Genomic DNA, 56,968 nt, shown 5'->3' on the forward strand with positions numbered 1-56,968 from the left:
ACTTCTGGAACTTGGTGCCGCCGCCGTTGGCGTCCTCGGAGACGCCGACCTGGGCGCGGGCGGTGGCCAGGACCTGGGCGGCGGTGACGTTCACCCTGCCCTGCGCGGAACCCTGCGCGGCCGACTCCTGCGCGGCGGTCTTGGCGGCCCGGTGGGCGGTCTCGGCGCTGACGGCGGCAGTGGCGCCCAGCGCGGTCACGGCGATGGTCGCGCCGAGAGCGAGCTTGGCGATGTTGGACGTGGTCATCATGGCGTGCTTGGCCATCGGGGGGTGCTCCTTTGCTCACCGTCCGCGCATGAGGCACGGCGGGTCACAGGTGTGAATCCTGCGATGGGTGATGACGACAGATCTGCGGGGGCGCCTCGACACGGCTGCCCTGCCGTCGCGTACAAACAGGTACAACAGCGCCCTGACCTGGGTAATTCCCACCCCAAGAAATCCCCACAGGACGCCTGTGCGCGGGCGGCTCAGGCCACCCGCGCACAAACTGGACCCAACTGACTCTCGCCACGATGCCCAAGGCGAGACCTAGGTCGCAAGTCTGATGCACTTGCGAACTACTTGCAATAGTGTTCTCCAGAGATCTACTTCGAGAGGACGGATCCATGGGCGACTACACCCTTCCCGACATGCCCTACGACTACGGCGCGCTGGAGCCCGCCATCACCGGCGAGATCCTGGAGCTGCACCACGCCAGGCACCACGCCGCCTACGTCAAGGGCGCCAACGACACCCTCGACCGCCTGGCCGAGGCCCGCGCGGACGGCGACTTCGGCAACCTGGTGGGCCTGGAGAAGACGTTCGCGTTCAACCTGTCAGGCCACGTCCTGCACTCGATCTTCTGGGAGAACCTCTCGCCCGACGGAGGCGACCGCCCCGACGGCGCGCTCAGGACCGCCATCGACGAGCATTTCGGCACGTTCGAGGCGTTCCAGAAGCAGCTCACCACGGCCACGGCGTCCGTCCAGGGCTCGGGGTGGGGCGTGCTGGCCTGGGAGCCGCTGAGCCGCAGGCTGGTGGTCGAGCAGATCTACGACCACCACGGGAACGTCGGAATGAACACCACGCCGCTTCTCGTGTTCGACGCGTGGGAGCACGCTTACTATCTGCAGTACCGCAACGTGCGTCCGGACTACGTCGAGAAACTGTGGGGCCTCGTCAACTGGGCGGATGTGGCCCGGAGGTTCGCTGACGTAACGAGTCAGGCGGGTTGACTTAAGTTCGCAACAATTTATCGGCCCCGCCTCTACTGGTCGGTTTACACAAATAGGTAAGCTGCCTGGCATGCGTGCGCCCTCCGGTTACCTTCTCGCCGCGCGCTACCGGCTCGTGGAGCCGGTTGGTCGCGGCGGCATGGGCACCGTTTGGCGGGCGCATGACGAGTTGCTCGACCGCGACGTGGCGGTGAAGGAAGTACGGCTGCCCACCGTCCTCGACGAGGAGCTGCGCGCCGAGTTGTGCGCCCGCACCGAGCGCGAGGGCAGGGCGACCGCGATGGTCGCCCATCCGTCGGTCATCACCGTCTTCGACGTCGTGACCGAGGACGACCGTCCCTGGATCGTGATGGAGCTGCTCCGGGCCAGGTCCCTGGAGCAGCTCATCCAGGAGCACGGACCGCTCCCCCCGCGCCGGGCCGCCGAGATCGGCCGGCAGATCCTCGGCGCGCTGCGGGCCGTCCACGCCAAGGGCATCCTCCACCGCGACGTGAAGCCGAGCAACGTGCTGGTGACCGAGGACCGCGCGGTGCTCACCGACTTCGGACTGGCCGCGCTCGAAGGCGACGTCTCCATCACCCAGGCGGGCATCGTCCTCGGGTCGGCCGGTTACATCGCGCCCGAGCGGGTTCTCGGCTCCAAGGCGAGCCCCGCGGGCGATCTGTGGTCGCTCGGCGCGACCCTCTACACCGCCGTCGAGGGCCGAGGGCTGCACGGTCGCCGTACGGCCGCCGCCGCGCTGGCCGCGCTGACCAGTGGCGAGCCGATCCCGATGAGCAAGGCGGGCCCGCTGGCGCCCGTTCTCGATGCGTTGCTCCGGATCGATCCACAAACCCGGCTCGACTCCGTACGGGCCTCGCTCATGCTGGCCCGGGTGGCCGCGGGCGGCTCGGCGGAGGAGCCGCTGGCCCCGCGCCGTCCCGTACGCCCGGTGCCCGTGAGCGCCTCACCCCCTTTCGCGCGCAGGCCCGCGCATCGCGGGCTGCACAGGGCGGAGGCCACCGCGGCCGCGCTGTCGGTCCCGCCGCCGCGCCAGGAGCGCAGGTCAGGTGAGGGGGTCCACCGGAGGCGGGTCGAACCGCGTCCAGCTCCGTCCACTTATGCCCGTTTCAAGTCGGCGGTGATAAAGTTGTTCCTTCCTCGGCGGTTCTGGCCAAGAGAACTTCGCAAGCGAGGGTAAAGCACTTCCCAAGCGAGAATCGATATCTTCTTCTCATGCCGGAACAGCAGACACGCCTGCTCGCGGAGCGCTACGAGCTCATCGCCCCGCTCGGCCGGGGCACGATGGGAACGGTGTGGCGCGCCCGCGACCGCGCGCTCGGGCGCGAGGTGGCGGTCAAAGAGATCCGCCAGGACCCGGGACTCACCGAGGACCAGCGGGCCGAGCTACGCGAGCGCATGGTGCGCGAAGGCCGCATCGCCTCGCGGATCAACCACCCGTCCGTCGCGGCCATCCATGACGTGCTCATCCAGGACGACAGCCCCTGGATCATCATGGAGCTCATCGAGGCCCGCTCGCTGGAGCAGGTGATCGAGGAGGAGGGGCCGCTGCCGCCGCGGCTCGTCGCCGAGATCGGCGTCGACCTGCTGGGCGCGCTGCGCGCCGCGCACTCCCAGGGCATCACGCACCGCGACGTCAAGCCGGGCAACGTGCTCATCACCGAGAGCGGCCGGGTGGTGCTGACGGACTTCGGCATCGCCAAGGCCGAGGGCGACTCACGGCTCACCAAGACGGGCATGGTGATCGGCTCGCCCGGCTACACGGCCCCGGAACGCGCCAGAGGCGAGTACACCGGGCCGGAGTCGGACATCTGGTCACTGGGGGCGACGCTGTACTTCGCGGTCGAGGGGCGGCCGGCGTACGAACGGGCCACGATCGCCGAGACGCTGGCCGCGCTGCTCAGCGAGAGCGCCGACCCGCCCACGCAGGCGGGGCAGCTCCGGCCGGTGCTGAACGGGCTGCTGAACAAGGACTACCGGCAGCGGCTCGGCGCCGCCAAGGCGGAGACCCTCATGCGGATGGTCGCCGACACGCCCACGAGCGAGATGCCCGCGCTCACGGCCGAAGACCTGATCGCGCAGGAGGCCGCGTTGCCCGACCCCTTCACCGGTTCCGGCCCTCGACGTCCCTCCGGGCCCCCAGCCGGGGCCTCAGGCCCTCAGGGGCGCCCTTCCGGGGCGCCGGGGGCGTACGGGCAGGGCGCCACGCCCGGAGCGCCCACCTCGGGCCCGCAGCAGGCGCATCCCGTGGGGGCACGGCCTTCGCAGGGCGCTCGCCCGGCACAGCCGCCTCAGACCGGCGACGAGGAGGACTTCGACCCCGAGCGGACCGTCAGCGTCATGCGTCCCAAGGCGCCGTTCTCGCCGGGGCCCGAGCAGGGCGGTGGCCGTCCGCCGCAGCGCCCCGACGACGAGGGGACCGTCACCACCAGGCGCATCTCCGCCCCTCCCGGCGCTCCCGGCCAGCAGGTCTACCCGCCGACGCAGCAACCGCCGCGCCCGATGCCGCAGCAGGGCCCGGGACAGGGCGGACCGCAGCAGAGCGGGCCACAGCAGGGCCGACCTGGACAGAGTGGACCTGGACAGGGTGGACAGGGACAGGGTGGACAGGGACAGGGCCGCCCGGGGCAGCCCGTACCGCACCAGAGCGGCCCGCATCAGGGGCAGGGCCTCGGCACCGACCTGTTCGCCATCGCCGGGCAGCCCGAGAAGCCGCCCGCGGGCAACCGCAACGGCATGCTGGTGCTCATGGCCGTGGCCGCCGCCGCGGCGGTCGTGATCGCCGTCCTCATCGTGGCGCTCATCTCCAGCTGAGCGCGCTCACCCCGGTACGCCGGCCCGCCCCCGCGCGGGACGGGCCGGCGCCCGGACTGCTCGGACTGATCGCACAGCCGTGGGACAGACTGGAGTCATGAGCGAGTTCAGAATCGAACATGACTCGATGGGCGAGGTCCGCGTGCCGGCGGGAGCGCGGTGGCGGGCCCAGACCCAGCGGGCGGTGGAGAACTTCCCGATCTCGGGGCGGCCGCTCGAACCGTCCCACATCGCCGCGCTGGGCCTGATCAAGGCGGTCGCCGCCGAGGTCAACGGCGAGCTGGGCGTGATCGACAAGGATCTGGCCGAGGCCGTCGCGCAGGCCGCCGCCGACGTGGCCGACAACGAGCACGACGCCCACTTCCCCATCGACGTCTTCCAGACCGGCTCCGGCACCTCGTCCAACATGAACGCCAACGAGGTGATCGCGACGCTGGCCGAGGAGCGGCTGGGTCGTCCCGTGCACCCCAACGACCATGTGAACGCCTCCCAGTCGTCCAACGACGTCTTCCCGACCTCGATCCACGTGGCGGCCGCGGTCGAGGTGACCTTCCACCTGCTGCCCTCGCTCACGCATCTGGCCGAGACGCTGCACGCCAAGGCGGCCGAGTTCGCGCAGGTGGTCAAGTCGGGCAGGACCCATCTGATGGACGCCACGCCGGTGACCCTGGGCCAGGAGTTCGGCGGGTACGCCGCCCAGGTCGACCACGGCGGCACCCGCGTCCGCACGGCGCTGAACCACGTCCTGGAGCTGCCCCTGGGCGGGACGGCGGTCGGCACGGGCATCAACACCCCGCCGGGCTTCGCGGAACGGGCGATCGCGAAGCTGGGCGAGGCGACCGGCATCCCCTTCCGCGAGGCCGCGGACCACTTCGAGGCCCAGGGCGCGCAGGACTCCATCGTGGAGCTGTCCGGGCAGCTCAAGGTGGTGGCCGTGTCGCTCAACAAGATCGCGAACGACCTGCGCTGGATGGGCTCCGGCCCGCGCGCCGGGCTCGGCGAGATCAACCTGCCGGACCTCCAGCCGGGCTCGTCCATCATGCCGGGCAAGGTCAATCCGGTGATCCCCGAGGCCACGGCCATGGTCGCGGCCCAGGTCATCGGCAACGACGCGGCGATCACCTTCGCCGGGGCCTCGGGCAGCTTCGAGCTGAACGTGCAGCTCCCGGTCATCGCCCGCAACATCCTGGAGTCGATCAGGCTGCTGGCGAACGTGTCCCGGCTGCTGGCCGACCGCTGCGTCGCCGGCATCACGGCCAACGTCGACCGGCTGCGCGAGTACGCCGAGTCCTCCCCCTCGATCGTCACCCCGCTCAACCGGCACGTCGGCTACGAGGAGGCGGCCAAGATAGCCAAGCAGGCGCTGGCCGAACGCAAGACCATCCGGGAGGTCGTCGTCGAACGCGGCCACGTGGCCGCCGGCACCCTGACCGAGGAGCAGCTCGACGCCGCGCTCGACGTGCTGTCCATGACCCGCCCGCCGACCGGGGAGTGATCCACATAGGCGGGCCCACATCTATGTCGCCCGCACCCATGCGTCCCGGCGCGGCGACCGCCTAGGGTTCGGAGTATGGCGAAGGAGCTGACTGGGCGGACCGCGCTGGTGACGGGGGCTGGGGGCGGCATCGGCGCCGCCTGCGCCCGGCGACTGGCCGCCGCGGGGGCCAAGGTGCTGGTGGTCGACAGGCAGGGCGAGGCGGCCGGGAAGGTGGCCGCGGAGGTCGGCGGGGTCGCGGTGGTGGCCGATCTGAGCGATCCGGCCTTCGCCGGGTCGCTGCCCGACGAGCCGGTGGACATCGTGGTGAACAACGCCGGGTTCCAGCACGTCGCGCCGGTCGAGGACTTCCCGCCGGAGGTGTTCTCCGCCATGATGCGGGTGATGGTGGAGGCTCCGTTCCTGATCGCGCGGCGGGTGCTGCCCGGCATGTACGCCCGGGGCTGGGGGCGGTTCGTGAACATGTCGTCGGTGCACGGGTTGCGGGCCTCGCCGTACAAGTCGGCGTACACGACGGCCAAGCACGCGCTGGAGGGGTTCTCCAAGGTCGTCGCGCTGGAGGGGGCGGCCCACGGGGTGACCTCCAACTGCGTGTGCCCGGCGTACGTGCGCACCGCGCTGGTCGAGACGCAGATCGACGACCAGGCCAGGGTGCACGGCATCGGCAGCGACGAGGTCGTCGAGAACATCATGCTCCAGCCTGCCGCGATCAAGCGGCTCATCGAGCCCGAAGAGGTCGCCGAACTGGTCGTCTACCTCTGCGGCCCCCACGGCTCCTTCATCACCGGCACCTCCCTCCCCGTAGACGGCGGCTGGACGGCCCACTAGTGAGCACCCCCTTTCTGGAGTTGTTGGCGCGGGAGGCGTCGGCCGTCGAGTTCGAGGGGCCGATCGTGGAGGCCAGGGCGCAGGGCGCCGATCCGGCCACGATCGAGGAGCTGGAGCAGGCCAAGGTCGAGGCGTTGAAGGTCAGGGCGCTGCTCAGGCGGCGGGCCAGGCGGGAGGCCGAGCTGTCGGCGCTCTACGACACGGCCGGCGACCTGGCCGCGCTGCGCGACCTCGACGCCGTGCTCGAAGCCATCGTCCACCGGGCCAGGCAGCTGCTGGCGACCGACATCGCGTACATGACGCTGCACGACCCCGAGCAGGGCGACACGTACATGCGGGTCACCGACGGGTCGATCTCGGCCAAGTTCAGGGCCCTCCGGCTGGCCATGGGCGCCGGGCTGGGCGGGCTGGTCGCGCAGACGGCCACCCCGTACGCGACCGCCGACTACTTCGCCGACGCCAGGTTCCGGCACAAGGGGCACATCGACGAGGCCGTCAAGGAGGAGGGCCTGGTCGCGATCCTCGGGGTGCCGCTGCGGCTGGGCCAGCGGGTGATCGGCGTGCTCATGGCGGCCAACCGCAGCGCCAGGCCCTTCCACCAGGAGGAGGTCTCGCTGCTGGCGAGCCTGGCCGCGCACGCCGCCGTCGCCATCGACAACGCCCGCCTGCTCCAGGAGACCAGGAACGCCCTGGAGGAGCTCTCGCAGGCCCACAGGACGGCAAGGGCGCACGGCGAGGCCGTCGAGCGGGCCGCGCTGGCCCATGACCGGATGACCTCGCTGGTGCTGCGGGGCGGCGGCATCGAGGACGTCGCCGCCGTGGTGACCGAGGTGCTCGGCGGTTCGCTGGCCGTGCTCGACGACCTGGGCCGGCCGATCACGGGCGACGTGGGCGAGCTGGACGCGGGGGTGTTCGAGGCGGCGCAGGCGTCCAGGGCGCTGGGACGTACCGTGCGCAGGGGCGACCTGCTGATCGCGTCGGTGGACGTCGGCGGCGAGCCGTTGTGCACGCTCATCCTGCGCAGCGACGACGCCGACGAACGCATCCTGGAACGGGCGGCGCTGGTGTGCGCGCTGCTGCTGCTGTTCAGGCGGAGCGTGGCCGAGGCCGAGGGCCGGGTCAGGGGCGAGCTGCTGGAGGACCTGATCTCGCGCCCGGACTCGCCCGGCCTGGCCGACCGGGCCCGGCGGCTCGGCGTGGACCTGCGGGCGCCGCACGTCGTGGTGGTGGCCAGGCACGGCGGCCAGCGGGAGCGGGCGGCGTTCTGGGCCTCCTCGCACGCCACGGTCCGGCACGGGCTGGCGGCGGGGCGCGGCGAGGAGGTGGTGCTGCTGCTGCCGGGCGTCGACGCGGGCGGCCTCGCCCAGCGGGTGGCGGCCGAGCTGAGCGCGTCCCTGCACAGCCCGGCGACGGCGGGCGCCTCCCCGGCCCGGCTCCCCGCCCCCTCCGCGGGAGAGGCGCCGGGAGACGGGACGGCGGGGGCGCGGGACGTCGCGGAGGCGTACCAGGAGGCGCGGCGGTGCGCCGAGGCGCTGATCGCGCTCGGCCGGGCCGGCGACGGCGCGAGCCCCGCCGAGCTGGGCTTCGTCGGCCTGCTCGTGGGCGACGGCCGCGACGTGCGCGGCTTCGTCGGCCGCGTGCTCGGCGCGGTGCTCGACTACGACGCCCGCCGGGGCACCGCGCTCGCCGACACCCTGTCGGCCTACTTCGGCACGGGCGGCTCGCCCTCCCGTACGGCCGAGGCCATGCACATCCACGTCAACACCGTCACGCAACGCCTCGACCGGATCGGCAGGCTGCTCGGCGACGGCTGGCTGGAGCCCGAACGCGCGCTGGAGACCCAGCTCGCGCTCCGCCTGCACAAGCTCGGCCACACATCCTCGCCACAGACTGTGGGTCCCGACCCCATATGAGTGACGCCGGTCACTCTTTACCGTGACCGGCATGGCAACTTCCATCAAGAGGATCGTCGCCGCGAGCCTGATCGGCACCACCATCGAGTGGTACGACTTCTTCCTGTACGGCTCGGCAGCCGCTCTCGTGTTCAACAAACTCTTCTTCCCCGAGTCCGACCCCCTGACCGGCACGCTGCTGTCGTTCCTCACCTACGCCGTGGGGTTCGTCGCCCGCCCGCTCGGCGGCCTGGTCTTCGGCCACTTCGGCGACCGGCTGGGCCGCAAGACCCTGCTGGTGGTCAGCCTGCTGATGATGGGCGCCGCCACGTTCCTGATCGGCTGCCTGCCGACGTACGCCACGCTCGGCTCGTCGGCGGCGCTGCTGCTGACCGCGCTCCGGCTCGTGCAGGGCTTCGCGCTCGGCGGCGAGTGGGGCGGCGCGGTGCTGATCGTGTCCGAGCACGGCGACACCGCCCGCCGCGGCTTCTGGGCCTCCTGGCCGCAGGCGGGCGCGCCCGGCGGGAACCTGCTGGCCACCGGCGTGCTGGCGGTGCTGGCCGCCTGGCAGTCCGACGAGGCGTTCCTGTCGTGGGGCTGGCGGGTCCCGTTCCTGCTGTCGGGCGTGCTGGTGATGGTCGGGTTGTGGATCCGGCTGACGATCAGCGAGTCGCCGGTGTTCCGGCAGGCCGAGCCGGAGCCGACCGCGCCGATCGTGGGCGTGCTGCGGCACCACTGGAAGGACGTGCTCACCGCCATCGGCGCCCGCCTGGCCGAGAACATCTCGTTCTACCTGCTGACCGTGTTCGTCATCACGTACGCGAAGAATGCCAAGATCGACAACTCGACAGTGCTGAGCGCGGTGCTGGTCGCCTCGGCGGTCCACTTCGTCACGATCCCGATGTGGGGCGCGCTGTCGGACCGGCTCGGCCGCCGCCCGATCTACCTGGCCGGAGCCGCCGGCATCGGCGTGTGGATCTTCGCCTTCTTCCCGCTGGTGGACACCGGCAACTTCCTGGCGATCACCCTCGCGGTCACCGTCGGCCTGCTCTTCCACGGCATGATGTACGGCCCGCAGGCGGCCTTCTTCGCCGAGCTGTTCGGCACCCGGACGCGCTACACCGGCGTGTCGATCGGCGCCCAGCTGTCGGCCATCGTGGCCGGCGCGCTGGCCCCGCTCATCGCAGTGGCGCTGCTGAAGAGCTACTCCAGCAGTGTGCCCATCTCCGTCTACCTTGGCCTGGCGGCGGTGCTCACGCTGGTCGCCGTCTACACCGCCCGCGAGACCCAGGGACGCGACCTGGCCGAGAGGATGCACGTGCGATGAAGGTCACCACCCCCCGCCTCACGCAGCACGTCCTGACCGTCGAGGGCAGGACGTCCGGCGAGCCCGTGCTGTTCGTGCACGGCAACGTCTCCTCCGGCGCGTTCTGGCGCGACAGCATGGCCGCGCTGCCCGACGGCTACCGCCCGCTCGCCCCCGACCTGCGCGGCTTCGGCGACACCGACCCCCAGCCGGTGGACGCCACCCGGGGCCTGCGCGACTTCTCCGACGACCTGGTCGAGCTGGCCGAGGCGCTCGGGCTCGACGGCGTGCACCTGGTCGGCTGGAGCCTCGGCGGCGGCGTCGTCCTGCAGTTCCTGCGCGACCGTCCGGCGCTGGTCAGGAGCGTCACGCTGGTCAACCCGATCTCCCCGTACGGCTTCGGCGGCACCGAGGGCCCGGACGGCACGCTCACCCATCCCGACGGCGCGGGATCGGGAGCCGGGGCGGCGAACCCCGACTTCGTGGCCCGCCTGAAGGCCGGCGACCTGTCCGAGGAGTCCCCCACCTCCCCCCGCAACGTGCTGCGCTCCGGCTACGTCAAGCACCCGGAGATCCCCGACGAGGACTTCTACCTGCGGTCGATGCTCACCACCCGGGTGGACGAGGCCAACTACCCGGGCGACGCCGCCACCTCCCCCGCGTGGCCGGGCGTGGCCCCCGGCAAGCAGGGGGTGCTCAACGCGTGCGCCCCCACCCACTTCCGCCTGGACGACCTGCACGAGATCGACTCCAGGCCACCCGTTTTGTGGATCAGGGGCGCCGACGACGTGATCGTCTCCGACACCTCCCTGTTCGACCTGGCCCATCTGGGCGCGATCGGCGTCGTGCCCGGCTCCCCCGGCACGCCGGCCCAGCCGATGGTGACCCAGACGAGGGCGGTCCTCGACCGCTACGGCCGCTATCGCGAGGTCGTGCTGGACGACTGCGGCCACAGCCCGCACCTGGAGCGGCCCGCCGAGTTCCGCCGTCTGCTGGCCGAGCACCTGGAGGAGGCCTGATGTTGGTCGCCCTCACCCTCGTGGCGAGCCTGCTCACCGCCCCCGTCGCGCACGAGCTGACCGTGCCCGGCGCGGAGAAGCTGGTCAGCGCCGCCCTCGACGACCTCACCACGGCCGGCACCACGCCGACCGGCCACACCGACCCGGCCGACTGGGCCGGCCTGCACTCCAAGGCCACCGTCAACCCGACCGGCGTGCCCGGCACGCAGCTCGACGGCTACTTCCCCGACACCTCGACCGGCAACGCCACGCACGGCTGGAACCACGACTCCCAGTTCGTGATCAGGCTCCCCGACCGCTGGAACGGCGGCCTGGTCGTCAGCGGCACGCCGGGCAACCGGGAGCAGTACGCCAACGACTACACGATCTCCGACTGGGTCCTGTCCAAGGGCTACGCGTTCGCCGCCACCGACAAGGGCAACGTGGGCGTGACCTTCTACCAGGACGGCCGCCGCCCCGGCGACGCCATCGCCGAGTGGAACGACCGCGTCACCCAGCTCACCGTGGCCGCCAGGTCGGTCGTCCGGCAGCGGTACGGCCGCCCGCCCGCCCGTACGTTCATGGCCGGACTGTCCAACGGCGGTTACCTGGTCAGGTGGCAGCTGGAGAACCGCGCCTGGCTCTACGACGGCGGCGTGGACTGGGAGGGCACGCTCTTCCGGGTCAAGGGCGACAACCTGCTGAACTTCCTGCCGCCCGCGCTGAAGGCGTACCCCGACGAGGCGGGCGTGCGGGCGGCCGGGTTCGCGGCGGGGTCGGAGTTCCTGTGGCCCTTCCACCGGCAGTACTACTGGGAGCTCACCCAGCAGCTCTACCAGAAGGAGCTGGACCCGTCGTACACGGGCGCGCCGGCCGACTACGACTACGACGCGCGCAGGCCGTACGCCGCGATGGCCAGGATCGGGCTGACCGGCAGGATCACCAAGCCGCTGATCACGATCCACGGGACCCTCGACACGCTGCTGCCGATCTCCCGCGACTCCGACGTCTACGCCGAGATGGTGGGCCCGCGCCGCCCGTTCCGCTACCACCGGATCGAGGGCGGCAACCACCTCGACAGCCTCGTCGACGTCTACCCCGACCGGCTCAGGCCCATGCTCCCGGCCTTCAGGGACGCCTTCCAGGAGCTGGAGGACTGGGTCACTCCTTGAGGTAGCGATGCCTGCCCGCGCGCGCCCAGCGCACGATGTGCCGCGCCCCGGGCAGGCGCCTGCCGAGGCGGTGGAGCACGGTGTCGTGGCCCATGGGCGAGCGCCGCCGGGGTTCGACCGCGACGGCCGGGCGCGTCTCGACCCGGCCCCGGCGCACCTGGAGCCCGAACCGCAGCCCGGTCTCCTCGTCGGCCGAGCGCAGCGACGACAGCCAGGCGCCCGGACCGAGGTGGTCATCGCCTGAGATGTGCCGCTTGACCGGGATCTTGGCGACGAGCTGGCCGGCGAGCTTGCCCGGCACCCCGGCCTCGACCAGCGCGGGCGCGCACACCTCGCGTTCGCGGCGGCCGGTGCTGCGCAGCACCAGCTCCAGGGGCGGCCCGCCGCTCGGCGGCACGTACGGGACCGGCAGCACGACGTACACGTGACCGTCGAGCTGGCGGACGGTCACCCCCGGCGACACCAGCGCGATCGACTCCGAGAACGAGCGCGGCTCGACGGCGAGCCCCAGCTCCCCCTTGTCCGACCAGCACGGCACCACCAGCCGCATCCTGGGCCGCTGCGCCAGCACGCCCAGGCAGTTGAGCGGCCCCTCGGCCCGGCCGACCCGGCTCCTGGCCTGGTTGGCGCCGCTGAACATGCGGACGTGCACCTCCCACTGCCCCGGGCTGAGCGGGCGGCCCATCGCCGCGCTGGTCACGTCCAGCCGGGCCTCGCCCCTGATCTGCACGCGGACCCGGCGGCGGCCGTCGGGCCCGCGCTCGACGTGCTGGTCGATCGGCAGGAAGTGCACCACGCCGGTCCCGCTGTGCCGGATGTAGACGTCCACGCGGGCCCGCTCGACGTCGGAGGTGATGTCGGTGACGTCGTCGGACAGCAGCCTGGTGTCGATCGAACGCGGCGGGATCCAGTGCAGGCGCTCGCCGTCCACGCGGTACCGGTCGGGCAGGCCGTCGCCGGACATGACCTCCACGGTCAGGCCGAGCACCAGGATGTGGGCGTCCCAGCGCATCTCGGTGAGCTCGGCGCGCAGGCCCGCGCGCTTGGAGGAGTTGGCCAGCATGACGATCTGGTCCAGACGTCCGCTCCTGACGAAGGCGGCCACCGCCCGCATCTGGACGGGCAGGTAGCGGTCGACCCGCTCGGGGAAGCGCTCGCCGATCAGCTCCTGGACGACCCGGAAGTGCATGCCCCGGTCCACCGAGGAGTCGGCGAACCTGGCGGTCAGCAGCGGCCTGAGCACGGCGGAGCGGAACCAGTAGGCGTACATGCGGTCGCGCTGGCGGCCGGCGCCGACGTAGGTGTCGATGTCGGTGAGCAGCGTGCTCAGCCCGGCCACGATCACCCGGGGGTCCTCCTCGGCCGCCTCGGGCCGCGGTCCGAGCTGGCAGCAGACGTCCTCGGCCAGTACGGCGATCACCTTGGCGTGCAGGTACGCCCGCATCACGAACGCCTGCTCGGCCAGCCTGCCGCCGGGCATGGCGAAGCCCAGCTCGTGCTCCTCCAGGAAGGCCCGGCGGTAGAGCTGCTGGGGGACGAGCAGCGTCATGAGGCGCTCGCGCAGGATGTCGGCGCGGGCCGTGCTGCGCTCGAAGGCCACCATGGGTGGCCCGTAGTCGCGGGCCAGCCGGCCGATCAGCACGTCGGCGTCGGTCTCGACCGCGCGCTCGTGCATGCGGGCCAGGGCGTCGCGCGCCAGCCGGTCGGACTGGTCGAGGAAGTAGACGTAATCGCCCTCCGCCGCGGCCACGCCCATGTTGCGGCCCCGCGACGGCGACCCGGTGTGCGGCAGGTGCAGCACGCGGACGTTCTCGCGGAGATCGGCGATGGTGTCCAGGCGGGCCCCGATGCCGTCCGTGGAGCCGTCGTCCACGAAGATCACTTCGTAGTCGGCGGCCGGCAGCGTCTGCTCCAGCGCGGAGCGGATGCACGCGTCCGCGGTGTCACCCGGGTTGTGGACATTGATGATCACACTGACCTTCGCACCCATGCGGCCAGCGTGCGCCGCTCATACACGATCGGGTGAGACGGCTTGCCGATTACAGGAGGAAAGTTGACCTGTTAGTACCATCCTGTGGACTGTGAGTGGCCCCAGGCGCCGCAGGGCGTGCCGTAGCGGCCCTTGATGTAGCCGAGGCCCCACGCGATCTGGGTGGCGGCATTGGTCTGCCAGTCGCCGCCCGCGCTGGCCATCTTGCTGCCCGGCAGGGCCTGTGGGATGCCGTACGCGCCGGAGTAGCGGTTCATCGCCCGCTCGTTCCAGCCGCTCTCCTTCTGCCACAGCAGCTCCAGGCAGCCCCACTGGTCGGCGCCCCAGCCCTTGGCGGCGAGCAACGACTTGGCGACGGCCTTGTTGCTGCCGGGCGAGGGGTTGCTGCCCGGCGGGAAGTTCGCGGGCGGGAAGCCGTTGCCGCCCGGCGCCTTCTTGGGCACGACCCAGTTGAGCTTCTTGGTGCCGGTGCGGCCCTTCTTGAGCTGGTCGGCCCGGAACGCCTGCTCGGCGGCGTTCTTCAGGGCGTCGGTCTCGGGGTCGGGGGCGAACAGGTCGCCTCCGGCGAGCGCGCCCAGCTGCTCGGCCGTGAACGGGTCGACCGGCGGCCTGTTGGCATTGTCGACGGCGCGATAGGCGACGTAACCGCCACCGCCCACGACCACCACCAGCGACACGACCGTGACGGCGACGCGCTTGGGGGTGAAACGCGAAGGCCGGCGGCGCGCCGAGCGAAGGTCATCCTTCGGGGGGCGCTCACTCAACTGCGGACCGGGGCTCACGATCCATGAGCTTGCCCTGTCATGGGGGGTGGTCCGCAACCGGAACGCGGGATTCGGTTGACGTTCTCTTGGCCAACCAGCAGGTAACAACCTTTTTCACGAAAAATTGTGAGTTTCGTCACAGAGGTGGCGCGCCTCCCTTCGAGCGCCCGCACCGAAGGGAGGCCGCTTTCAGGGTTCCGCCCCATCTTCGGGATCTGATCCGGACCGGGTCACAGTTTGATGACACAACCCGGGTATAGGGGACATGGAATAATAATGTGCGCGTGGCCGGCATCCTCCTTGTAGAAGACGATCCCTCCGTCCGCACAGCTCTGGAGCTGGCGTTGACGCGGCAGGGACATTCCGTCACGTCCTATGCGACGGGCGAGGAGGCTCTGGACCACATCCGCGCCCGCCGCCCCGAGATCGCGATCCTCGACGTCATGCTCCCCGGCATCGACGGCGTGGAGGTCTGCCGCCGCATCCGCAAGCTCGACCAGCTCCCCGTCATCCTGCTCACCGCCCGCGGCGACGACCTGGACGTCGTGGTCGGCCTGGAGGCGGGAGCCGACGACTACGTGGTCAAGCCGGTCGAGCCGCGGGTGCTCGACGCCCGCATCCGGGCCATCCTGCGCCGGGCCGAGTCCGCCACCTCCGACCGCATCACCTTCGGCGACCTCGTGATCGACCGGGGGGCGCTCAAGGTCACGCTGGCCAGCAAGGAGATCCACCTGACGCCGACCGAGCTGCGGCTGCTGCTGGAGCTCGTCCGCCACCCCGGGCAGGTGCTCAACCGCCGCTACCTGCTGCGGGTCGTCTGGGACCACACGCACGTCGCCGACTCGCGGCTGGTGGACGCCTGCGTCCAGCGCGTCCGCGCCAAGATCGAGCCGAGGCCGGCCGAGCCCGTCTTCATCCACACCGTGCGCGGGTTCGGCTACCGGTTCAGCCCTCCGTGATCCCGCTGCCCACCGGGCTGCGGGCGCGCCTGGTCATCACGTTCACCCTCGTCGCGGTCACCGCGTCGGTGCTGGTCGCCACCATCGGCTTCGAGCTGGCCAAGACCGCGCTCGTGACCAGGGCCGAGACCACGTCGCTCGACCTGGTGACCCGGGAGCTCGGCCGGATCACCTTCCCGGTCGGCCAGCTCAGGCCGGGCGAGGCGGCGCCGTCCATGAAGGAGCTCGACCAGGTCGTCCGCACGCTGTCCAGCCCCGGCCGCAGCGTCCTGGTCGAGTACGGCAACCTGCTGTCCGCCGACGGCCCGATGACCATGAAGGACGTCCCCAACGAGCTGTACGGCCGGGCCAAGCAGAACGTCGTCACCCAGCGCAAGGTGATCGGCAACGAGCTGTGGCTCGTCGTCGGCGCCGAGGTCCACCGGTACGAGACCGGCACCGCCCCCGAGCCGACCGGGCTGCGCGCGTTCGTCTTCTTCCCGCTGCACGACGAGGAGAGCCAGCTCGCCACGCTGCGCAACACGCTCACCCAGGGCGGCGCGGTCATCGTGCTGATCGCGCTGGTGGTGGCGCTGCTGTCGGCCCGGCAGGTGCTGCTGCCCGTACGGCGGCTCAGCGCGGCCGCCCAGGCGCTCGGCCAGGGCCGGCTGGACACCCGCCTGCCGGTGCACGGCCAGGACGAGCTGGCCGAGCTGACCTCCAGGTTCAACGACGCCGCGGCGGCGCTGGAGCTGAGCGTGTCGGAGCTGCGCTCGCTGGAGGCCATGTCCCGCAGGTTCGTGGCCGACGTCTCGCACGAGCTGCGCACGCCGCTCACCGCCATGACGGCCGTGGCCGACATGCTCTCGGAGGAGGCCGGCCGGCTGCCCGACGCGCCCGCCGAGGCCGTACGGCTGGTGCTGCGCGAGATCGGCCGCCTGCGCGAGCTGGTCGAGCACCTGATCGAGGTCAGCAGGTTCGACGCCGGCACCGCGACGCTCAACGTGGAGCCCGTGAACGTCGCCGACGCCCTCCTCGACTGCCTGGAGGTGCGCGGCTGGAGCGACGAGGTGGAGGTGACCGCCTCGCAGGGGTTGACCGTCAACCTCGATCCGAGGAGGTTCGACGTCATCGTGGCCAACCTGGTCGGCAACGCGCTCAAGCACGGCCTGCCCCCGGTGGAGGTCACCGCGAGAGGCACCGAGAACGGCCTGGAGGTGAAGGTGCGCGATCATGGCAAGGGCATCCCCGCCGAGGCGCTGCCCCACGTCTTCGACAGGTTCTTCAAGGCGGGCGCGGGCCGGGCCCGCAGCCAGGGCAGCGGCCTCGGCCTGGCCATCGCCCGCGCCAACGTGCACCTGCACGGCGGCACGATCTCCGTACGGGCCCAGCAGCCGGGCACCCTGTTCACGGTCTGGCTGCCGCACCAATGAGAGCGCACCGGGCCCTGCCGGCCGTTCTCGCCCTGCTGGCCGCGGCCGCCTGCGGCATCTCGCCGACCGACGTCCAGACCAAGGGCGCCGCGCCCACCATCAAGCTGCCGCCGCCCTCGAAGACCATCTTCCTGATCAGGAACAAGGAGCTCACGCTCGAACCCGCCGACGTCGAGACCGACACCGTGGGGAGCCTGCTCGGCGCCCTGTTCGCCGCCTCCGACCGGCCGCTCGGCGACCGCACCACCGAGCTGCGCGGCCTGGAGTACGTCGGCATGAAGGACTCGCTCGACCCCGTCCAGCGCGACGAGAAGCAGCTCCCGCGCACGTCCACGCTGACCGTCTACTTCAAGGGCGACCGGCCGCTGAGCAGGCTCGGCAAGGCCCAGATCGTCTGCACCGCGCAGCAGGACGCCGCGCAGCAGGACGCCGCGTTCGAGCAGGTCAAGATCGTCCGGGAGAACGACGGCCGCCCCTCCAAGGCGGAGGGACGGCCGTACACCTGCGGCGAGCTCAAGTAGGCCCGCCGCGCCTCACATCGTGATGTCCTCCAGCATCTCCGTCACCAGGGCGGCGATCGGGGACCGCTCGGACCTGGTGAGCGTGACGTGCGCGAAGAGCGGGTGGCCCTTCAGCTTCTCCACCACCGCCACCACGCCGTCGTGCCGGCCGACCCGCAGGTTGTCGCGCTGGGCGACGTCGTGCGTGAGCACCACCCGGGAGTTGGCGCCGATCCGGCTCAGCACCGTGAGCAGCACCCCGCGCTCCAGCGACTGGGCCTCGTCCACGATCACGAACGCGTCGTGCAGCGACCGGCCGCGGATGTGCGTGAGCGGGAGCACCTCCAGCATGCCCCGGTCGAGCACCTCGTCGATCACCTCGGGCGAGGTGATCGCGCCGAGCGTGTCGTAGACCGCCTGCGCCCACGGGCCCATCTTCTCGCCCTCGGTGCCCGGCAGGTAGCCGAGCTCCTGGCCGCCGACGGCGTACAGGGGGCGGAAGACGACCACCTTGCGGTGCTGGCGGCGCTCCAGGACCGCCTCCAGACCGGCGCAGAGCGCCAGCGCCGACTTGCCGGTGCCGGCCCTGCCGCCCAGCGAGACGATCCCGATCTCGGGGTCCATCAGCAGGTCCAGCGCAATGCGCTGCTCGGCCGAGCGGCCGTGCAGGCCGAAGACCTCGCGGTCGCCGCGGACCAGGCGTACGGACTTGTCCGGCGCCACCCTGCCGAGCGCCGATCCCTTGGCCGACAGCAGCCGCAGGCCGGTGTGCGCCGGCAGTTCACGGCCCTCCTCCAGGTCGGCCACGCCCTTGTCGAAGAGCGTCTCGACGTCCTCGGCCGTCACCTGCAGCTCGGCCATCCCGGTCCAGCCGGACTCGACGACCAGCTCGGCGCGGTACTCCTCGGCCACCAGGCCGATCGAGGCCGCCTTGACCCGCATGGGCAGGTCTTTGGAGACGAGGACGACGTCGCAGCCCTCGGCCGCGAGCGAGCGCGCGACGGTCAGGATGCGCGTGTCGTTGTCGCCCAGGCGGAACCCGACGGGCAGGATGGACGGATCGCTGTGGTTGAGCTCAACCCTGATCGTTCCATCCCCAGTCGGCATCGGCTCGTCGAGCCTGCCGTGCTGAACCCGCAGGTCGTCGAGGTAGCGCAGGGCTTTCCTCGCGAAGTAGCCGAGCTCGGGATGGTGCCGCTTACCTTCCAGCTCCGTGATGACCACGATGGGAAGGACGACGTCGTGCTCGGCGAAGCGCGTCAATGCCGCCGGGTCGGCCAGCAACACCGAGGTGTCGAGCACGTACGTGCGCTTGGCCGGCTGGTGAGTAGGGTTGCTCGAGGACACTGCCACACGTTCTCCCCCGGGCGCCCATAGGTGCGGGCACCCTGCAGACGAGGTGGGAACCGGACCGGACCCGCGTCCCCGACCGCAACCTGCCGGCGGAGCCGGACTCCGGCCCCCCTCAGCAGATTTCGGTGCAAAGGCGGGCCCTCTCCGGGATGCCCGGCCTGTGGCCGGACACTTCCAACGTTACGTCCTGGATACCCGAATGTCGCATCAAGAACCGTAACGCCGGTGTCTCGCAGCGTAATCGCGCAGCGCCCGCAGGAAATCGACCCTGCGGAAGTCCGGCCAGTAAGCCTCATGGAAGTAGAACTCTGAGTGAGCGCTCTGCCACAACATGAATCCGGACAGACGCTGCTCGCCCGACGTACGGATGAGGAGGTCCGGGTCGGGTTGGCCGCGAGTGTAGAGATGCTCCGCGATGTGTTCGACATCGAGGACCTCCACGAGGTCCTCGATGCTGGCGCCCTTACTCGCATGCTCCTGGAGGAGTGAGCGCACCGCATCGGCAATCTCACGTCTTCCTCCATACCCAACTGCAACGTTCACAATCAGGCCCGGACGGTGTGATGACGCTTCTTTTGCGTTTTTTAGGACATTGGCCGTCCGGGCCGGGAGGAGGTCCAGCGCGCCCACCGGGCTGATCCGCCAGCCCGCGTCCACGAGCTCCTGGACCACGTCCTCGATGATGTGCAGCAGCGGCTCCAGCTCCTCGCGCGGCCGGTTGAGGTTGTCGTTGGACAACATCCAGACGGTGACGACCTCGACGCCCGTCTCGCGGCACCAGCCGAGCAGCTCCGATATCTTGTCCGCGCCCTTGCGGTGGCCGGTGGCCACGTCGCGCATGCCCATGGCGCGCGCCCAGCGGCGGTTGCCGTCGATGATGACCCCGACATGCCGGGGAACGCTGTCCTTGGACAGCTTGGTCTCCAGCCTGTGTTCGTACAGCCGGTAGACCAGGTCGCGCAGGCCCACGGAGTGCCTCCCCAGCGGTGCTGTGCCTTTGGTCGAATGACCCAACAGGCAATTATCACCGCGTTTCGCCCGTGCCTGCTCCCGCAATCGGATTCCTGGCGAGATCTCTTCCGCCGAGGCACCCTTCGGCCTCATGGACCAGTTCACGGACAAACTCGGACAATTCAGCCGACGTCAGGACCGCCCGCATGCCCACGCCGGTGGCCCCCCACGCCTCGACGTAGGCCCGGCGGGTCAGCCGCCACTGGGCGGGCGCGGGCTGCCAGATGGGGATGGTGCGCAGCTGGCAGCGCAGCTCGCCGCCGCCCACCAGCCCCGACCGGGTGCGGTAGCGGAAGGAGAACAGCTCGCTCTCCGGCTCCTCGTCGGGGAAGCGGTCGTCGGGGTCGTTCCACCGCCTGGCCGCCCCCCTTCCCTGCCGCGCCTCGTCGACCCCGCGCGCCAGGCGCGCGAGCAGCCAGCCGCACCGCTCCCCCACGCTGCCGTACGGCGTGCCGTCGCGATGGAGCTCAAGGGTGATCTCGTACGGCGTGCCGACGGTGTCCGTGCACGCGACGGGCGTGACAGTCAGGTATGACCCATCGACACAGCGTAGTCCCCCCACGCCCTTCCCCGTTTCCGGCCCTAACTCAGCTAAACCCGTAGAAACCTCTGGCTGTGTCCCCGAGGACCAGGTCCCGATCGGTTCCGCCGAGCAGCGCGCCGGTGACCTCCCAGACCGTCCGGTAGTCGGCCGCCTGCAGGGCCACCGGCCAGTCGCTCCCGGCCATCAGGCGCTCCGGGCCGAACAGCTCGACGGCGTGCTCCACGTACGGCCGCAGGTCCTCCACCGTCCAGTTCCGGTGGTCGGCCTCGGTGACCAGGCCGGAGACCTTGGCGTACACGTTGGGGAAGCGGGCCGCGCGGGCCAGCCCACCGGCCCACGGCTCCCACTCGTGGTCCCTGATGCGCGGCTTGGACAGGTGGTCGACGACGATCCTCAGGGACGGATGCCGCCCGGCCAGCGTGACCACGTGGTCGAGGTGCCGGGGCAGGAGCGAGACCACGTCGAACGTCAGCCCGGCCGCCGCGAGCAGGCCGAGCGACTCCAGCACCTCGTCGCGGACCAGCCAGTCGGGGTCGGGCTCCTCGTGGATCAGGTGCCGGACGCCACGGAACTTCGCATTCCCGGCGTACCGAGCGATGGCCTCGGCGGCCTCGTCCGGGCGGAGCAGCGGGATCCATCCGACCACCGCGCCGACGAAGTCGTGGGCGTCGGCCAGGGCCAGCAGGGCGTCGGTCTCGGCGCAGGAGTCGGCGGCCTGCACCAGCACCGTACGGTCCACGCCGGCCCGCTCCAGCTCGGGAGCCAGGTCGTGCGGCGCGTAGGTCCGGTAGAGCACGCCCGCCTCGGGGGTGAGCCAGGGATAGTCGCCGGTTTCGAGGTCCCAGAAATGCTGGTGCGCATCGACAATCACCCCCCAAACCTAGGATGTCTGGATATTTCAGAGCAAGGGGTGCCAGCCGTGCTCACGCCAGCCCGGCGGCTGGTGCCACTCCGTCCACCCGAAGCCGGTGACGCCGTCGTCGGACTCCAGCTCGCACATCGCCCTCGGGAACTCGGCCACCGCCCCCTCGGGCGACACCAGGGTCACCGGGGCGAACGCGACCGGCCGCACGGTCACCGCACGGCCGGGGAAGCTCAGCAGCGTCTCCGCCGGACGGTCGCCGTCGAACCGGGTGCCGGCCGTGAAGCCCCCGGCATGCTCGATCTCGCCGCCGGGCGGCACCGTGAACGCCGGCCACGGCAGCGGCATGCCCAGGTTGACCTGCGTGCCGTGCAGGTGGGTGCCGTCGGCGAGGCGGCCGCTGCTCCACGTCCAGGAGATCGACCACCAGTCCCTGACGCCCCAGCTGTGGTCGCGTTCGCCGTGGCCGTGGAAGGGCCGGCCGTCGACCGTCCCGGTCACCTCGCAGGGGACCTCGTAGCGGGGGGTGAGCTGGTAGCCGTACACGCCGCCGCGGGTGTGCCATTCGAGGTCGAGCGCCAGGTCCGGGGCGGTCAGGCGCAGCCGTGCGGTCCGGAGGGGGTCGGTCGCGGCCAGGTCCGCCTCGTAGGAGCCGGAGGCCATCGCCAGGCCGGTCGGCGGGGCCTCGTGGTCGGTGATCTCCACCAGGCCGCCGCCGCGCCGGACGAGCCGGACCCAGAACCAGGTGCGTTTCCAGTTCGGATAGAGCCCGATGCGAACGTATCCGCCCAGCTCGCCATCGTCGGAGACGAAGTCGAGGTAGTAGGACTCGTTCCACAGCGGGTCGTCGCCCGGCTCGTGGAGCTGCTCGTCCTGCTCGCCGAGGGGCCAGTCGCCCATGTTGACGATCCGCACGCCGTACCGCCTCCCAAGCGCTTGCTACGAGCAGCTTAGCCGCGATCCCGGCGGAACAGGCGGCTCCACAGACGGGGTTTCCCGTCCGGCAGGAGACCGCGGGCGCGCAGCCAGGCGGCGAAGTCGTCGGCGTCGGCCCGGTAACCGGGCGGCGGGACGGCGCGGGCGGCCGCGTAGGCGGCGAACTCCGCGGCCAGGGCGGGCCCCGCGGCACGGGCGGCGTCCGGGCGGAGCCTGGCCACCACGCCGCGCCGCTTGGCCATCAGGGCGGCCGCCTGCACCCGGAGCCGTCCGGCGTCGAAGCCCTCGGGCGGGTCCGCCCCGGCCACCAGGCTCGCGACGACCCGGCCCTGGGCCTGCGCCAGCCGCGCCCGCGCCTGCTCACTCATCTCGTCCGCCCACGGGCTGCCCGGCCCGGACCGTCGCGGCCCGGATCCGCGCCAGCTCCCCGGCCAGCACGGCGTCGCTCGGGTAGTCGTCGTCCCACTCCAGCAGGACGCCGGGCGGCGTGGTCCGGGCGCACAGCTCGGCCAGCAGGTCCAGCACCGGCGGCGGCACGGCCGCGGCATGCGTGTCGTGCCAGATCCCGTGGTGCTCGTGACCGCCGGCCACGTGCACGTACGCCAGATGCGCCAGCGGCAGCGTGTCCAGCGCGTCCACGGCCGACAGTCCCAGGTTGACCTGGTTGGTGTACAGATTGGCCACGTCCACCAGCAGCCCGACCCCCGTACGTTCCACGACCTCGGCCAGGAACCGGGCCTCGGTCAGCTCGTCGTCCGGCCAGCCGAAGATCGCGGCCACGTTCTCCAGCGCCAGCGGCACGGGCAGCGCCTCCTGGGCCAGCCGCACGTTCTCCACGACGATCTCCAGCGACTCCCGCGTACGCGGCACGGGAAGCAGGTGCCCCGCCTCCACGCCGCCCCCGCGGACGAACGCCAGGTGCTCGCTGACCAGCGGCGCGTCCAGGGCCAGCGCGCAGGCCGCGAGCCGGGCGAGCCGGTCCGGGTCCGGCCGCTCGGCGCCGCCGACGCCCAGCGAGACGCCGTGCGGGATCACCGGCACGCCCCTGGCACGCAGCAGGCGCAGCGACTCGGGCAGGCCGCCGGGGTCGATGTTCTCGGCGACCACCTCGACGAACCCGACGCCCGCCAGCCGTTCGACCGTCAGGTCGAGCTCCGGCCGCCAGCCGATGCCCACCCCCAGGTCCGGCATGTCAGCTCCCCCCGCCGCCACAGCCGCCGCCTCCGCAGCCGCCGCCTCCGCAGCCGCTCCCGCCACCGCATCCCGGGGTGCCGCAACCACCGCCGTGCCCGCCGGAGCTCTGCGACTGGACGTGGCCGCCCGAGCCGCTGCGCCGCCGTCCGGGCAGCAGCGTCAGGTCGGGGGAACCGTTGATCGCCAGGGTCAGGTTGGCGTCGTTCAGCTCGCCGAGGCCGTACAGCGCGACGGCCACCGGGCCGCCGGACGTGCCCGGCGGGTGGTCCAGCTTGGCCCGGTCGAGCGCGGCCTGCCCGGAAGCGGTCAGGTCGGTCGGGAACGAGCGCCTGTGTCCGGCGATGGCGGTCGGCGCGACCACGACCGTCCCGGCCAGGACGCCGAGCGCGGCCAGGGGAAGCGCGGACGTGCCCTCGACGGCCACCGACAGCGCCTCCACGGCCGCCCCGGCGAGGGCCAGCACCGCCAGCACCCGTAACCGGACGATCAGCCGGTCGACCTGGGTGAAGGAGCCGGTGGGGTGGATCGCGCCGATCCTGCCCAGCCGGTGCCGGAGCTCGTCCAGGGTGGCGCTCTGGCTCACGCTGTGCCTGATCGTGCTGGCCCAGCCTCCGGGGGAGCGCTGGACCTCGTCCAGGACGGCGTCCTCGACCGGCTCGCCGGTGCTCCGGGCGCCGGCCACCTGGTGCACCCGTCCGTCGCGGGACACGCGTACGGCCCCCGACGCGGCCAGCAGCCCGACGGCGGCCTCGGCGACGCGCCGCGAACCGCCCGCCATGAAGGCCAGCTCGTAGGGGCCGAGATCGCGCAGGCGGGGTTCGGAAGCCGCGCCCCGGATGGCGGCATGCTCACGCCGGACCGCCAGAACGGTGACGCCCGCCGTCACCGCCAGCGCCACCGCGAGGATGAGAAGGAACAGATCCATACGCCCTCCCCTCGTGCGACCCGTCGGGCCGCGTACCGGGAAGACGTATAAGGAAGGCATAAAGGTTCCGGGCGATCAGGACGCCCGCGCGCGGTGCGGCGGCCAGCACCGCCGCACCGCGGGCGCCCGCTCAGCCGAGCCGGTCGAGCAGGGCGTCGTACTCGTCCCACAACTGCTTCGGCAGGCGGTCGCCGAACTTCTCGAAGTGGGCCGGGATCAGGGCCGCCTCCTCGCGCCACACGTCGCGGTCGACCGACAGCAGCGTGCGCAGGTCCTCCTCGGCCAGGTCGAGGCCCTCGGTGTCGAGCTCGGCGGGCAGCAGGCCGATCGCCGTGGGGTTCGCCCCGGCCTCGCCGTTGAGGCGGTCGACGATCCACTTGAGCACGCGGCTGTTCTCGCCGAAGCCGGGCCAGATGAACCTGCCCTCGTCGTTCTTCCTGAACCAGTTGACGTAGTAGATGCGCGGCAGCTTCGCGCCCTTGACCCGGCCGATGTCGAGCCAGTGGCCGAAGTAGTCGCCCATGTTGTAGCCGCAGAACGGCAGCATGGCGAACGGGTCGTAGCGCAGCTCGCCCACCTTGCCCTCGGCCGCGGCGGTCTTCTCGGAGGCGACGTTGGCTCCGAGGAAGACGCCGTGCTCCCAGCTCAGCGACTCCGTGACCAGCGGCACGGCCGTGGCGCGGCGGCCGCCGAACAGGATCGCCGAGATGGGCACGCCCTTGGGGTCCTGCCACTCCGGTGCGATGGTCGGGCACTGGGAGGCGGGGGTGGTGAAGCGGGCGTTCGGGTGGGCGGCGGGCTCGTCGCTGTCGGGCGTCCAGGAGCGGCCCTTCCAGTCGGTCAGGTGCGCCGGAGGCTCCTCGGTGAGCCCCTCCCACCACACGTCCCCGTCGTCGGTCAGGGCGACGTTGGTGAAGATGCTGTTGCCCCAGAGGGTCTTGATCGCGTTGGCGTTGGTCACCTGGCCGGTGCCGGGCGCGACGCCGAAGAAGCCGGCCTCCGGGTTGATGGCGTGCAGGCGGCCGTCGTCGCCGAAGCGCATCCAGGCGATGTCGTCGCCGATCGTCTCGACCTTCCAGCCCGGGATCGTGGGCTGGAGCATGGCGAGGTTCGTCTTCCCGCACGCGCTCGGGAAGGCGGCCGCGACGTAGCGGGTCTCGCCGGTGGGCGGTGTGAGCTTGAGGATGAGCATGTGCTCGGCCAGCCAGCCCTCGTCGCGGGCCATGACGCTGGCGATGCGCAGCGCGTAGCACTTCTTGCCGAGCAGGGCGTTGCCGCCGTAGCCGGAGCCGTAGGACCAGATCTCGCGGGTCTCGGGGAAGTGGCTGATGTACTTGGTGGAGCTGCACGGCCAGGCCACGTCGGACTGCCCCGGCCGCAGCGGGGCGCCGACGGAGTGGACGGCCTTGACGAAGCCGCCCCGCTGCTCGATCAGGCGCAGGGCCCGTTCGCCCATGCGGGTCATGATCCGCATCGACACGGCCACGTACGCGGAGTCGGTGATCTCGACGCCGAGCTGCGAGATCTCGCCGCCGAGCGGGCCCATGCAGAACGGGACGACGTACATGGTGCGTCCGCGCATGCAGCCCGCGAAGAGCTCGGAGAAGGTCTTCCGCATCTGCGCTGGAGCGATCCAGTTGTTGGTCGGACCCGCGTCCTCCTCGCGCTCGGAGCAGATGTAGGTGCGGTCCTCGACCCGGGCCACGTCGCTGGGGTCGGACTTGGCGTAGAAGCTGTTCGGGCGCGCGGCGAGCCGGGTGAGCGTCCCCTGCTCGACGAGGAGGTTGGTCAGGCGCGTCCACTCCTCCTCCGAACCGTCGCACCACTCGATCCGGTCGGGCTGGGTCAGGGCTGCGATCTCGTTCACCCACGCGACCAATTCGCGATTGCTCGTCGGCGCGGGCACTTCCACGGAAACGGACACGACTGTGACTCCTCCACTCTCTCAGGGCCCAGACATCATTAACGACGAAGGCGCATGAAGGCCAATTGGCATAGACCTATTGGCGCGACCGTCGTCGCAGGCAGCGGCCCTGACGATCCGAGGAGCCTACCCAAGGCTCGGCGATTTAAAAGAGGAATTTCCGGAGGGTGGTCCAGGCCAATTCCGGTGGTCTAAACCAATTACCGCAGTGGTTTAGTCCAATTTCCCGAGCTGTTTACGCCGGTCTTCTCAGGAATTGACGTCGGGACCCGCGCTGCGCACTCTGTCGACGTGCTGGAGCGCGTCGCGCAGCTCGGCCAGCCAGGCGTCGGTGTTCTTGCCGACCAGGCGGACGCACCAGGCCAGCGCGTCGCTGCGGCTCCTGGCCACGCCGGCGGCCACCAGGGTGTCGAGCACCTGACGCTCCGACTGACGCAGTCGCGTCATGACGGGGACGGAAAGTGTGGTGAACATCACAGTCTCTCCCCCGCACCGCACGCCCCAGGAGACCTTCTGGCGGAAGCGGCGCTCGGCCTCGCGGGCGATCTCGATGCGCCGCTCGCGGGTCTCCTCACGGAACCTGCGGGCCAGCCCTTCGATGAGGGCGAGCCGCTCGGCCTCGGGGGTGTCGGCGGGCGGATCGGGCAGCGTGCCGAGCACCGCGATCTCCTCGCGGTCGCGGACGATCTCGGGGGCCCCGGTGAACCACCCGTCGGGGAGCCGGCCGGTGAACCAGCCGCGGACCTGTGCGCCCATCTCATCTGTTGACATGTAATCACGATTACACAGTTGCGCGCGAAATGCACGAGCGGAACTCCGGATTTCGCTCAAGGGTGGGCTCAGCGCACGCGGGCGGCCACGACCGGGCTGACCCGGACGACGCCGGCCAGGTTCCGCGTGCTCAGCGGGGAGATCTTGACGACGTCACCGGTGCGGGGCGCCTGCAGCACCTTCCCGTTGCCCCAGTAGATCGCCACATGCGAGATGTAGGCCGGGTTCGTCGGGTCGTTGCGCCAGAAGATCAGATCGCCGGGTTGCGCCTGGGCCAGCGGCACCTGCGGCCCGGCCACCCACTGCTGGTGCGTCACCCGCGGCATCCGTACGCCCGCCTGCCCGTACGCCCACTGCACCAGCCCCGAGCAGTCGAACGTGTTCGGCCCCTCGGCCCCCCACACATACGGCCGGCCCAGCTTGGACACAGCGGCCTTCAGCGCCGCCGTGAGCTGCTCCACGGTCATGAACGACCCGGACGGCCAGCTCTTCGGGGTGTCGATCCTGGCCCGCGGCTGGACGGGGTTGACGGTGGCCACCTGCGTGCCCTTGGGCATCGCGGCGAGGATGGCCCTGCGTAACGCGTCGGAGTTCGTGCCGGGGGCGCTGACGATGAGCGCGTTGTCGCGCGGCAGGCGCAGCCGTCGCCCGGTCTCCTTGGACACGACCGCGTCGACCGCGCCGAACCCGGTGGTGGCGTACGCGCCGATCCGCAGCGGCCCGGCCGGCCCGCTCACACGGCTGTGCAGCGCGAGCCCGCCGTCGTTGCCGAGCACGAACGAGACCGCCACGTCGCCGGAGGCCACGTTCTGCCACAGGGCGTCGGAGGAGGCCGTCACCTTGGGGGTGTAGGCCCGGAACGTGGACGGGTTCACCGCGAGCGTCTGGACCCGCTTGCCGTCGAGCGAGATGGAGGCCGCGTCGGCCAGCTCAAGGGCCCGTACGCCGCGCAGCCTGGCGACCTTGCGCAGCAGTTCCTGGGTGAACGGCTTGCGGGTGAGCACGAAGAGGTTGGGTTTGCGCAGCTTGCCCAGCGGCGTCACCGGCTGGTCGGGACGGGCCTGGGCCATGAGCGTCTGCTTCGGAACCGGCCGCGCCCGCACCACCTCGGCCGGCGCGGCCTGCTCCTCGCCCGTCTGGACCAGCACCAGCACGTCGGTGGTCAGCACGGCCACCAGCATCACCACGATGAAGGGGATCAGCCTGGATAAGTCCCGCCGCTTCCGCGTCTTCACCAGAAAGCTGAGATCCTGCGCGATTCCGGACGAACGCGAAAACGCCGCCGGGCCGACGTGGGCCCGGCGGTCAGGATCTGCGGGGGTCAGTTGCCGATGTACGGCACAGCCTCAAGGATCTCGACGGTGTTCTGGCGGCCGTTGGGCATCGAGTACGTCGCCTTCTCACCGATCTTCTTGCCGTTGATCGCCGAGCCGAGGGGCGACTTGGGCGAGTAGACGTCGATCGGAGCGCCGCTCTCCTCGCGGGAGGCGAGCAGGAAGGTGACCTCGTCGTCGTCGCCGACGAACCGGATCGTCACGGTCATGCCGGGGCCGACCACGCCTTCGGTCTTGGGGGCCTCGCCCACCTTGGCGTTGTCGAGGATCTGGCGGAGGTGGAAGATCCGGGCCTCCATCTTGCCCTGCTCGTCCTTGGCGGCGTGGTAGCCGCCGTTCTCCTTCAGGTCGCCCTCTTCACGGGCGGCTTCGATCTTCTTGGCGATGTCGACGCGCCCGGGGCCAGAGAGATATTCGTACTCCGCCTTCAGGCGGTCGTACGCCTCCTGCGTCAGCCATGTGACGTTCTCATCGCGAGAGTCGGCCACGGGTTCTCCTTGCTTGCCTAGGGGGCCCTGAGATCACTTGAGGTTGCGGATGGTTGAATTGCGAAAGGCTAACAACTCAACCGACCGGACGCTTCCCCAAATGTCTCACTATACGAGATTGCAGTACTGGATGTGGACGGTAGTGGCCTGACCGCTGGTGTCGAGGCTCTCCTTGAGCTGCTTACTACCCGCACCAGCCGGGATTCTTACTTCCTTGCTACCGACTTCCGCGTGGTAGACGTCCAGTGCCCTGATCCGGCAGACGGCCACTCTATCGTCGGGCTTGTAGACCTCGAAGGTGATCTCCGCGCGCCCGGGCGCGTCGATGCTGAACGACACGACCTGCGCCGGGGCCTCCGAGCCGCCGCCGGCCGTCATCGACCACATCACCCAGCCCCAGCCGCCGGCGACGATGGCCACCAGCACGCCGATCACGACATGCACGACCAGCCGGCCGCCTCTCCTGGGACGGTCGGGGAAGTCGTCGGGTGTGCCGAGAACGGGTCCGTTCCCGACATCTTCGGTGACCATGGCGGAATCTCCCTGCACTCCCTGAGCGTTATCCGAGACAATTGTCGCCCGCGGGGGGCGTGCCCTCGCGACCGCCCAGCAGAAACTAACCTCTCTGGACGAGTGACCGGTCCTCCACCGAGGAGACCCTGTGAGGAGAACGCGCCCGTGAGTGCACCCCTGAGGTTGATGGCAGTCCACGCCCACCCCGACGACGAGTCGAGCAAGGGCGCCGCCACGATGGCGCGTTACGTGCGCGAAGGCGTGGAAGTGCTGGTCTGTACCCTCACGGGCGGTGAGCGGGGTTCCGTGCTCAACCCGAAGATGGACCGGCCGGAGATCGTGGCCAACATCGGCGAGGTGCGCAAGGCCGAGATGGAACGGGCCCGCGAGATCCTCGGGGTCCAGCAGCGTTTCATGGGCTTTGTCGACTCCGGCCTGCCGGAGAGCGAGGAGGAAGAGCTGCCCGAGGGCTGCTTCGCCGTGCAGAAGCTTGAGGACGCCTCGGCCCCGCTGGTGGCCGCCGTGCGCGAGTTCCGTCCGCACGTGATCATCACGTACGACGACGACGGCGGCTACCCGCACCCCGACCACATCATGACCAACAAGGTCTCCGTCGAGGCGTTCGAGGCGGCCGGCGACCCCGACCGCTACCCCGGCACCGGCGACCCGTGGCAGCCGATGAAGCTCTACTACCAGATGGGCTTCACCAAGGAGCGTTTCGAGGCGCTGCACGAGGCCATGACCGAGCGCGGGCTCGGCTCCCCGTACTCCGACTGGATCTCCCGCTGGGAGGACCGGCCCGCCAAGTGGCCGGTGACCACGCGCGTGCCGTGCGGCGAGTACTTCCAGATCCGCGACGAGGCCCTGCTCGCGCACGCCACCCAGGTCGACCCCGACGGCTTCTGGTTCGTCTGCCCGCGCGAGCTGCAGCAGGAGATCTGGCCGACCGAGGACTACCACCTGGCGCGCTCGCTCGTCGACACCGGGCTCCCCGAGGACGACCTGTTCGCCGGCATCCACGCCGAGGACGTCTCACCCGCCTGCCACTGAACGGACCATGGCGGGCTGGTGGCAGACTGAAGGTGTGACAGTTCTCGCAGCTGGTGATGTCAGTCCGGGTCTGCTCGGCTTCACCGTCGTCGCCCTCATCGGGCTGGCCCTCTACATCCTGATCAAGTCGATGAACAAGCAGATGTCGAAGATCCAGGTTCCGCACGAGGGCGACACGGACAAGAAAGCCGAATAGATGCCGATCGAAGTAGTCGACAACTCGTTGGAGTGCCGCTTCGAGGTGCTCGTCGACGGCAAGGTCGCCGGGTTCGCCGACTATCGACTGCTGCCCACCAAAATCGTCTTCACGCACACCGAGGTGCTGCCCGCCTACGAGGGCCAGGGCCTGGCGGGCAGGCTGGTCGAGTTCGCGTTGCGCGCGAGCGTCGACACCGGGCTGCGCATCGTGCCGCTGTGCCCCTACGTGGCCCGCTACATCGAGCGCCACCCCGAGTTCAAGGAGCACAGCGACCCGTCAGTCGCCGGGTGACCAGGCCCGCTCCAGCGCCTTGGGCAGGCCCCACCAGCCGAGCGGGGTCAGCACCTCGTCGGCGTCCACGATGCCCAGGTAGGTCCACAGGCTGACCACCGAGGCGAACAGGCTTTCGGTGGCGTCGAGGTCGTCGTCGTCCTGCTCGTCGGAGTCGATGTCGTCCGACTCGGCGATGAGCCTGGCCAGGCGTTCCGGCGAGGCCAGCACCCCCGGCCCCAGGCGGGCCAGCGCCGCCACGGCGGCCAGCCAGTCGGCGTGCTGGATCGCGCACAGGTTGGCCAGGGCGGTGTCCTCGTGGCTGAGCCGCCCTTCCAGGTCGGCGAACTCCTCCGGCACGTCGCCCTCCTCCGGCAGGTCGGAGATCGGCCCGGCCACGCCCGCCGCCACCGCCAGCCACAGCTCCCGGTCGTCGTCGGGCATCGGCCTGTCGTCGAACCCGGCGCAGGCCCTCAGCACGTTCGCGGGGTAGCCGGGCAGGCCCAGCAGCGTGCGCAGGCGCGCGGCGGCCAGCTCCAGCTCGACCAGGGGCAGCTCGGGGGCCTTGGGCAGCTCGCCGACGATGCGCCGCAGCTCCGACAGCGCGAAAGCCTCCTCCTCGTCGAGCGCGGCGAACAGCTCCTCGTCCTGCTCGTCACTCACCGCGAAGCCCGGCACCCGGCCGTCGGGCAGCGGCGTGGCCAGCCAGTGCTCCTGGAGCTCCTCGTACGCCCGGCGGGCGGCGTGGTCGCCCAGGGCCAGCGCGTCGGGGTCGACCTCGCCGGACTCGACGCGCTCCTCCAGGAAGGCGACCAGGCGCCCGAACATCTCGGTCGCGACGGGACCGCGCTCGTCCTCCTCGGGCCAGACGAAGTAGCTGGGCGTCATGAGGATCGGCTCGGTGCCGGTGGACTCGACCCAGCGCTGCACGTCGCCGACGGTGGCCACGCCCGCCTCGATGGAGCCGAGCGTCGCCTTGGCGGAGTCCCAGAACGGCTGCGAGAGCGGGTTGCCCGCCGACACCATGGCCCGTCGCAGGTCGGGCAGCGCCACGAGCGCCACGCCCGAGGGCACGGCCAGCAGCGCGCGGGCGACGTCCCTGCGCGTGACGGCGGCCGCCGGGCGGTCGGCGTGGGCGCAGACGTAGTCGATGTCCACGCCCGTAACCTACGCCGTCCGCCCGGCCGGAGTCAGCCGCAGGGGGTGGCGGGCCAGGCGCGAGGGGCGGTCTAGGGTGAGCGGGGGAGGTCATGATGAACCGGTTGAACGACGCCACGAGCCCGTACCTGCTGCAGCACGCGGGCAATCCCGTCGACTGGCACCCGTGGGGCGAGGAGGCGTTCGCCGAGGCCCGGCGCAGGGACGTGCCGCTGCTGATCAGCGTGGGCTACTCGGCCTGTCACTGGTGCCACGTGATGGCCCACGAGAGCTTCGAGGACGCCGAGACGGCCGCCCTGATGAACGAGCACTTCGTCAACGTCAAGGTCGACCGCGAGGAACGGCCCGACGTCGACGCCGTCTACATGACCGCCACCCAGGCCATGACGCAGCAGGGCGGCTGGCCGATGACGGTGTTCGCCACGCCCGACGGCCATCCGTTCTACTGCGGCACGTACTTCCCGCGCCCGCACTTCCGGCGCCTGCTGACCGAGATCCACCGCGTGTGGACCGGCGACAGGGAGTCGGTGCTGGCGCAGGGGGCCAAGGTGGTCGAGGCGCTCAACCAGAACACCGCGTTCCCGCGCGGCGCCACGCCCGAGGCGGAGACGCTGGAGCGGGCCGTCGCCAACCTGCGGGAGTCGTTCGACCCGGTCAACGGCGGGTTCGGCGGCGCGCCGAAGTTCCCGCCGTCGATGGCGCTGGAGTTCCTGCTGCGCTCCGGCGAGCGCGAGATGAGCGGCCGGACCTTGGAGTCCATGGCCCGCGGCGGCATCTACGACCAGCTCGGCGGCGGTTTCGCGCGGTACAGCGTCGACGCCGAGTGGGTGGTCCCGCACTTCGAGAAGATGCTCTACGACAACGCCCTCCTGCTGCGGGTGTACACCCACTGGTGGAAGGCGGGCGGCGGCGACCTGGCCCGCCGGGTGGCGCTGGAGACGGCCGGCTGGATGCTGCGCGAGCTGCGTACGCCCGAGGGCGGCTTCGCCTCGGCCCTCGACGCCGACAGCGAGGGCGTGGAGGGCAAGTTCTACGTCTGGACGCCCGAGGAGCTGCGCGAGGTCCTCGGCGACGACGACGGGCGCTGGGCCGCCGCGCTCTTCGACGTCACCGGCACGTTCGAGCACGGCACGTCGGTGCTCCAGCTCCCGCGCGACCCCGAGGACCACGTCCGGTACGCCGGGGTGCGCGGCAGGCTGCTGGCGGCCAGGGAGCTGCGGGTGCGGCCGGGCCGCGACGACAAGGTCGTGGCCTCCTGGAACGGCCTGGCGATCGCGGCGATCGCGGAGGCCGGCGTCGTGTTCGAACGCCCCGACCTGGTCGAGGCCGCCACGGCGGCGGCCGAGCTGCTCGAAGGCGTGCACACGGCCGACGGGCGGCTGCTGCGCACCTCGCGCGACGGGCGCGCGGGCGCCAACGCGGGCGTCCTTGAGGACTACGCGAACGTGGCGGAGGGGCTGATCTCCCTCTACGGCGTGACGGGCGTGACGAAATGGCTCCGGCTGGCCGGCGCACTGCTCGACACGGTGCTCGACCGCTTCTCCGACGGCTCCGGCGGCTTCTACGACACCGCTGACGACGCCGAACGGCTCTTCCAGCGCCCGCAGGACCCCACGGACAACGCCACGCCCTCCGGCCAGTACGCGGCCGCGGGGGCCCTGCTCTCCTACGGCGCGCTGACCGGCTCTGCGAAGTACCGGGACGCCGCCGCGGCCGCCCTGGCCACGGTGTCGGTGCTGGCCGACCGGCACGCCAGGTTCGCCGGCTGGGGGCTGGCCGTGGCCCGCGCGGCGCTCGACGGGCCCGTGGAGGTCGCGGTCGTCGGCAGCCCCGCCGACCCGCGTACGGCCGCCCTGCACCGCGAGGCGCTGCTGGCCGACGTGCCGGGCCTGGTGGTCGCGCCCGGCGACGGCGAGGCCGGCGGGGAGCCCTTCCCCGCGCTGCTGGAGGGGCGCGGCCCGATCGGGGGCGCGCCGGCCGCCTACGTGTGCAGGGGGTTCGCCTGCCGGCTGCCGGTCACCACGGTCGAGGAGCTGCGGGCCGAGCTAGCCGGCGCCTGACGGCCGGCTCAGGTTGTTGTCGCGCTGGGTGTCGCGGCCCTCGTCCGGCGTGCCGAGAGGCTGGTCGGAGGGCGCGGTGGGCGCGTCCTGGGGGCGTTCGTCCTGCCGGCCGCCGGTCCTGCCGTTGTCGCCGAAGCCCTCGTCGGTGGGGGCCTCGCTGACCCCCGGGTCGCCGAAGGGCTGGTCGGTGCTGCCGGGGCCGGGGCCGGGGCTGTCCCACTCGTTCTGGTCGGCGGGCGGCGAGGACGGGTGGTCGGGGACGTCGCGGCCGCGGTCGGGCGGCGAGTAGGAGGACTCGTAGCCGTACTGGGACGGCTCGGGGAACTCCTCGACGGGCTCGCCCGCCATGGCCTCGGTCATGAACGCCCGCCAGACCTGCGCGGGGAGCTGGCCGCCGAACTGTGTGCCGTAGCCGGGGATGGTGACGGTCTTGTCGTCGCTGCGGAACATGTTCACGGCGACGGCGAGCTGCGGGACGAAGCCGTTGAACCAGACGTTCTTGGAGTCGTCGGTGGTGCCGGTCTTGCCGGCGACCGGACGGTCGTAGAGGCGGGCGGCGGTGCCGGTGCCGTACTTGACGACCTGCTGCATCGCGTAGACGGTGTCGGCGGCGGCCTGCTCGCTCACCACCTTCGTGGCGGTGGGCTGGACCGACTTCTTCTCGCCCTTGCTGTCGGTCACCGACTTCACCACGTGGGCCTCCATGTGCACGCCCTTGTTGGCGAAGGTGGAGAACCCCGAGGCGTTCTGGACGGCGCTGACCGACGACACGCCGAGCGGGAACGTCGCGTACGCCTGCTGCCCCTGCAACTGCTCCTTGGGGATGCCCGCGGCCTCGGCCACGGCCGCGACCTTGTTCAGCCCGACCTTCTGGCCGAGGTCGACGAAGGCCGTGTTGACGGAGTTCTGGGTGGCGCTGACCAGGTTGATCTGGCCGTAGGAGCGGCCGCTGTCGTTGGGGATGGGCTTGTCGGCCGAGGCCACCCGCAGCGGCGAGTTGCCGTCGACCCTGGTGGACAGCTCGAAGCCGTTGTCGAGCGCGGCGGCCAGCGTGTACGGCTTGAACGTCGAGCCCGCCATCCGCTTGGCCGAGAACGCGTTGTCGTAGTCGCCGACCTGGTCGTGGCGGCCGCCGTAGAAGGCGACGACCTCGCCGGTGGCCGGGTCGACGGCGGCCAGCCCGGTGCGGACGCTCTTCGGCGTGGAGGCCGGGACCACGTCCTTGACCGCCTGCTCGGCCGCCGCCATGAGCTTCTTGTCGAACGTCGTGACGATCTTCAGGCCGCCGCTGTTGATGGTCTCGTCGGAGTAGCCGCGCCGGTTGAGCTCGGCGGTGACCTGGTCGAGCATGTACTGGCCCTGGCCCTTGAGCTCGAACGGCTTCTTGGGCGCCTTGAGCACCGGGAAGCGCTCGGCGGCCGCCTGCCGGCCCGACAGCGCGCCCGTCTGGCGCATGGCGTTGATCACGCCCTGCCACCGGGTGCGGGCCGCGTCGAGGTCGGTGCCCTCGGGGTCGGCGAACCGGCTGGGCTGCTGGATGACCGCCGCCAGGTACGCGCCCTCGGCGACGGTGAGCTTGTCGACGTCCTTGCCGAAGTAGGCGCGGGCGGCCGACTGGACGCCGTTGGCGCCGCGGCCGAAGTAGATCGTGTTGAGGTACTGCTCCAGGACCCAGTCCTTCGACTTGGACTGGTCGACCTTCATCGCGATGAGGATCTCTTTGAACTTGCGGGTGACCGAGCGCTCCTGGCTGAGGCCGCTGTAGTAGTTGCGCACGAGCTGCTGGGTGATCGTGGAGCCGCCCTGGAGCTGCTGGCCGGTGACGGTGGACCAGACGGCCCGCGCGGTGCCCTTGAGCGACACGCCGCCGTCGTTGTAGAACGAGCGGTTCTCGGCCGCGATGACCGCGTCGCGCACGTGCTTGGGCACCTTGGCCAGCTCGACGTTCCGGCGGTCGACGCCCTGCCTGGCGAGCACGGTCTTGCCGTCGCGGTAATAGATCACCGAGCCTTCGGCGGTGGCCGATTCCTGCGTGCTGTCGGGAATGGGAGTCATCGCCCAGGCAATAGCGAAAAGCCCGGCGAACACGGCGATTCCGGCGCCGAAAGAGATCAACACAATTCGGAGTACGCGCCGTTTCCGCATGCCTTTTCCACCACCGCCCCGCATCCGAGACCCCCCTTCGAGACACCCTCGCCCAACCCCCGCAAGCTGGGCGAATGTCAAGGGTAAACGATCGATAACGGTGCCTCGTCCCTAAGCGATGGTACGTCTAGCGTCCGCCGCGGCGTGGAACATCGGCGACCAAAGGCAGCACTCGGTAAGGAACCGGCGTGTCGAGTGCGATGATCGAAGAAGTCCTGAGGACGCCCTGAACATCCACGATTTGGTCGATGACGCGTTGCAGATCGGCATTCGTCCGCGCGACCACCCGGCACAGCAGGTCCGCGCCGCCGGTGATGGTGTGCACCTCCAGCACCTCGGGGATGTGGGCCAGCCGGTGGGCGACCGGGTCGTGCCCGGAGACCTGCCTGATCTCCATGGTGACGAACGCCGTCACGTCGTAGCCGAGCGCCACGGGCGACACGTCGGGCCCGAACCCGGTGATGACCCCCCTGCCCACCAGCCGGTCGAGCCGGGCCTGGACGGTGCCGCGGGCGACGCCCAGACGGCGTGAGCATTCGAGCACGCCCAGCCTGGGTTCGGCGGTCAGCAGAGAGATCAGACGGGCGTCCAGTTCATCGATCGTCATGCTGTACAAATTCTCCGACTCGGACTGGGGGCAGGTGGACAGATTGTGCACTCGCACAAGTAACTGTTGCACAACTCGTCCAGCTAAATCGAGAGTTGTCGGTATGACTGATGTCTTTCCGGTTAACGGGATGGATGCCGTGGTGTTCGCCGTCGGCAACGCCCGGCAGGCCGCCCACTACTACTCGACCGCGTTCGGCATGCGACTGGTGGCCTACCGAGGGCCGGAGAACGGCAGCCGCGACGAGGTCGCCTACGTCCTGACCTCGGGCAGCGCCACTTTCGAGTTCAGGGCCTCGGTCCGGCCCGGCACGGACATGGCCAGGCACGTCGCCGAGCACGGCGACGGCGTGATCGACCTGGCCATCCAGGTGCCCGACGTGGAGGCCGGGTACGCCTACGCGGTCGCCCACGGCGCCACGGGCCTGGTGGAGCCGTACACGCTGGAGGACGAGCACGGCAAGGTGGTGATCGCGGCCATCGCCACCTACGGCGAGACGCGGCACACGCTCGTGGACAGGTCCAACTACGGGGGCGCGTACCTGCCCGGTTACGTGCCGGCCGAGCCGCTCGTCGCGCCGCCCGCGACGAAGACGGGACGCCTCTTCCAGGCGGTCGACCACTGCGTCGGCAACGTGGAGCTGGGCAAGATGGACGAGTGGGTGGAGTTCTACCGCAAGGTGATGGGCTTCACGAACATGGCCGAGTTCGTCGGCGACGACATCGCGACCGAGTACTCGGCGCTGATGTCCAAGGTCGTGGCCGACGGCACGCGGAAGGTCAAGTTCCCGCTGAACGAGCCGGCGATCAGCCGCAAGAAGTCGCAGATCGACGAGTACCTGGAGTTCTACGGCGGCCCCGGCGTGCAGCACATCGCCCTCGCCACCAACGACATCCTCACCACCGTCGACCACATGCGCGCGGCGGGCGTGCAGTTCCTCGACACGCCCGACTCCTACTACGACGACCCCGAGCTGCGCGAGCGCATCGGGCAGGTCAGGGCGCCGATCGAGGAGCTGAAGAAGCGCAAGATCCTGGTCGACCGGGACGAGGACGGCTACCTGCTGCAGATCTTCACCCAGCCGGTGCAGGACCGCCCCACGGTCTTCTTCGAGCTGATCGAGCGGCACGGCTCGCTCGGGTTCGGCAAGGGCAACTTCAAGGCCCTGTTCGAGGCGATCGAGCGCGAGCAGGAACGCAGGGGCAACCTTTAGTTTGTCCCGACTTAGTGGTGGTCATGTGGATTTTATGGGACCACCACCAGTTTCTGGGCTGATGAGGCGCCGGCGGCAGGCAGCCGCCGGCGCCTTCGCCTTGCCTCCCTCCACGGTGACGAGTCGTCGAGGACGCGTGACCCAGCGTAAGATTCCGGTCACGGGTTGAAGGGGGCGCGTTCACGTATGCGAATCAGAAGACGCGGGGCAGCCGTGCTGGTGGCCCTGATCAGCGTGCTCGCCTGCGCGCCCACCGACGAGCCGCCGCCTCACGCGGCCACCGGTCGGCACGCGGGCGCGCCGGGCATCGGCGACACCGACTTCCCCCAGGACGGCAACGGCGGCTACGACGTCGCCCACTACTCGCTGACCGTCGACTACACCCCGGCCGGCAAGCGGCTGGCCGGCCTGACGAAGATCCGCGCCAAGGCCACCCAGGACCTGTCGAGCTTCAACCTCGACCTCACCGGCCTCGACGTCGCCAAGGTCAAGGTCGACGGCACGCCCGCCCGCTTCTCCCGCAAGGGCGGCGAGCTGACCGTGACCCCGGCCGCGCCCCTCGTCGCCGGCTCGCCGTTCACCGCCGAGATCTCCTACTCGGGCGTCCCCACACCGGCCAAGGACACCGCCAACCTGGGCACGTACGGGTTCATCCCCACCGGCGACGGCGCGTTCGTGGCCTCCGAGCCCAACGGCTCCAAGACCTGGTTCCCCAGCAACGACCACCCGGCCGACAAGGCCACCTTCGACTTCACGGTCACCGTGCCCGCCGGCCTGACCGTCGTGGCCAACGGCGAGCAGAGCGCGGCGCCGTCCACCGCGGGCGGCCGCACCACCTTCCGGTGGAGCGAGCGGCACCCGATGGCCACCTACCTCGCCACGGCCACGATCGGCAGGTTCGAGGTGCGCCAGGGCCGCTCGCCGGGCGGCATCCCGACGTACGCGGCCGTCGACCCGAAGTTCAAGACCAGCCTCAACCACGTCTACGACGTCTCGGGCGAGATCACCGACTACTGGAGCACGGTCTTCGGCCCCTACCCGTTCTCCTCGACCGGCGCCGTGGTCGACGACTACTCGGCCGGCTACGCCCTGGAGAACCAGACCAAGCCCCTCTACGGCGGCTTCGACCCCGACGAGGGCATCATCGCCCACGAGCTGGCCCACCAGTGGTTCGGCGACAGCCTGACCATCAAGCGGTGGAAGGACCTGTGGCTCAACGAGGGGTTCGCGACGTACGCCGAGTGGCTGTGGTCGGAGCACCGGGGCAAGAAGACCGCCGACGCCACCTTCAAGGACTTCTACAACCGCGACGCAAAAGACCCGATGTGGGCCTACCCGCCGGGCCGGGCCAAGCCCGGTGACCTGTTCAACGAGTCGGTCTACACCCGCGGCGGCATGGCGCTGCACGCCCTGCGCAAGGCGGTCGGCGACCCGGTGTTCTTCAAGCTGCTCAAGACCTGGACCGCCGAACACCGCTACGGCAACGTCACCACGCGGCAGTTCGTCGACCTGGCCGAGCGGCTGTCCGGCAAGGACCTCGACCCGCTCTTCGACGCGTGGCTCTTCCAGCCGCGCCGCCCGACCCTCGCCTGACCTGCGCGGAAACGCTTTCCTTCGGCCGGTCCAAGTATAGGTGTAAGGGCGAACGACGAAGGGAGCGAGGCCAGTGCGCCTCAACGAGGACCCGGTGGCCTTCGAGGCCTTCTATCGCCGCCATGTCGACGTCGTCATGCGGTTCGTGGTCCGGCGGGTGAGCGATCCTCATCTCGCCGCCGACCTGACCGCCGACGTCTTCCTGGCGGCCCTCGACTCGGCCCACACCTACGTGCCGGGCCGGGGCAGTCAGACCGCGTGGCTGTACGGCGTGGCCCGCAACGTGGTGTCGGCCCAGCTCCGCAGGTCGGCCCGGGAAGCGCGGGCGGCGGGCCGGATCGCGGGGCGGCGGCTGATGGACGACGACGACCTCGTCCGGATGGAGGAGCGGATCGACGCCGAGCGCGAGATGCGCGGCGCCCTGGAGGCCATGGCGGGCCTGCCGGAGGGCGAGCGCGCGGTGCTGGAGCTCGTGGCGATCGACCAGCTCACCGTCTCCGAGGCGGCCGCCGTTCTGGGCGTCAGGCAGGTGACCGCGCGGGTCCGCCTGCATCGGGCCAGACGTGCCCTTGAGAACGTCGCTTCGCCGTCGGCCGTGTACGTGGAGGGACAGGCATGAACACTTTCGAGGAGCGGTTGCTGCACGCGCTCAAGGAGGAGATGGCGACCGGGACGCAGCCCGTCGTGACGCCGGTCGTCCGGCGGCCCCGGTGGCGGCTCGTAGGGTTGACCGCCGCGGCGGGGGTCGCCGCAGTCGCCACCGTGGCGGCCACCGGCCTGTTCGGCGGAGGGCCCGCGTACGCGGTGACCGGGACGGCCGACGGCGGGGTGTCGGTGGAGATCAACGCCTTCCGGGACCCCGGCGGGCTGGCGTCCGAGCTGGCGGCGGCGGGGGTCAAGGCGGTGGTGGACTACCTGCCGTACGGCCAGACCTGCAAGGAGCCGCGCGGGCAGCGCGGGGGCGGCGAGGGGCGGTTCGAGACGAGCATCGGCAGGAGCGGCGACGGGATCTCCTTCCGGATCGCGAAGGGTCAGGTTCCGGCGGGGCAGACCTTGGTGCTGGCGGTCACCCTGGACAGCAGCGGGCCCGAGGCGCCTCCGATGTCCACCTCGCTGCAGATCGTCAAGGGCGCGGTGAGCCCCTGCGAGCCGGCCGCGATGCCCGTCCCGCCGGCAGGCGACCAGAACGACGGCCGCTCCGACACCCGTACGGACCCGGGCGACGGCGAGGGCACCCAGCAGGGCTGACCTCCGACGAGGACAGCCCTGCTCGGCCAGGGACACGGGCAGGTCGCGGCCTTCGCACCCTTGGCTCGCGCCTGCCCGCCGGCCCTCCCGCGAAGTCAGTCGCGGGAGGGCCAATGGGCGCTCCCGCGGGGTCAGGGGCGGGAGGGCCGATAGACGCTCCCGAGGGCTCAGGGGCAGGAGGGCCAGTAGGTGCCGCCGGCCAGGAGGAGGGCGGCGGCGCCCACCAGGCCGGCTTCCTGGCCGAGGGCGGCGGGCATGACCTTGAGCCGGCGGGCGAAGCCCATCCGGGCGTGGTCGCGCAGGGCCTCCTCCAGGGGGCCGAACAGCGGCTCGCCGGCCTGGGACAGCCCGCCGCCGATCGTCACCAGGTCCAGGTCGCACAGGTGGGTGGCGGAGGCGATGGCGATCCCGAGCGCGCGTCCGGCCCGTCGCATCGCCAGCAGGGCCACGGGGTCGCCGGCCAGCGCGTCGGCCGCCAGCGCCCGCCCGGTGACCGCCCGGTCCTCCTGGTACGCGCCCTCGCTGTCCGCGGGCGGGTCTTCCGCGTCCGGAGGGGCAGGGGTCCAGCCTTGGGAGAGGGCCCACGCGGTGAGGGCGGGGCCGCGGGCGACCGCCTCCAGGCAGCCGTGGCCGCCGCAGCCGCAGCGGGGGCCGCCGTCCGGTTCGACCACGACGTGCCCGATGTGACCGGCGTTGCCCGTGCCGCCGTTGATCAGGCGCCCGTCCAGGATGAGGCCGCCGCCGACGCCGGTGGAGACCACCATGCCGAGCATGTCGGCGCTCCCCCGTCCGGCGCCCTGCCAGTGCTCGGCGATGGCCAGGCAGATGGCGTCGTTGTGGAGGCGTACCGGTAAGCCGGGGAAGCGGCCGGAGAGGCGGGCGCGCAGCGGGAAGCCGCGCCAGCCGGGCATGTTGAGCGGCGAGACCTCGCCGTCGGGCCAGGTCATCGGCCCTCCGCAGCCCACGCCCACCCCTTCGGCGCGGGCCGACAGGGGGTCGATGAGGGCCGTGAGGGTGTCCCACAGCGTCTCGGCGTCGGCGTTCTGGGGGGTGGCGGCGCGCCGGGAGGTGATCACGGTGCCGTCGTGGGCCACCAGCCCGGCGGCCATCTTGGTGCCGCCGACGTCGATCGCCAGGATCACGACAGCTCCGGCTCCGCGGCGCTGGAGAAGACCAGCACGGACGCCGTGAGCCCGTGCACGTGGTTGTGCCCGCCGACCGGCCCGACCTCGCCCGCGGCGAAGAAGCCCGCGACGCCGATGGGTCCCAGCGTGTCGCGCAGGGCGACCGGGTCGTGGTCGGCGGTGCCGAACATCGCCGAGCCCCGGCCGTTGCAGGAGAACAGCAGCGCGCCGTCCACCTTGCCCAGTTCCTCGCGGTGGGCGTCGAGCAGGTCGTACAGGTCCTCGTCGGCGGTGGCGGCGTCCCTGACCTGGAAGCGCACGGTACGGCCGATCTCCACGATGTCCCCGATGGCCACGGCCTCGCGTTCGGGGTCGATGCCGATGACGCCCCGGATGAGGAAGTCGCCGCGTTCGTGGCGTTCGGCGTACTCGTCCATGGCCACGCCGATCTGCAGCCCGGCGGCGACCAGTTCGCGGTCGTCCTCGTCCAGCTCGCTGACGATGTCCTCCAGCCGGGCCAGCGCGGGCTGTCCGGCCAGTTCGAGCAGCAGGTTCTCCTCCGAGGCCGTGACCACCATGCTGGGGCCGATCGGACGGCAGCCCTGGCTGACCACCGTACTGATCTTGACCGGCCCGCTGAGCAGGACGCCGATCGCGCCCTCGGTGTAGATCTTGCCGTCCGCGAACAGCCGTACGGACCCGCGTCCCTGCAGCCCGTTGGCCAGCCCGCCGATCAGCGGCAGGTCGCCGAGCACGTCGACCGAACGCTCCACGAACGCGTCGGTCGGGAAGGTGTACGGATCGGCCAGCAGGATCGCCACGTGGTCGTCCCCCGTGCGCTCGGGCAGCCCGACGACCACGAACCGGTCCTCGGCCGCCAGCGTCTCCAGCGCGAACGTGGTGAGCCTGGCCCCCTCCAGGGTGGCCGCCCACGCGCTCACCGCGGGCGTCAGCTCGACCCCCTGCCCGTCTCCGATCACTCCCGTGGCGCTGCAGCCGATCACGTGCGCCTCGGGCGCGAGTTTCATCGCCGCCTGGCCCGCTCTGGCGACGTCCTCGGGGTCCTCGCCGCAGATGAAGAAGCAGACCAGGTTCGCTTGCCCGCTGAGCCTCGACAGTGCCTGACCGACGGCGTTCTCCGCGGCCTCCACCAGGTCGGAACCCACGGCGAGGCCGTCGGCGAAGCGGCTTGTCATCAAGGCCACGCCTCTCGCCTCCCTCGACATGTCCATGTTCCCTAGGGCCGATTCTCCCCACTAAAGGGACAAGCACGCGTACGAACCGTCACGCAATAGGTCAAGATCCGAAATCTCCGCCAGATGCGAAACTCCCTGCCGCATTTCTCGCGGGGGACGTAGTCTCGTTCCCGTGCATCAGCCACGTATTCTCCGCGAGTTGCGAGAGAGCGGCCACGTTCATCGCAGCGTCAAAGCCGAGGTCCGGGAAAACCTGCTGGCCAGGCTGCGGGCCGGCGAGACCCGGTTCCCCGGCATAGTGGGCTTCGACGACACCGTTCTGCCACACCTGGAGCGGGCGCTGCTCGCCGGGCACGACCTGGTCCTGCTCGGTGAGCGCGGGCAGGGCAAGACGCGGCTCATCCGCACGATCACCGGCCTGCTCGACGAGTGGACCCCGGTGGTCGAGGGCTGCGAGATCAACGACCATCCGTACGCACCCGCCTGCACGCGCTGCAAGACCCTGGCGCGGGAACTGGGCGACGAGCTGCCGGTGGCGTGGAAGCACCGCGACGAACGTTACGGCGAGAAGCTCGCCACTCCCGACACCTCCGTCGGCGACCTCATCGGCGACGTCGACCCGATCAAGATCGCTGAGGGGCGCACCCTCGGCGACCCCGAGACCGTCCACTACGGTCTGGTCCCCCGTACCAACCGCGGCGTGTTCTCCGTCAACGAGCTGCCCGACCTGGCCGAGCGCATCCAGGTCTCGCTGCTCAACGTGCTGGAGGAACGCGACATCCAGGTGCGCGGCTACAACCTGCGCCTGCCGCTCGACATCCTGCTCATCGCCAGCGCGAACCCGGAGGACTACACCAACAGGGGCCGCATCATCACGCCGCTGAAGGACCGGTTCGGCGCGGAGATCCGCACCCACTACCCGCTCACGGTCGAGGACGAGCTCACGCTCATCCGCCAGGAGTCGGTGCCCGACATCGGGGCCGACGTGCCCGAGCACCTGGTCGAGGTGATCGCCAGGTTCACCCGGCTGGTCCGCGAGTCCACGGCCGTCGACGCCCGTTCCGGCGTGTCGGCGCGCTTCTCGATCGCCGCCGCCGAGACCGCCGCGGCCTCCGCCGTGCGCAGGTCCGCGATCAAGGGCGAGGACCAGGCCGTCACGCGCGTCTGCGACCTGGCCTGCGTCGTCCACAGCCTGCGCGGCAAGGTGGAGTTCGAGGTCAGCGAGGAGGGCAGGGAGACCGAGATCCTGGCCCACCTGCTGCGCCGGGCCACGGCCGAGACGTTCAGGAGCAGGCTGGGCGGCATGGACCTGTCCCCCATCACCGACAAGTTCGCCGAGGGCAACCAGGTGGAGTCCGGCGACATGGTGGCCGCGGCCGAGCTGCTGCACCAGATCGGCCCGGTCAGCGGCCTGGCCAAGGTCATGTCGAGGCTCGGCATGGGCGCCGGCGAGGAGTCCCCCGGGCACGCCGCGGCTGCTCTGGAGTTCGCCCTTGAAGGTCTTTACCTGATGCGGCGGCTGTCAAGGGAAGACCTCGACGGGGTCACGATCTACAGGACGTGAACAAACGGGCGGTTTCCCGCGTCGTAGTGTTTGGTTGATCACGACTCCGGGGGGAACCGCCCATGCGCCTGCTCATCCATGCCACCGCCGTCGGCCTCGTCCTGGGCGGCCTCGCGCTTCCTGCGCACGCGGCCACCGCCACGGCCACCGCCAAGCCCGTCTACGGCTACGCCTGGGCCGACGGCAAGGGCGCCCTGCGGATCGTGCCCATGAAGCCCGCCAAGGTCCGGCGCGGCGGCAACGTGCTCTACAAGCTGACCCCGGTCACGGGGGCCAAGGAGCTCAGGCTCGACTACACCCGCGCCGCCTACAGCCGGGTGACGACGGCCTGCGACCTGAAGGAGACCGAGGGGCGGGTCGCGCTCGACCGCGACGGGCTGGGCCGTACGGCGTGCAAGCCCGCCCAGCTCACCACAGGGTTCCTGGAGGGCGCGGTGCCGCTGCGCGTGGAGTACGAGGGCGGCAAGGCCGTCAAGGCGCAGGAGTTCCTGCTCGACGCCTGGCCGGAGCCGGTCACCGCGCGCGGCTCGATCACCCGGATCGACGACGCCACGCTCCTGTTCAGCACCGGCGGCAAGCAGATCAAGCTGGGCTACACGTACATGACGTCCTTCTACCGGGCCACGGCCCGCTGCGGCGACCGCTGGGTGTCCGGCAGGGCGTCCGGCGTCGACAAGCGCGGGCTCGGCAAGCTGCCCTGCGAGTCGACCGACCTCGCCAAGGCGCTCAAGGGGGCCGGGCGGGCCGTCCAGGCGCAGGTGAGTTATACGCCCGACGCGAACAGCGCGGTCGAGGTGTGGGAAGTGGCCAGGCGTCCGTAGACGGGCGGGGGCAAGTTGGGGTTAGCGTGGAAGCGTGATGGCCTTCCGCTACGGCGAATACCACGACGGCCCCGACCCCCTGGCCCCCCCTTATGACGTACGCGCGGCCCTCGACGAGATGGGCGACGCGATCCTGTCCGGTTCGACGCCGGTCCACGCGCTGCGCGACCTGCTCAAGCGGGGGCTGCCCGGCAGCCAGGACCGGCGGGGGCTCGACGACATGCTCAGGGAGGTCCGCAGACGGCGCAGGGACCTGCGCGAGCGCGGGCGGCTCGACGGCACCCTCGAACGCGCGCGGGCGCTGCTGGACAAGGCGATCGGGCAGGAACGGGCCGAGCTGTTCCCCGACCCGTCCGACGACGCGCGGCTGCGGGAGGCCGGGCTCGACGGGCTGCCCGAGGACACCGCGAGCGCCATCCAGGAGCTGAACACGTACGAGTGGCGTTCAGCGGCGGCGCGGCAGACGTTCGAGGAGCTGCGCGACCTGCTGCGGCGCGAGGTGCTCGACAGCCAGTTCAGGGGCCTGCGGGACGCGCTGGCCAATCCCGACCCCGAGGCCATGGCCCGCGTCCGGGAGATGATGTCCGACCTGAACGACATGCTGGACAGGGACACCAGAGGCGAGCACACCCAAGAAGACTTTGACGCCTTTATAGCGAAATATGGCGATTTGTTCCCAGAAAAGCCCCGGAACATCGAGGAGCTCGTCGACATCCTGGCCCGGCGGGCCGCCGCGACCCAGCGCATGCTGGCCTCGATGACCCCCCGCCAGCGCGAGGAGCTGTCCAACCTCATCAACCAGACGCTCGACCAGGCCGGCCTGTCCGACCAGATGCGCCGCCTCGGCGAGGCCCTCCACGCCCGCCGTCCCGACCTGGCCTGGAACGCGCCCGAGCGGCTGACCGGCGACGAGCCCCTCGCCATGGGCGACGCCGTCACGGCGCTGGAGGAGCTGGCCGACCTCACCCAGCTGGAGACCGCCCTGCGCCAGGACTACCCGGGCGCGCGGCTCGACGACATCGACGAGGCGGCCGTACGCCGGGCCCTGGGCCGGGCGGCGGTCGACGACCTGGAGGCGCTCAAGCGCATCGAACGCGAGCTGGAGGAGCAGGGCTACCTGCTGCGCCGCCGCGGCAAGCTGGAGCTGACCCCCAAGGCGGTCCGGCGGCTGGGCGAGACCGCGCTGCGGCGCGTGTTCTCCTCCCTCGACGCGGGCCGGCGCGGCGACCACGACCAGCACGACGCGGGCTCGGCCGGCGAGCTGACCGGCTCCACCCGGCCGTGGCGCTTCGGCGACGAGCAGCCGATCGACGTCGTCCGCACGCTGGTCAACGGCGTGCGCAGCGGCGGCGTGGCGACCGCCCCGCAGGACGGGCGTGCCCGGGTGCGGCTGTCCGTCGACGACTTCGAGGTCTCCGAGACCGAACGCCGCAGCGCCGCGGCGGTGTGCCTGCTGGTCGACCTGTCGTACTCGATGGCCCTGCGCGGCACGTGGGCCGCGGCCAAGCAGACGGCGCTGGCCCTCCAGGCGCTGGTGGCCTCCAAGTTCCCGCAGGACGCCGTGCAGATCATCGGCTTCTCCAACTACGCCAGGGTCCTGCAACCCGACGAGCTGGCCGGCCTCGACTGGGACATGGTCCAGGGCACCAACCTGCACCACGCCCTCCTCATCGCCGGCCGCCACCTCGACCGCCATCCCGACTTCGAGCCCGTGGTGCTGGTCGTCACCGACGGCGAGCCGACCGCCCACCTCATGCGCAACGGCAGGTCCGCCTTCGAGTGGCCGCCGTCGCACGAGACGCTGGAACTGACGCTGTCCGAGGTCGACAAGATGACGCGGCGGCGCGCGACCATCAACGTCTTCATGCTGGCGGCCGACGACCGGCTCAAGGAGTTCGTGGACGAGGTGGCCCGCAGGAACGGCGGCCGGGTGTTCTCACCGAGCGCGGACCGGCTCGGCGAATATGTCGTCAGCGACTTCCTCCGCCTCCGCCGCTCCCGCTGACTTCCGGAAAGAGAAGCTGAATTTCGTCAGGCGGAAGAGGATTCGGCAGGCAACATCGAACGCAGATGTTCACGCGCGGTGCGCACGTCCGGGATGCGGTCCCATTTGGCTGTTGCGGTGAGGATCTCGGTGACGCGCGTGTCCACGAGGGGGCTGCTGACGAACGGTAGCGCGCGGGTGAGGCTGTGCATGTGATGCACGGCGAGCGCCGGTTTGTCCGCTCGCACCGCCGTCTGCGTCTGCCTCCCGAGAAATTGGGCCCGGAAGAGCGGAGACCACCGGGCCATGGCCTCCGCCGCCTCCCGCAGGAGACGATCGGCCTGGGCGTAGTGGCCCAGCCTGCTCGGCCCGATCGCGACGTCCCCGCCGAGAGCGGCCTCGGCGAACGGGCTCAGGCCGGACGTGCCCAGTGCGCGGTCGAGGGCTTCGCGGGCCTCCCTCTGGTCGCCGTCGACGCAGGCCAGGGCACGGCCGAGCCGCATGTGCAAGCTGGACGGGCGGCTCGGCGGAAGGTCCGGGATGCGCAGCTGGTACATCAGGTCGGACACCGCGCCCTGGAGCTCGTGGCCGGGAGAACCCCTCTCCAGCTGATCGACGTGCTTCACGTGCCCGATCGTGCGAGCCGCGAGAGGCACTCCGCCGAGTTCGTCGCCCCCCGCGCCAGGCTGTCGGACAGGGCGTGCACGTAGTCGGGATCGAGGTAGGGATGTAGCGCCTTTGGGCGGAGGCCCTTCCCCCAGGGTGAGCCTTGCGGCGAGCGGCGCCCTTCGGGCGGAGGCGCTTGCCCTTCCGGGGTGTCAGGCTTCGATCAGCCGGGCGTAGAAGTCGAGGGCGACGTCGAACCCGTCGCGGCAGTTGCGGTGCGACCGGTAACAGGGCCGCCAGGCCGAGCTGGCGCCCACCCCCGCCCGCGCGTCCACCAGAGCCTGCGGCACGCGCTCCGGCCGGGGCAGCAGCCCGTGGCCCAGGTAGCGGACGCCGGTCAGCTCGGTGTGCGCGCCCGCCGCACCGGCGACGAAGCGGCCGAGCCGCCAGCCGCTCTCCTCGTCCCACACCAGCGCGTGGTCGTCGGCGAGCTTGACGGTGGCGTCACGCGGATCGCACGGACCCTCCCACCAGTCGGCCACCTCGGCTCCGAGCAGGTCGACGACGCGCTCGACATAGCCGGCCGGCTGCTGCAGCCACTCGTCGGTGTACGGCTCGACGTGCCTGATGGCCACGGACGGCACCCCCTTGTGCCCTGAAGGTAAGAAAAAAGCGACGGTCACCAACCATACCCGTGGCGAACTTATTCCGTTGCACGTCCGTCTAGTCATTACGGACGATATTCACGTCGGACACGGGGAAGGAGGAGAGCCCATGATTGCCACGATCCTGCTGATCACCCTGATGGCCGTCGCGGTGGCCGCCACGGAGCTCATCATGCGTTGCTCCTCGCAGGTTAAAGAGAGTGTCGAGCCACCGACCGAGATCGTCGGGGACTAGTCTCAGGCGCATGTCCCTGCTTCTCTGGCTGCACATCGGCTTCGCCATCTTCACGATCGGCCCGCTGACCGCCGCGACGATGGCCGCTCCCCGGGCCATCCGCACCAACAACGTGCCCGTCCTGCGGAACATCCAGCGCACGACGAGGATCTACAGCCTCGCGTCCTTGGGCGTGCTGGTGTTCGGGGTGGCCGTGGGGATCGCCGTCGGGAACGGCGTGCTCGGCCTGTGGTACATGACGGCGTCGATGACGCTGTTCATCGTGGCGATCGTGCTGCTGGTCATCATCGATCGCGACCTGCGCACCGCCCTCCGCGCTCTTGAGAGCGAGAACACGGAGGACGACGCGAAGGTGCAGACCGGCCGGGTCGCGGCCATCAGCGGCCTGCTGGCCCTGATCTGGCTGGTGATCCTCTTCCTGATGGTCGTCCCGACGCCCTGACGGCCGGTGTCCCGACGCCCTAGCCGAGGGCCTGGGTGAGGTCGGCGAGCAGGTCGTCGACCGTCTCGATGCCGACCGACAGGCGCACCAGGTCGCTCGGCACCTCCAGGGGCGAGCCCGCCGCGGAGGCGTGCGTCATCCTGCCCGGGTGCTCGATGAGCGACTCGACGCCGCCCAGCGACTCGCCGAGCGTGAACAGCTTGGCCCGGTTGCACACCTCCACGGCCTCCGCCTCACCGCCCGCCACGCGGAAGGACACCATGCCGCCGAAGCGCCGCATCTGCTTGGCGGCGGCCTCGTGGCCGGCGTGCTCGGGCAGGCCCGGGTAGAGCACCTGGGTCACGCGCGGGTGCGCGAGCAGCAGGTCGACGACGCGTTCGGCGTTGTCGCAGTGGCGGTCCATGCGCACGCCGAGGGTCTTGAGCCCGCGCAGCGTCAGCCAGGCGTCGAACGGGCCGGCCACCGCGCCCATCGCGTTCTGGTGGTAGGTCAGCTCCTCGCCGAGGCCCTTGTCCCGCGCGATCAGCGCGCCGCCGACCACGTCGGAGTGGCCGCCGATGTACTTGGTGGTGGAGTGGACGACCACGTCGGCCCCGAGCGCCAGGGGCTGCTGCAGGTACGGCGACGCGAACGTGTTGTCCACGACCAGCAGCGCGCCGTTCCCGTGGGCGAGCTCGGCCAGGGCGGCGATGTCGGCGATGCCGAGCAGCGGGTTGGTGGGCGTCTCGACCCAGACGATCTTCGTCTTCTGCGTCATGGCCGACGCCACCGCGTCGAGGTCGTGCAGCGGCACCGGGTCGTAGTGCAGGCCCCAGCGCTCGTGCACCTTGGCGAACAGCCGGTACGTGCCCCCGTACGCGTCGTTGGGGATGATCACGTGGTCCTGCGGCTTGCACACCGTGCGCAGCAGGGTGTCCTCGGCGGCCAGGCCCGAGGCGAAGGCCAGCCCGCGCGCGCCGCCCTCCACGGCGGCCAGCGCCTCTTCCAGCGCCGTCCTCGTGGGGTTGGCCGAGCGGCTGTACTCGTATCCCGAACGCAGGCCGCCCACGCCGTCCTGCTTGTAGGTGGACGTGGCGTAGATCGGCGGCACGACCGCGCCGGTCAGCGGGTCGGGCTCCTGACCTGCGTGGATCGCCAGGGTCTCAAAACCGTTGGTCATAGGCCCCACGTTAACGGAAAGCGGCCCGCGATCCGTTCCCCAACGGACCGCGGGCCGAAGGCGGGGCCGTCCCCCGACTGCGCCCGCCCCGGGCCCGCGCGCCATGCCCGCGCGGGCCACGTTCATGCGGCTCGGGCCGCCCTGGGCTCGCGTGCCGTCGCGGCCGGGGCGCTGAGCCGTACGATCTCCACGTCGATGTGGCGGCCGCTGCCGCCCTCCGCGTCCTCCCCGTTGATGCGGGAGAGCAACACCGGGTCGGCCAGCGCGAGCAGCGCCGTGACGACCAGTCCCAACCCCAGCAGAACGAATCCGATGACCACCATGTCCTGTCCCCCTTCCGACGTGCTTCCAGCATCGCCGAGCGGCCTGCGCCGCCGCCTCCGCTGAAGGGCTGGTCCGCCGGCGACCGGGTCGGCCGATCGGTTGATACGAGTTGTCCGACTTCCGGCCTACTCTCGTGACGTGGGGGATTCGAAGGGCGTCGTGTACTGGGTCCGGCGGCTGAGCGAGATCGCGATGCTCGGCTGGCTCGGCCTGATGCTGATGCTCGACCTGGCCATCGCCGTCAGCACCGGGGGGCTGCAGTGGTTCGTGCCGTTCTGCGGCGCGGCCGGGATCGCGGCGGTCGTCCTGCGCCGCCGCCACCGGCTTGAGGGCTTCTGCGCGCTGCTGGGGCTGTCCTTCGCCGTGTCGCTGGTCATCGCGTCGGTCGACGCGCTGGGCGCGCCCGGCATGGCCGAGACGGGGTCGCTGCTGGTCCTTCTCATCGGCGTGCTGCGGCACGTGGAGCCGGTACGGCGGGCGGCGGTGCTGGCGCTCGTGGGGCTGGCCGTGCTGATGGCTGAGTCGGCCAGGCGCGACTACCCCACCGCGGGGCTGGCGTTCGCGTTCCTGCTGTTCGCGGGGTGGTCGATGGCCGCGGGCATCGGCGGCTACCTACGGTTCCAGCAGGAGCGCCGTACCGAGGCGGTGCATTCCGTACGGCGGGCCGAACGCCTCGAACTGGCCAGGGAACTGCACGACCTGGTCGCCCACCACATCACCGGCATCGTCGTCCAGGCCCAGGCCGCCCGTACGGTCGCCGAGCACAAGCCCGAGGCGGTGCTGCCCGCGCTCGACGCGATCGCCTCGGCCGGGTCGGAGGCGCTGACCTCGATGCGGCGCATGGTGACCGTCCTGCGCACCGAGGACGAGGCGGACCGCAGGCCCGGCACGACGCTGGCCGACCTGCGGCTCCTGACCGAACGGTTCTCGGTAGAGGGGCCGAAGGTGGCGTTCGAGATCGGGTCGGGCATCGACGACCGCACGCTGCCGCCGGAGGTGATGACGACGCTGCACCGGGTCCTGCTGGAGTCGCTCACCAACGTGCGCAAGCACGCCACCCGGGCCGCCTGGGTCGAGGCCGATCTGCGGCGGTACGAGCGGGTCGTCGTGCTGCGGGTGCGGAACTTCGGCTCAACCGCGTCGGACCCGCGGGTGTCCCGGCTGGGCGGCGGGTTCGGGCTGGTCGGCATGGCCGAGCGGGTGGAGGCGCTGGGCGGCAGGCTCTACGCGGGCCCGTCCCCCGAGGGCCCCTGGGAAGTGATCGCCGAGTTCCCCCTCCCCTGAGCCGAGAGGGGGCTCAGCGAGGTCGAGTTGCCCCGAGCCGAGAGGGGGCTCACCGAGGTCGAGTTGCCCTGAGCCGAGAGGGGCTTCTCCGAGGGAGAGCTCGCCCGCGGTGAAGGAGCGGGTGAAGTGGTCCTCGCCGAGGGCGGCGCGCAGGCGGCTGGTGATGCGGTCGACGTCGTGGCGTTCGCCGGCGGGCAGGGGCGCGCCGACGGCTCGCCGGATCGCCGCCGCCCGTCCCAGCTTCCCGGCCGCCTCCTCCAGCCGCTCCCCGCCCGCGATCGACAGCGCGCCCGCCAGCCCCTCCAGGGCCAGCGCGACGGCCCTCGGGTCGCCCGTCGCGCAGGCGTCCCCGTACCCCTCGTGATGGCGGGCCAGCGCGGTCCCGGCATCGCCGCGCTGCTCGGCCACGAACCCCCACTCCGCCATGACGAACGCCGTCCCGGGCGTGCCGTCCACCTTCCGCAGCCAGTCGAGCGCCGACAGCAGGTACGACTCCGCCTCCTCGTACCGCCCCTGCCTGCGGGCGCTCATGGCCAGGCCGAGCAGCGCGTTCTCCTCCGCCGACCGGTACGACTGCGCCACCGCCAGCCGCAAGGCCCGCCCGTGGAAGTCGTCGGCCCGCTCGTAGTCGCCCGTGAGCAGCGCGAGCCGTCCGATCGCGGCCAGCTTGAACGACACGTCGAACCCCAGCCCCTCGGCCAGCCGCAGCGCCTCGTGCCGCAGCCGGGCCGCCCCCTCGTAGTCGCCGCGGATCTCGGCCACCCGGTCGAGGACGTCCATGGCCTCGACCTGCCCCCACTCGTCCCCCAGCTCCCGGAAGACGGCCAGGCCCCGCTCGCCGTCGCGTTCCATCGCCGCCAGGTCGCCGCGGCCCACCGCGAGCTTTCCCCGCAGGCACAGCGCCGCCGCCATCCCCCACCGGTCCCCCAGCTCCTCGTACGCCGCGAGCGCCCGCCCGACGGCGGCCCGGTGCGCCGCGTGGTCGCCGTACGCCCAGCGGACGAAGCTCAGGAACCAGTCGGCCAGCGCGGCCCCCGTACGGTCGAGCGCGGCCCGGCGTACCGGCGGGGTGGGCTCGCCGAGCAGCAGCCCGATGCCGGCCAGCCAGACCGAGGCCAGGGCGGCGGCGCTCTCCTCGCCGCCCGCCGCCAGCGCCGCCTCGATCGACCTGCGGGCCTCGCGCAGCCTGCCGCGCAGGATCCAGTACCAGGCCAGCGCGTTGGCCAGGCGCAGGGCCTCGGGGCCGGACAGGGCCAGCCGCAGGTTGGCGCTCTCGGCGTCCAGCCGGTCCAGCCACTCGTGCTGGCGCGGGCCGCGCAGCTCGGCGCGGGCGGCCAGGCCGGTGTAGTGGCGGGCGTGCCGCTCGCGCAGCAGGTCGTGCTCGCCGGCCTCGCGCAGCCGTTCGAGGCAGTAGGCGGTCACCGACTCCAGCAGCCGGTAGCGTGGCCCGCTCGCCACGACCACCAGCGACCGGTCCACGAGTTTGGCCAGCACGTCGAGCACGTCCACGCCGGGCTCGGCGCAGACCGCCTCGGCGGCCTCCAGCGTGCAGCCGTCGGCGTGCACGGCCAGCCGCCGCAGCACTGTGCGCTCCTCGGCCGACAGCAGCTCCCAGCTCCAGTCGATGGTGGCCCGCAGCGTGCGCTGCCGGGCCGGCGCGTCCCGCATCCCGGCGCTGAGCAGCCTGAACCTGTCGTCCAGCCGGGCGGCCAGCTCCTGTACGCCGAGCGCCCGCACCCGCGTCGCCGCCAGCTCCAGGGCCAGCGGGATGCCGTCGAGCCGCCGGCAGATGTCGGCCACGGCGGGGCCGGGCTCGACGTCCGCGCGGGCCGCGAAGAGCCGTACGGCGTCGGGCTCGGGCAGCGGGTGGACGACGCGGACCCGTTCGCCGGACACGCCCAGCGGCTCCTGGCTGGTGGCCAGCACGCGCAGGCCCGGCGCGGCCCGCAGCACCGCCGAGACGAACCCGGCGACCTGCTCGACCAGGTGCTCGCAGTTGTCCAGGACCAGCAGCGCGCTCCCGCCCGCCAGCACCCTGGCCAGCCTGGACGCCAGCGGCACGGAGTCGTCGTCGCGCACGCCCAGCACGGCCGCCACCGCCTCGGCCACGTCCGCGGCCCCGGCCAGCTCCACCAGCCACACACCGTCGGCGAACCCGTCGGCGAACCCGCCGGCGGAACCATCGGCGGAAGCGTCGGGGAAGGCCAGGCGGCGGGCCGCGGCGAGGGCGAGGCGGGTCTTGCCCACGCCGCCGGACCCGGTCAGGGTCACCAGCCGCGACTCCGCCAGCAGGCCGGCGACCTCGGCGAGGTCGCCGTCGCGGCCGATCAGCGCGGTGAGCGGTGCGGGCAGGTTGGTGCGCGGCCCGGGGTCGGCGGGCGGCGGGGCGGTCAGCGCGGGGTCGTGGCGCAGGATGGCCCGGTGCAGCGCGGCCAGCTCCGGCGAGGGGTCGAGCCCCAGCTCCTCGGCCAGCCTGACGCGCAGCTCCTCGTAACCGGCCAGCGCCTCGCTCTGCCTGCCGCCCCGGTACAGGGCCTTCATGTGCGAGGCGCGCAGCCGTTCGCGCAGCGGGTGCCGGGCGACCAGGTCGGCGAGGTCGACGTCCTGGCCGAGGGCGAGGCGTACCTCGGCCTGCTCCTCCAGGGCCGACAGGCGCAGCTCGGTCAGCCGGGTGATCTCGGCACGGGCGAACCCCTCGTCGGCGAAGTCGGCGTAGGCCGGACCCCGCCACAGCGCGAGGGCCTGCTCCAGCTCGCGGGCCCGCTCACGCGGGGCGGCCCCGCGGCGGCCCGCCAGCGCGCGGAAGCGGGCGGCGTCGGAGTCGTGGGCGGCCAGCCGGTAACCGGCCGGGCCGTGGACGATCACGGCGGGGTCGCCGAGCGCGCGGCGGAGCTGGGAGACGCGGGCCTGGAGGGTGCCGAGCGGGTTGCGGGTGGGCCGGTCGCCCCACAGGTCGTCGATCAGCCGGTCGGCGGAGACCGGACCGCCGCCGGCCGCCAGCAGGGCGGCGAGGAGCGCGCGGACCTTGGGCTCGGCGACGTGGACCTCCTCGCCGCCGGTCGAGACGGCCAGCGGGCCGAGCACCCCGAATCGCACCATGCAGAGCCTAACCCGTAGCCGGTCGTAAGGATTTCCGTAGCGCGGTGTCGCAGGCTCCCTGTCATGACTCAGGTGACAGTTGTGGGACTCGGCCCGATGGGGTCGAAGATGGCCGAGACGTTCCTCGGCGCGGGTTTCGACGTGGCCGTGTGGAACCGTACGGCGAGCAAGACCGAACCGCTGGTCGCCCGGGGAGCCCGGCGTGCGGCCTCGGCCGCGGACGGCGACCTGCTGGTGATCAGCCAGATCGCCTACCAGGCGATGTACGACAGCCTCGGCGAGGCCAGGCTCGACGGGAAGGTGCTGGTCAACCTCAGCTCGGGCACCCCCGAGGAGCTGCGCGCGGCGGCCCGCTGGGTGGCCGGACGCGGTGGCACGCTCATCACCGCCGGGATCATGGTCCCGCCCCCGGGCATCGGGCAGCCGGGCGCGTACTCCTTCTACAGCGGCCCGAAGGACGTGCTGGACCGGCACACCGCGACGCTCAGGGCACTCGGCGACGTCGTCCACGTCGGCGACGACGAGGGCCTGGCGATGATGTACTACCAGTCGCTGCTGCTGATCTTCTGGTCGAGCCTGACCAGCCAGATGCACGCCATGGCGATGCTGCGCACGGCCGGGGTCTCCCCGCTGGAGTTCCTGCCGTACGCGCGGGAGACCTTCACCCAGCTCGGCGGCGACGGCACGATGGGGTTCGCCAAGGTCCTGGCCGAGGAGTTCGCCGCCGGCGTCTACCCCGGCGAGCTGAACTCCCTGCACATGCAGGCCGTCGGCCTGGGCCACGTCGTGCACGCGCTGGCCGAGGCGGGGGTGGAGACCACGGTGCCGAACGCGCTGAAGCGGCTCTTCGAGCGCGCCGACGCCGAGGGACGGGGCCACGAGGGCCTCGGCACCGTGATCGAGTCGATCAGGAACCCTGATCAGTGATTGGCGAGGAAGGCGAGCAGGTCCTGCCGGGTGATCAGCCCGGCGGGCTTGCCGTCCTCCAGGACGACGGCCGCGTCGGCCTTCTCCAGCGCCTCGACCGCGCGCGCGACGGGTTCACCGCTGCCGATCGTGGGTAGCGGCGCCGACATGTGGTCGGAGATCGGGTCGTCGGAGGCGAGCCTGCCGTGGTAGAGAGCCTCCAGCAGGTCGCGCTCGACGATCGAGCCGACCACCTCGGCCGCCATGACCGGCGGCTCCTCCTTCATGACCGGGAGCTGCGACACCGAGTACTCGCGCATGATCGAGATGGCCGTGCCGACCGACTCGTGCGGGTGGGCGTGCACGAACTCCGGCAGGCCCGGTCCCTTGCGCGCCAGCACGTCGCCGACCAGACCCTCGTCCGAGCTGGTGGTCAGGAAGCCGTAGTCGGCCATCCAGTCGTCGTTGAAGATCTTCGACAGGTAGCCGCGGCCGCCGTCGGGCAGCAGCACGACCACCACGTCGTCGGGCCCGGCCTTGGCCGCCACCTGCAGCGCCGCCACCACGGCCATGCCGCACGAGCCGCCGACCAGCAGCCCTTCCTCGCGGGCCAGGCGGCGGGTCATGTTGAAGGAGTCCTTGTCGGACACCGCGATGATCTCGTCGCAGATCCCGGTGTCGTACGTGGCCGGCCAGATGTCCTCGCCCACGCCCTCCACCAGGTACGGACGGCCGGAGCCGCCGGAGTACACCGAGCCCTCGGGGTCGGCCCCGATGATCTTCACCCGGCCGTCGGAGACCTCCCTGAGGTAGCGG

General features: G+C 71.4%; 52 protein-coding genes and 2 pseudogenes (1 of these 54 cut by a window edge). 27 read left to right on the plus strand and 27 right to left on the minus strand.

Translation table 11 applies throughout. The features are described 5' to 3' along the window. Positions 1-265, minus strand: a pseudogene (locus AB0J97_RS36495) (CHAP domain-containing protein); the annotation flags it as partial. A 341-nt stretch (positions 266-606) separates the two neighbouring features. Between AB0J97_RS36495 and AB0J97_RS36500 the strand changes: the two are divergent. The 9 genes from AB0J97_RS36500 (at position 607) to AB0J97_RS36540 (ending at position 11,720) form a co-directional block, all read left to right on the plus strand. Beyond that, complete coding sequence (locus AB0J97_RS36500) at positions 607-1,215, plus strand: superoxide dismutase (protein WP_364097511.1); 609 nt, start codon at positions 607-609, stop codon at positions 1,213-1,215. A 70-nt stretch (positions 1,216-1,285) separates the two neighbouring features. Further along, the gene (locus tag AB0J97_RS36505) at positions 1,286-2,395 is read left to right on the plus strand and encodes a serine/threonine-protein kinase (protein ID WP_364097514.1); all 1,110 of its coding nucleotides are present in this window, start codon (positions 1,286-1,288) and stop codon (positions 2,393-2,395) included. A gap of 35 nt (positions 2,396-2,430) precedes the next feature. Further along, positions 2,431-4,029, plus strand: a complete 1,599-nt coding sequence (locus AB0J97_RS36510) for a protein kinase (RefSeq protein ID WP_364097517.1) — start codon at positions 2,431-2,433, stop codon at positions 4,027-4,029. 97 nt (positions 4,030-4,126) lie between these two features. Then, on the plus strand, positions 4,127-5,524 hold the full coding sequence (locus AB0J97_RS36515) for a class II fumarate hydratase (protein WP_364097520.1): 1,398 nt from the start codon (positions 4,127-4,129) through the stop codon (positions 5,522-5,524). Between the two features lie 75 nt (positions 5,525-5,599). Further along, complete coding sequence (locus AB0J97_RS36520) at positions 5,600-6,352, plus strand: 3-hydroxybutyrate dehydrogenase (protein WP_364097523.1); 753 nt, start codon at positions 5,600-5,602, stop codon at positions 6,350-6,352. After that, positions 6,352-8,265, plus strand: coding sequence for a GAF domain-containing protein (locus tag AB0J97_RS36525; RefSeq protein ID WP_364097526.1), 1,914 nt, complete (start codon positions 6,352-6,354; stop codon positions 8,263-8,265). Before AB0J97_RS36520 ends, AB0J97_RS36525 begins: the two co-directional genes overlap by 1 nt. Positions 8,266-8,296: 31 nt before the next feature. Beyond that, positions 8,297-9,571, plus strand: a complete 1,275-nt coding sequence (locus tag AB0J97_RS36530; RefSeq protein WP_364097529.1) for an MFS transporter — start codon at positions 8,297-8,299, stop codon at positions 9,569-9,571. After that, positions 9,568-10,569: an alpha/beta hydrolase gene (locus tag AB0J97_RS36535; RefSeq protein ID WP_364097532.1), complete on the plus strand. Its 1,002-nt coding sequence runs from the start codon at positions 9,568-9,570 to the stop codon at positions 10,567-10,569. Before AB0J97_RS36530 ends, AB0J97_RS36535 begins: the two co-directional genes overlap by 4 nt. Further along, positions 10,569-11,720: a tannase/feruloyl esterase family alpha/beta hydrolase gene (locus AB0J97_RS36540; protein WP_364097535.1), complete on the plus strand. Its 1,152-nt coding sequence runs from the start codon at positions 10,569-10,571 to the stop codon at positions 11,718-11,720. Before AB0J97_RS36535 ends, AB0J97_RS36540 begins: the two co-directional genes overlap by 1 nt. Here AB0J97_RS36540 and AB0J97_RS36545 read toward each other — a convergent pair. Both AB0J97_RS36545 and AB0J97_RS36550 read right to left on the minus strand, forming a co-directional pair. Further along, entirely contained in the window at positions 11,710-13,710 is a 2,001-nt protein-coding gene (locus tag AB0J97_RS36545) for a glycosyltransferase family 2 protein (protein WP_364097538.1), read from the minus strand. The two genes, AB0J97_RS36540 and AB0J97_RS36545, sit on opposite strands and share 11 nt — an antisense overlap. Before the next feature lie 71 nt (positions 13,711-13,781). After that, a complete protein-coding gene (locus tag AB0J97_RS36550) occupies positions 13,782-14,381 on the minus strand; it encodes a lytic transglycosylase domain-containing protein (RefSeq protein WP_357704326.1) in 600 nt (199 codons plus the stop codon). Between the two features lie 377 nt (positions 14,382-14,758). On the opposite strand from AB0J97_RS36550, the gene AB0J97_RS36555 reads away from it, so the two are divergent. From AB0J97_RS36555 to AB0J97_RS36565, 3 genes are read left to right on the plus strand one after another with little or no spacing between them, the layout of a single operon-like run. Next, on the plus strand, positions 14,759-15,433 hold the full coding sequence (locus AB0J97_RS36555; protein ID WP_125636689.1) for a response regulator transcription factor: 675 nt from the start codon (positions 14,759-14,761) through the stop codon (positions 15,431-15,433). Continuing rightward, complete coding sequence (locus tag AB0J97_RS36560; protein WP_364097542.1) at positions 15,430-16,845, plus strand: HAMP domain-containing sensor histidine kinase; 1,416 nt, start codon at positions 15,430-15,432, stop codon at positions 16,843-16,845. The genes AB0J97_RS36555 and AB0J97_RS36560 overlap by 4 nt, the downstream gene beginning before the upstream one ends. Next, positions 16,842-17,366 (plus strand): hypothetical protein, encoded by a 525-nt coding sequence (locus AB0J97_RS36565; RefSeq protein ID WP_364097545.1) that lies wholly within the window; start codon positions 16,842-16,844, stop codon positions 17,364-17,366. The genes AB0J97_RS36560 and AB0J97_RS36565 overlap by 4 nt, the downstream gene beginning before the upstream one ends. 12 nt (positions 17,367-17,378) lie before the next feature. Here AB0J97_RS36565 and AB0J97_RS36570 read toward each other — a convergent pair whose 3' ends face one another. From AB0J97_RS36570 to AB0J97_RS36630, 13 genes are all read right to left on the minus strand, one after another. Next, positions 17,379-18,698, minus strand: coding sequence for a PhoH family protein (locus AB0J97_RS36570; RefSeq protein WP_357704071.1), 1,320 nt, complete (start codon positions 18,696-18,698; stop codon positions 17,379-17,381). A 207-nt stretch (positions 18,699-18,905) separates the two neighbouring features. Next, a complete protein-coding gene (locus tag AB0J97_RS36575; protein WP_357704070.1) occupies positions 18,906-19,667 on the minus strand; it encodes an isoprenyl transferase in 762 nt (253 codons plus the stop codon). 55 nt (positions 19,668-19,722) lie between these two features. Continuing rightward, positions 19,723-20,271, minus strand: a complete 549-nt coding sequence (locus AB0J97_RS36580) for a hypothetical protein (RefSeq protein ID WP_357704068.1) — start codon at positions 20,269-20,271, stop codon at positions 19,723-19,725. A gap of 25 nt (positions 20,272-20,296) precedes the next feature. Then, on the minus strand, positions 20,297-21,124 hold the full coding sequence (locus tag AB0J97_RS36585) for an amidohydrolase family protein (RefSeq protein ID WP_364097550.1): 828 nt from the start codon (positions 21,122-21,124) through the stop codon (positions 20,297-20,299). A 27-nt stretch (positions 21,125-21,151) separates the two neighbouring features. Further along, positions 21,152-22,030, minus strand: coding sequence for a hypothetical protein (locus tag AB0J97_RS36590; RefSeq protein ID WP_357704064.1), 879 nt, complete (start codon positions 22,028-22,030; stop codon positions 21,152-21,154). Positions 22,031-22,065: 35 nt separating this feature from the next. Further along, on the minus strand, positions 22,066-22,419 hold the full coding sequence (locus tag AB0J97_RS36595) for a hypothetical protein (RefSeq protein WP_364097554.1): 354 nt from the start codon (positions 22,417-22,419) through the stop codon (positions 22,066-22,068). Next, entirely contained in the window at positions 22,412-23,242 is an 831-nt protein-coding gene (locus AB0J97_RS36600) for a DUF692 domain-containing protein (RefSeq protein WP_364097557.1), read from the minus strand. Before AB0J97_RS36600 ends, AB0J97_RS36595 begins: the two co-directional genes overlap by 8 nt. 1 nt (position 23,243) lies before the next feature. Next, positions 23,244-24,170, minus strand: a complete 927-nt coding sequence (locus tag AB0J97_RS36605) for a TIGR04222 domain-containing membrane protein (protein ID WP_364097560.1) — start codon at positions 24,168-24,170, stop codon at positions 23,244-23,246. A 130-nt stretch (positions 24,171-24,300) separates the two neighbouring features. Then, entirely contained in the window at positions 24,301-26,094 is a 1,794-nt protein-coding gene (locus tag AB0J97_RS36610; protein ID WP_364097563.1) for a phosphoenolpyruvate carboxykinase (GTP), read from the minus strand. A 249-nt stretch (positions 26,095-26,343) separates the two neighbouring features. Then, positions 26,344-26,865: a hypothetical protein gene (locus tag AB0J97_RS36615; RefSeq protein WP_357704054.1), complete on the minus strand. Its 522-nt coding sequence runs from the start codon at positions 26,863-26,865 to the stop codon at positions 26,344-26,346. 68 nt (positions 26,866-26,933) lie between these two features. Next, positions 26,934-28,100 carry a C40 family peptidase gene (locus tag AB0J97_RS36620; protein ID WP_357704052.1) on the minus strand — a complete coding sequence of 389 codons (1,167 nt, stop codon included), beginning with the start codon at positions 28,098-28,100 and terminating at the stop codon, positions 26,934-26,936. A gap of 86 nt (positions 28,101-28,186) precedes the next feature. Further along, entirely contained in the window at positions 28,187-28,687 is a 501-nt protein-coding gene (gene greA, locus AB0J97_RS36625) for a transcription elongation factor GreA (protein ID WP_352323258.1), read from the minus strand. A gap of 108 nt (positions 28,688-28,795) precedes the next feature. Beyond that, positions 28,796-29,218, minus strand: coding sequence for a DUF4307 domain-containing protein (locus tag AB0J97_RS36630; RefSeq protein ID WP_357704049.1), 423 nt, complete (start codon positions 29,216-29,218; stop codon positions 28,796-28,798). Between the two features lie 147 nt (positions 29,219-29,365). On the opposite strand from AB0J97_RS36630, the gene mca reads away from it, so the two are divergent. The 3 genes from mca to AB0J97_RS36645 are packed head-to-tail and all read left to right on the plus strand — an operon-like array spanning position 29,366 to position 30,740. Next, a complete protein-coding gene (gene mca / locus AB0J97_RS36635; protein ID WP_364097568.1) occupies positions 29,366-30,250 on the plus strand; it encodes a mycothiol conjugate amidase Mca in 885 nt (294 codons plus the stop codon). A 34-nt stretch (positions 30,251-30,284) separates the two neighbouring features. Next, positions 30,285-30,446, plus strand: coding sequence for a hypothetical protein (locus AB0J97_RS36640; protein WP_352323255.1), 162 nt, complete (start codon positions 30,285-30,287; stop codon positions 30,444-30,446). Then, complete coding sequence (locus tag AB0J97_RS36645; RefSeq protein ID WP_357704045.1) at positions 30,447-30,740, plus strand: GNAT family N-acetyltransferase; 294 nt, start codon at positions 30,447-30,449, stop codon at positions 30,738-30,740. It begins immediately after the preceding gene. Here the strand turns inward: AB0J97_RS36645 and AB0J97_RS36650 are convergent. Beyond that, entirely contained in the window at positions 30,726-31,877 is a 1,152-nt protein-coding gene (locus AB0J97_RS36650; protein WP_364097573.1) for a hypothetical protein, read from the minus strand. The genes AB0J97_RS36645 and AB0J97_RS36650 overlap by 15 nt on opposite strands. 92 nt (positions 31,878-31,969) lie before the next feature. Between AB0J97_RS36650 and AB0J97_RS36655 the strand changes: the two genes are divergently transcribed. Then, entirely contained in the window at positions 31,970-33,937 is a 1,968-nt protein-coding gene (locus tag AB0J97_RS36655) for a thioredoxin domain-containing protein (protein WP_364097576.1), read from the plus strand. Here the strand turns inward: AB0J97_RS36655 and AB0J97_RS36660 are convergent. Together AB0J97_RS36660 and AB0J97_RS36665 are read right to left on the minus strand one after the other, a co-directional pair. Beyond that, positions 33,923-35,992 carry a transglycosylase domain-containing protein gene (locus tag AB0J97_RS36660; RefSeq protein WP_357704039.1) on the minus strand — a complete coding sequence of 690 codons (2,070 nt, stop codon included), beginning with the start codon at positions 35,990-35,992 and terminating at the stop codon, positions 33,923-33,925. The two genes, AB0J97_RS36655 and AB0J97_RS36660, sit on opposite strands and share 15 nt — an antisense overlap. Positions 35,993-36,209: 217 nt before the next feature. After that, positions 36,210-36,689, minus strand: coding sequence for an Lrp/AsnC family transcriptional regulator (locus AB0J97_RS36665; protein WP_357704037.1), 480 nt, complete (start codon positions 36,687-36,689; stop codon positions 36,210-36,212). A 130-nt stretch (positions 36,690-36,819) separates the two neighbouring features. On the opposite strand from AB0J97_RS36665, the gene hppD reads away from it, so the two are divergent. The 4 genes from hppD (at position 36,820) to AB0J97_RS36685 (ending at position 40,743) form a co-directional block, all read left to right on the plus strand. Further along, positions 36,820-37,902 (plus strand): 4-hydroxyphenylpyruvate dioxygenase, encoded by a 1,083-nt coding sequence (hppD, locus tag AB0J97_RS36670; RefSeq protein ID WP_357704035.1) that lies wholly within the window; start codon positions 36,820-36,822, stop codon positions 37,900-37,902. A gap of 186 nt (positions 37,903-38,088) precedes the next feature. Next, on the plus strand, positions 38,089-39,495 hold the full coding sequence (locus AB0J97_RS36675; protein ID WP_364097581.1) for a M1 family metallopeptidase: 1,407 nt from the start codon (positions 38,089-38,091) through the stop codon (positions 39,493-39,495). A 73-nt stretch (positions 39,496-39,568) separates the two neighbouring features. Next, on the plus strand, positions 39,569-40,114 hold the full coding sequence (locus AB0J97_RS36680; RefSeq protein ID WP_357704031.1) for a sigma-70 family RNA polymerase sigma factor: 546 nt from the start codon (positions 39,569-39,571) through the stop codon (positions 40,112-40,114). Next, positions 40,111-40,743, plus strand: coding sequence for a hypothetical protein (locus tag AB0J97_RS36685; protein ID WP_357704029.1), 633 nt, complete (start codon positions 40,111-40,113; stop codon positions 40,741-40,743). Before AB0J97_RS36680 ends, AB0J97_RS36685 begins: the two co-directional genes overlap by 4 nt. Positions 40,744-40,910: 167 nt before the next feature. On the opposite strand, the gene AB0J97_RS36690 is transcribed toward AB0J97_RS36685, so the two are convergent. Next, positions 40,911-41,885, minus strand: a complete 975-nt coding sequence (locus AB0J97_RS36690) for an ROK family protein (RefSeq protein ID WP_357708760.1) — start codon at positions 41,883-41,885, stop codon at positions 40,911-40,913. Continuing rightward, on the minus strand, positions 41,882-43,063 hold the full coding sequence (locus AB0J97_RS36695; RefSeq protein ID WP_357708870.1) for an FIST N-terminal domain-containing protein: 1,182 nt from the start codon (positions 43,061-43,063) through the stop codon (positions 41,882-41,884). The genes AB0J97_RS36690 and AB0J97_RS36695 overlap by 4 nt, the downstream gene beginning before the upstream one ends. A gap of 172 nt (positions 43,064-43,235) precedes the next feature. Between AB0J97_RS36695 and AB0J97_RS36700 the strand changes: the two genes are divergently transcribed. From AB0J97_RS36700 to AB0J97_RS36710, 3 genes are all read left to right on the plus strand, one after another. After that, a complete protein-coding gene (locus AB0J97_RS36700) occupies positions 43,236-44,627 on the plus strand; it encodes a sigma 54-interacting transcriptional regulator (RefSeq protein ID WP_364097586.1) in 1,392 nt (463 codons plus the stop codon). Positions 44,628-44,689: 62 nt separating this feature from the next. Next, complete coding sequence (locus AB0J97_RS36705; protein WP_364097589.1) at positions 44,690-45,448, plus strand: hypothetical protein; 759 nt, start codon at positions 44,690-44,692, stop codon at positions 45,446-45,448. A 37-nt stretch (positions 45,449-45,485) separates the two neighbouring features. After that, complete coding sequence (locus tag AB0J97_RS36710) at positions 45,486-47,453, plus strand: hypothetical protein (RefSeq protein ID WP_364097727.1); 1,968 nt, start codon at positions 45,486-45,488, stop codon at positions 47,451-47,453. Between the two features lie 26 nt (positions 47,454-47,479). On the opposite strand, the gene AB0J97_RS36715 is transcribed toward AB0J97_RS36710, so the two are convergent. Both AB0J97_RS36715 and AB0J97_RS36720 read right to left on the minus strand, forming a co-directional pair. Continuing rightward, positions 47,480-48,058 (minus strand): hypothetical protein, encoded by a 579-nt coding sequence (locus AB0J97_RS36715; protein WP_364097592.1) that lies wholly within the window; start codon positions 48,056-48,058, stop codon positions 47,480-47,482. 192 nt (positions 48,059-48,250) lie between these two features. Then, positions 48,251-48,673: a DUF6292 family protein gene (locus AB0J97_RS36720; protein ID WP_357708773.1), complete on the minus strand. Its 423-nt coding sequence runs from the start codon at positions 48,671-48,673 to the stop codon at positions 48,251-48,253. A gap of 139 nt (positions 48,674-48,812) precedes the next feature. Here AB0J97_RS36720 and AB0J97_RS36725 point away from each other — a divergent pair, with 139 nt between their 5' ends. Together AB0J97_RS36725 and AB0J97_RS36730 are read left to right on the plus strand one after the other, a co-directional pair. After that, entirely contained in the window at positions 48,813-48,938 is a 126-nt protein-coding gene (locus tag AB0J97_RS36725; RefSeq protein ID WP_352326121.1) for a hypothetical protein, read from the plus strand. Between the two features lie 10 nt (positions 48,939-48,948). After that, positions 48,949-49,380, plus strand: a complete 432-nt coding sequence (locus AB0J97_RS36730; RefSeq protein WP_357708777.1) for a hypothetical protein — start codon at positions 48,949-48,951, stop codon at positions 49,378-49,380. A 19-nt stretch (positions 49,381-49,399) separates the two neighbouring features. On the opposite strand, the gene AB0J97_RS36735 is transcribed toward AB0J97_RS36730, so the two are convergent. Both AB0J97_RS36735 and AB0J97_RS36740 read right to left on the minus strand, forming a co-directional pair. Beyond that, on the minus strand, positions 49,400-50,539 hold the full coding sequence (locus AB0J97_RS36735) for a cystathionine gamma-synthase (protein ID WP_364097597.1): 1,140 nt from the start codon (positions 50,537-50,539) through the stop codon (positions 49,400-49,402). Between the two features lie 122 nt (positions 50,540-50,661). Then, positions 50,662-50,862: a hypothetical protein gene (locus AB0J97_RS36740; RefSeq protein WP_364097600.1), complete on the minus strand. Its 201-nt coding sequence runs from the start codon at positions 50,860-50,862 to the stop codon at positions 50,662-50,664. A gap of 589 nt (positions 50,863-51,451) precedes the next feature. Between AB0J97_RS36740 and AB0J97_RS36745 the strand changes: the two are divergent. Continuing rightward, positions 51,452-51,718, plus strand: a pseudogene (locus AB0J97_RS36745) (histidine kinase dimerization/phosphoacceptor domain-containing protein); the annotation flags it as partial. Between the two features lie 276 nt (positions 51,719-51,994). On the opposite strand, the gene AB0J97_RS36750 reads toward AB0J97_RS36745, so the two are convergent. Beyond that, positions 51,995-55,246, minus strand: coding sequence for a BTAD domain-containing putative transcriptional regulator (locus AB0J97_RS36750; protein WP_364097603.1), 3,252 nt, complete (start codon positions 55,244-55,246; stop codon positions 51,995-51,997). A gap of 72 nt (positions 55,247-55,318) precedes the next feature. Here AB0J97_RS36750 and AB0J97_RS36755 point away from each other — a divergent pair, with 72 nt between their 5' ends. Beyond that, positions 55,319-56,173: an NAD(P)-binding domain-containing protein gene (locus AB0J97_RS36755; RefSeq protein ID WP_364097606.1), complete on the plus strand. Its 855-nt coding sequence runs from the start codon at positions 55,319-55,321 to the stop codon at positions 56,171-56,173. On the opposite strand, the gene AB0J97_RS36760 is transcribed toward AB0J97_RS36755, so the two are convergent. Continuing rightward, positions 56,167-56,968 carry the 3' portion of a cystathionine beta-synthase gene (locus AB0J97_RS36760; RefSeq protein ID WP_357708791.1) on the minus strand. 569 nt of this gene lie beyond the right edge of the window, so only the last 802 of its 1,371 coding nucleotides appear in the window; the start codon falls outside the window, past its right edge; its stop codon occupies positions 56,167-56,169. The genes AB0J97_RS36755 and AB0J97_RS36760 overlap by 7 nt on opposite strands.

Origin of the sequence: Nonomuraea sp. NPDC049607 (assembly GCF_040675375.1) — a bacterium.
Classification (GTDB): Bacteria; Actinomycetota; Actinomycetes; order Streptosporangiales; family Streptosporangiaceae; genus Nonomuraea.

Coding starts and splice junctions, on each gene's coding strand:
- AB0J97_RS36500 (WP_364097511.1), top strand. CDS start 607: ATGGGCGACTACACCCTTCCCGACATGCCCTACGACTACGGCGCGCTG.
- AB0J97_RS36505 (WP_364097514.1), top strand. CDS start 1,286: ATGCGTGCGCCCTCCGGTTACCTTCTCGCCGCGCGCTACCGGCTCGTG.
- AB0J97_RS36510 (WP_364097517.1), top strand. CDS start 2,431: ATGCCGGAACAGCAGACACGCCTGCTCGCGGAGCGCTACGAGCTCATC.
- AB0J97_RS36515 (WP_364097520.1), top strand. CDS start 4,127: ATGAGCGAGTTCAGAATCGAACATGACTCGATGGGCGAGGTCCGCGTG.
- AB0J97_RS36520 (WP_364097523.1), top strand. CDS start 5,600: ATGGCGAAGGAGCTGACTGGGCGGACCGCGCTGGTGACGGGGGCTGGG.
- AB0J97_RS36530 (WP_364097529.1), top strand. CDS start 8,297: ATGGCAACTTCCATCAAGAGGATCGTCGCCGCGAGCCTGATCGGCACC.
- AB0J97_RS36535 (WP_364097532.1), top strand. CDS start 9,568: ATGAAGGTCACCACCCCCCGCCTCACGCAGCACGTCCTGACCGTCGAG.
- AB0J97_RS36540 (WP_364097535.1), top strand. CDS start 10,569: ATGTTGGTCGCCCTCACCCTCGTGGCGAGCCTGCTCACCGCCCCCGTC.
- AB0J97_RS36545 (WP_364097538.1), bottom strand. CDS start 13,710: ATGGGTGCGAAGGTCAGTGTGATCATCAATGTCCACAACCCGGGTGAC.
- AB0J97_RS36565 (WP_364097545.1), top strand. CDS start 16,842: ATGAGAGCGCACCGGGCCCTGCCGGCCGTTCTCGCCCTGCTGGCCGCG.
- AB0J97_RS36595 (WP_364097554.1), bottom strand. CDS start 22,419: ATGAGTGAGCAGGCGCGGGCGCGGCTGGCGCAGGCCCAGGGCCGGGTC.
- AB0J97_RS36600 (WP_364097557.1), bottom strand. CDS start 23,242: ATGCCGGACCTGGGGGTGGGCATCGGCTGGCGGCCGGAGCTCGACCTG.
- AB0J97_RS36605 (WP_364097560.1), bottom strand. CDS start 24,170: ATGGATCTGTTCCTTCTCATCCTCGCGGTGGCGCTGGCGGTGACGGCG.
- AB0J97_RS36615 (WP_357704054.1), bottom strand. CDS start 26,865: ATGTCAACAGATGAGATGGGCGCACAGGTCCGCGGCTGGTTCACCGGC.
- AB0J97_RS36630 (WP_357704049.1), bottom strand. CDS start 29,218: ATGGTCACCGAAGATGTCGGGAACGGACCCGTTCTCGGCACACCCGAC.
- AB0J97_RS36645 (WP_357704045.1), top strand. CDS start 30,447: ATGCCGATCGAAGTAGTCGACAACTCGTTGGAGTGCCGCTTCGAGGTG.
- AB0J97_RS36655 (WP_364097576.1), top strand. CDS start 31,970: ATGATGAACCGGTTGAACGACGCCACGAGCCCGTACCTGCTGCAGCAC.
- AB0J97_RS36660 (WP_357704039.1), bottom strand. CDS start 35,992: ATGACTCCCATTCCCGACAGCACGCAGGAATCGGCCACCGCCGAAGGC.
- AB0J97_RS36665 (WP_357704037.1), bottom strand. CDS start 36,689: ATGACGATCGATGAACTGGACGCCCGTCTGATCTCTCTGCTGACCGCC.
- hppD (WP_357704035.1), top strand. CDS start 36,820: ATGGATGCCGTGGTGTTCGCCGTCGGCAACGCCCGGCAGGCCGCCCAC.
- AB0J97_RS36675 (WP_364097581.1), top strand. CDS start 38,089: ATGCGAATCAGAAGACGCGGGGCAGCCGTGCTGGTGGCCCTGATCAGC.
- AB0J97_RS36685 (WP_357704029.1), top strand. CDS start 40,111: ATGAACACTTTCGAGGAGCGGTTGCTGCACGCGCTCAAGGAGGAGATG.
- AB0J97_RS36695 (WP_357708870.1), bottom strand. CDS start 43,063: ATGACAAGCCGCTTCGCCGACGGCCTCGCCGTGGGTTCCGACCTGGTG.
- AB0J97_RS36705 (WP_364097589.1), top strand. CDS start 44,690: ATGCGCCTGCTCATCCATGCCACCGCCGTCGGCCTCGTCCTGGGCGGC.
- AB0J97_RS36710 (WP_364097727.1), top strand. CDS start 45,486: ATGGCCTTCCGCTACGGCGAATACCACGACGGCCCCGACCCCCTGGCC.
- AB0J97_RS36725 (WP_352326121.1), top strand. CDS start 48,813: ATGATTGCCACGATCCTGCTGATCACCCTGATGGCCGTCGCGGTGGCC.
- AB0J97_RS36730 (WP_357708777.1), top strand. CDS start 48,949: ATGTCCCTGCTTCTCTGGCTGCACATCGGCTTCGCCATCTTCACGATC.
- AB0J97_RS36735 (WP_364097597.1), bottom strand. CDS start 50,539: ATGACCAACGGTTTTGAGACCCTGGCGATCCACGCAGGTCAGGAGCCC.
- AB0J97_RS36740 (WP_364097600.1), bottom strand. CDS start 50,862: ATGGTGGTCATCGGATTCGTTCTGCTGGGGTTGGGACTGGTCGTCACG.
- AB0J97_RS36750 (WP_364097603.1), bottom strand. CDS start 55,246: ATGGTGCGATTCGGGGTGCTCGGCCCGCTGGCCGTCTCGACCGGCGGC.